Source organism: Nautilia abyssi (genome assembly GCF_055388085.1).
On sequence record NZ_AP042376.1, the window covers coordinates 1,071,895 to 1,129,565 of the forward strand.

The following is a 57,671-nucleotide window of genomic DNA, read 5'->3' on the forward strand; positions in this document are numbered from 1 at the left end:
AATTCAGATTATTCAAAAGGGAGTTGTAATTGTGGAGGATATAAATTCCTTACAAAAACAGGAAGCTAAAAAATCACAAAATTCATCTTCTCAAAATGTAAAATCTATGGGAGCAAAAAAAAAATATATCACAAAATCAAAAAAAAAACAAAAGGACTAAACGATGAGTAAAACTATAAATTTAGGAATAGATTTAGGAACTACAAATAGTGCTATTTGTTATTTTGACAAAGGGGAAGTTAAGATATTTAAAGATCCCATAACTTGGAAAGATACATTGCCTTCTGTTGTAGGATTTAAAAAAGATAGAATTATAGTTGGACAAAAAGCAAAAGAATATATGGAAAAAAGACCTCAGGATGTTGTGGCATTTTTCAAACGAAAAATGGGAACCAATGAAACTTACAAAATAAAATCACTTTCAAAATCCATTACGCCAATTGAATTATCCTCTTATGTATTAAAAGAATTGAAAACATTTATTCAAGATGATAATATTTTAGCGGATTCTGTAGTTATCACAATTCCAGCTTCATTTGATACGATTCAGTCAAATGCCACCAAACAAGCAGGAGAATTGGCGGGGTTTAAAGAAGTTATATTATTACAAGAACCGATTGCCGCCAGTTTGGCTTATGCCAATTCAAAAAAAAGAAAATTAGAAGGAACAAAATGGTTGGTTTATGATTTAGGAGGAGGGACTTTTGATGTGGCATTACTTAGTATTAATGACGGAGAAATGAAAGTTATTGATCACGAGGGAGATAATTTTTTAGGGGGCAGTGATTTCGATAGGTTGATAGTAGAAAAAATAGTTATTCCTTATTTGGAAGATAATTTTGAATATAGTAATTTAAAAAACGAGTTTCAAAATGCCTCAGGAAGATATAACAAAATTTATTATAAATTACTTTATCTTGCTGAACAGGTAAAAATTCAGCTTTCAACCAAAACATCAGCTGAAATTGAATTTGAATTTGAAGATGAAGATATTTATTTTACTATTACAAGAAATGAATTTGAAAAAATAATTAAAAATGAAATAATCAAAACTGCCGATATGATTAAACAAATATTAACAAGAAATTCTTTGAGAAATGATGATATTGATTTTGTATTGATGGTAGGAGGTTCTACTTATATACCTTTTGTAAGAAAATATATAAAAGATGTTTTAGATATTAATATATTAACTGATATTGATCCTACAACAGCAGTGGCAATTGGAGCGGCTTATTATGCCGGAACAAAGAAAAAACAAAATAACAATAATAAAACAGAAAATAAAACACAAACAAAATTCAAAATTAAAATGGCGTATGAAAAAGCGACTCAGGAGGATTCGGAATTTGTAGCTATCAGAGTTGATGGAGATGTGAGCGGGTTTAATTATAGAATTATTAGAGAAGACGGAGGTTTTGACAGCGGATTAAGACCTTTGAAAAACAAACTTTCAGAGGATTTACCACTGTTAAAAGACAATTATAACTTTTTTACAATGACTATTTTTGATAACTTTAACAATGCAATTCAAACAGAAAGCATAGAAATAGCACAAGGAAAATACTCAATAGCCGGACAGCCTTTGCCAGAGGATATTTCTTTAGAAGTTGATGATATTGACGGAAAAACTAAACTTGAATTAGTATTTAAAAAAGGTGCGATATTACCTCTTAAAAAGACTATAACAAAAGAAATAAACAAAACCATTATAAAAAACAGCAATGAGGCGATTATAATCAACATTTTAGAAGGAGACAGTAATTCGTTGCCAACAGCCAATAAATCAATAGGATTTCTTAAAATTGACGGAAATGATATAGAAAGAGATATTGTAAAAGGAGCCGATTTAGAAATAATTATTGAAATGAGCGAATCAAGAGATTTAACTATTTCGGCTTATATTCCTATGACAGATCAAGAATTTAAAGAAATTTTCAATCCAAAAAACAGGGAGGTTCATATAGATAAATTAAGTGATGAAATTTATGCTTTATCAGATGAGATAGATAAAAGTTTGGATTTTGCCAAACAAAATAACGAATACGAAAAAGTGGATGAATTGTATTCTTTAAAAACTGAAATTTCAAAATTAGAAAAAGAAATAAGTGAAATAGATGAAGACAATACAAGCGATAAAAGATATCAATTAGAAGATAAAAAAAGAAAAATAGCACAAGAATATTTTAACGCTATAAAAGATGAAAAAATCAATAAACTTAAAAATGAATATTTAGAGTTAAAACCAGAAACCGAAAGATTAGTGGCACAATACGGAGATTATGCCGACCAAGAATATTTAAAAGAAATAACTGAAAAAGAGATAATTTATTTGAATTCAAACAATATTCACAAAGTTCAAGAGTTATTAGACGAATTATTAGCAGTTAATTTTCATATGAAATGGAAAGAACCTGATTTCATAAAAGGTGCTTTTGCATATATTGTAAGTGAAAAACAAGATGAATTCAAAGGCTCTTCAAAAGCAAATATGTTGATTGGTAGGGGTATGAAAGCATTTGAAAATGAAAACATTCAAGAGTTAGCAGATATTACAAGAGAGTTATTTCAATTACTTCCAGAAGAATCACAAAGTCAAATAAATAAAATAGGATTTAATTAAAGGAAAATTGTGACTAAAGAGAATTTTTTGAGATTAAATGAAGAACTAAAATATGCAGTAATGAAAACTTCTACAAGAGATTTAACATTTTTAACAAGTAAAATTCCTTTATTGGTTATTTATACGACTAATAGAAGATTAAAAAATACCAAAGATATTGTTTTGAAGATTGGAAAATATTTTTCTTTGGAGGGAAATGAATTTTATGAAGCTTTTTTAAACAAAGAATTAAAAAAATTTTTTAATAAAAAATATAAAAAAATAAACAATAATATTACTGAAATAAATGAGGATATTGTTAATATTATAAAAAATTTTTCTAAATATATTAAAGAAAATCCTAAAACCAATATCACTAATGTTTTAATATTTATATTAGGAGCGTATTTAGGTTCTGGGGGAGTTGACGGCGACGGAGGTATTCCAGATTTAGATTTAGAAATGTTTGGTATGGGAGATCATCGTTCAATATTTACACATTCAATTATTGCTGGTATTGTAATTGAGGTATTAGTTTTATTTGCCATAATAACGATAGATATGATCTATGATAAATTACCAAAAGAGCATTCAGAAATTTGGGATTTAATTCATGAAAAAAAAGATGATTTTTTATTTAATTTTACGACAGGTGTCAGTGCAGGTTTAGCATATCATTTTACTATAGATGCTACAATAGACGGAACAGGTACATATAAAAACTTGCCTTTCAGTGCACCTTTAGAGGTACATCAATTTATAATGGGTGCAAATACTTTTATAGAAGGAATAGACACTTACTATAGAAAATTTATAAATAGCGAAAAATTTAAAGAAAATATTAATAAACTATCTTTCTTACAATCGTTTTATAAAAAAGTAAAAATTTTTTATTTAAAATAGATAAAGTTAAATATTTAACTAATAAAACAAAAAATAATTAAGTTGTTAATGTAAAATATTTTAATTTTTTTAAACTGTCAGTTAAATTGTCAGTAAAAATCCGCCAAAAACGACTGACACTTACCTCGTTGATTTTTGAAAGATACCGAAATTACGGAGTTTTTGAAGTAATGGCGGAGAGGGCGGGATTCGAACCCGCGGTACCCGATGTGGGTACAACGCCTTAGCAGGGCGCCGGTTTCAGCCACTCACCCACCTCTCCATGTGTGTGGATTGAAATTATATCAAAAAAAATTTTAATTTCAACCAAAACACAAGACTAATTTTTAATTTTCCAAAAATTTTATTAATATTCACATATATTTTATAATCTAAGGAAAAAAATGAAAAAAGTTTTAATATTATGTACCGGCAACAGCTGCCGTTCTATTATGGCGGAAGGATTAATAAACAAATATTTTCCAAATATTAAAGCATACAGTGCGGGCAGCAAGCCAAGCGGCAGGGTAAACCCGAACGCAAAAAAAGTATTAATTGAAGAAAACGCATGGAAAGACGAATATCATTCAAAAAGCATTCAGGAAATTATGAATAAGTCACCCTTTGATCTGGCAATAACAGTATGCGACAATGCCGCAAAAGAATGTCCTGTAATTCCAGGGACAAAAACAATACATATCCCGTTTGAAGACCCTGACGGAAAAGATTATGAAGAGTTTTTAAAAACAAAAGAAGAGATAAAAAAAAGACTTTTTAGTGCGCTCCACACGCATTTTCAGGTCTGATCTCTTCAATTTCGCCTTTTATAAATTTATCTACCGCTTCTTCTACGGTAGGAGACATATTGTCAAAATAGACTTTAATACCAACCTGTTTAAATCCTTCAAGAGGTCTGCCGCCTATTCCGGCTACGATTAATGCGTCTGTTCCGAGACTTTGAATATTAGTTACAGCGTTACCGCAGGCACCTCCCGCATGTCCCGGATTTTCCACAGCGCTTACCTCTTTTATTTCTCCGTCTTCAATATCTACAATAATATAAAAAGGAGCTTTCCCGAAATGCGCACCTCTTTTTGCAAGAAGTCCGTCCGGTGTAGATGTAGGAATCACTACTCTCATTTTAACTCCTCTTTGATTTTTTCAAGTACTTCAGGTGCTGTATTTCCGTCTTTTTTACTGACTTTTATAGTTTTTACACCAGCCATTTCAAGAGCATCTTTCATATTTGGACCGAGTGCTCTTACTACGATGTAATCACAACCGTCCACTTTACTGGCTTTTACATGCTGATGATGATGTTCAACCTCATCTGCCGTATGTTCTTCTTTGTGATCATGTCCGTGTTCGTGCTCATGCTCGTGTTCACCGGCATGAGTGTTTTCATTAAGTCCTACAAGTTTAAATTCATTTCCGTCAAATTCATATATTGCAAAATACGGAGCTCTTCCCGTTCTTGTCACTATTACTAAATTTTCACCTTCTACAGGCACTGCTATTTTTATAGACATATTAATCCTTTATTTCTCCCCAACCGAGGAATTCATTTGTACGCGGTAAATATAGCACATCTTTCGGTCTTATGTCAATATTAAGTTCTTTAATTAAATATTCCCTAACCTCTTTAATTCTCCAGAAAAACAGCAAGTCTCCTTTATAAGGAGTATTCGTCCAATACCCTACCCTGATTGGTATTTCCCATTCATTTGCGATGCTGTTTTGAATATCTACAATTAAATCTTCAAATTCCGTATTTTTAAGCTCTTTATGTTCATATTCTGCCAGTGCCCTTGCGTACGATTTGCATGCCGTTTTTATTTTTTCAATATTTTCGCTTTTTACATGCACATTTTCCAAAACGCCTTTGAATATTTCCATTTTAAAGCTGTTAGTAAATTCTTTCTTTTCTAAATCATAAACTTTTACAAGCTCTTTTGAGATATTCTCTTTTGGAAGATAGATCTTTTCAGGTATTTCAATTCCTTCCATTACAGGGTATTTTTTAAATACTATTTTTTTAATTTCCCTGCTTATTTCTTTTAATTTAGGCTTAGTCGTCAGATATTTTTTAACGAGATTTTCAATTTCTTTGTCTTTTTTAATGTAATAAAATACCACGGCACTCTCAAGTGCTTCAAGTATTGCGTTTCTTGGTAAAAATTTACCGTTATCGTCTTCTAAAAATCCGTTTTTTTCAAAAGACGTACCGCTCCAGAATATTAGCATACCGACTCCTTATTTGAATTCAGCCAGGGCTTTATCTATTTTTTCGCTGATTTTCTCATCAAACAATGCAATTGTCGGAACCATCCATTCCATCCAGTATCTCGCATCACCGCTTTTATTCTCACCGAAATACGCAAGAGCGATTCTTCCAAACCCCATCTCTTTTTCTATTTTTTTAGCATCTCTCAAAAATCTTCTCGGAACCGGCGGCAGTTCTTCAAACGGAAGCGGTTTACCTTCATCACCGTGTTTTTTTACAAGACTTGCAGCGCTTCCTATATTTCTTAACGCTTCAATAATATGTACAAATTTGTGTTTTTTCAAAAACGCAATTAAAAGCTCTCCGGCCGGCACGTGAAGTACAGGAGTATCAATATCGCCTTCTCTTAAATATACGTATAGATACGCCCTGCCTTCAATCATTTCTATTTTTGCAAACAGTTTCTTGTTTTTAGGAAGTTCTTTTAGCACTTCAATTACTTCATGTTCTATATCGTTTTCGGTATATTTGTCACCTTCTTTTTTATCGGCTGCGGCAAAAAAGGTTTCTTCTCCGTCTTTTTTTCCAAAAAGCAAATCAAATCCCCATTTTTTAAGCGATTTTATTTTAAATTCTTTCTCCTTTTCCGGAGCTCCCAATGTTTCAAATACTAATGTATTTAAAAGCTGTTCCTGTCTTAATTCAGTAATCATCTTTCATCCTTTTTTAGTTTTTTATAATTATAATACTTTAGTCTATTTATGTCAAGTTTTATATGTATCTCAATTTAATTCATAATTTTATTAAACTGTCACAAAACAAGATGTATCATATCAAGATCAACAAATCTTAAAATTTATTAAACTATAATAATTATTAATTGCAAAAGTTAGTCTATAATAATATTTTCTTATATAATATAAATTTAACATTTAATTACCTCAAAGTATGTACTATTTGCTTACCAAAACATTTCAAGGAGCAACAATGAAAAAAATATTTATAAAATTAGGTATAGCGGCACTTATGAGTACATCTCTTTTTGCAGGTAATTACGCTCATTCAAGCTGGAGCTACAGCGGCAAAACAGGACCGGATCACTGGGGAGATTTAAAACCGGAATACAAAATGTGTAAACTCGGTAAAAACCAGTCCCCTATAGATATTTCAAATACGCTAAAGGCAACACTGACACCTCTTAATATTTATTATGATGTAAAAGCAAAATCTTTTCTAAATAACGGCCATACTTTAAAAGCCGAAATGAAAAACGGAGCCAAGCTCTATATAGACGGTAAAGAATTTAAACTTCTGCAGTTTCATTTTCATACACCGAGCGAAAACACCATAAACGGTGAATATTTCCCCGCAGAAGCTCATTTCGTGCATTCAACCAAAAACGGAGAGCTTGCAGTAGTAAGCGTTATGTTTAAAATAGGAAAATTTAATCCGGCATTTCAAAAACTTGTAGACAATATCCCTGCAAAAACGGGAGAGAAAAAAAGCCTATGTAAAGTTAATCTAAAAGCTCAGGATCTTCTGCCAAAAAGCCTGAAATATTACAGATTCAACGGTTCACTTACTACTCCTCCGTGCAGCGAAGGAGTCAGATGGTTTGTAATGAAAACGCCTGTGGAAGTAAGTGCAGATCAGATAAAAGCATTTGAAAAAGTAATGGGTAAAAACAACCGTCCTCTTCAGCCGATAAATGCAAGAGTTATATTAGACTAAACTTCTTTAGGAGAGACTAGTTTCTCTCCTTTTAATATTTTTTCCCAAAGAGTAACATCATTCCATTCTTCCTTGATACGGTTACTAAAAATAATATCTTCAAATTTAATTTCACCCATTCCTTTAAAATTATACGCATCTTCTCTAAAACATTCTGCATATCCCGTATCTGTTTCATGCACTGTAATTGAGTGAAGTTTAACTTCCTTTTCCCCGTTATTAAATTCCATCAAATTCAAAACCCTGTCAATTATAAGAAAAAACACCCTGCTAAACTGCTCTGCAGAAGGATTGACCGGAAGTACAATCCATCTTTCGCTAAACTTTTTGGCATATTCTATATATTCGGGTTCATCTTTAGCCCATAATGTAATAGCATGGTCAAAACTGTCGATAAGATCTTTTATCGTAACCTTCATAAGCCCGAAATCATATACCATTTCACCGTTATCGAGATAATTTGAACTTAGTTTTACCTCTACTTTGTAACTGTGTCCGTGAATTGAACGGCTGCATCTTCTGCTTGTACAGTTTCTGACTATATGGGCATTTTCGAATTTAAAAAGCTTCCTTATTATCACTTATTTCCTTTTTATTATTAATATTAAAATTATACTGTACATAGTTATTTTATTTAATTTTATCACATTTTCAGCTTCATATAAGTGTCTGTCACTATAACAAATGCGATATATTTATATTATTAAAAACATTTATATTTAAATTTAAACACCCTTTTTTTTGCCAAAAAGCCTTATATGTATTCTGTCGCTGTAACAATACCCGTGTTTTAAGCAAAACCCAAATACAAACGGAGCGTTTTTTTCAAGTTCATTCCTGTCAGCACCAAGAGGCATACAGTAAACCGCTGCATTCGTATCACCGGTAATTTCTTTTATTTCATCGTTCAAGTCTCTGTCAATTACAAATTTAAAAAAACTTTTCGGAGCGTTTTTAACATATGACGCAATTACCCCTTTTTTGACTCTTTTAGAATAGTCTTCACCGCTGTTTGAGAGTTTAACGCTCATTGCAAAAGCCACATCCTTATATGCCGGGTATTTTTCAAAATCTATATCAACCGTAGTGTTTGTTTCTATCGTAATCTGCCCTTTAAACCATTCTACCAGCGGATACAGCTGTTTATAAAAAAGTGTGGGCTCTCCTCCGGTTATTACGAGATGAGTATTTTTATTAAGATATTTGGAAACTTCGGATTTTATTTCTTCAATATTCAATAACCGCCATTCGTTTTTATATGTTTTATCGACGGCATAGTAACTGTCGCACCCTTTTTCTCCAAATCCTGGACATTTGAGGTTGCATCCCCCGACTCTTACGAATACACTCGGATGCCCTGCGTATTTACCCTCTCCCTGAATTGAATAAAATATTTCGCTTACGGGTATTAATTTTTCACTTTTCATTTTTCACTTTTCACTTAATGTGCTGTCCATTTTTTAGAAACAAGCACTTTGCCGTCTTCCAATATCTTACCCTCAAACTCATCCCCTGCATTTACAACCCCGACACCTTTAGGAGTTCCTGTCATTACTATATCTCCCTCGTTTAATCCAAAAATCCTCTCAATATCCTCAAACAAAAATTCAGGTTTGTACATCATAAGCTCCACCCCGGCTTTTTGAACAAGCTCTGCGTTTTTATACACTTCAAGTCCCAAATTATCGATATTTTTAAATTCTGCAAATTCACTGAAAACAGCCGCGCCTTTAAAAGCTTTAGCTCTCTCCCACGGAAGGCCTTTTTTCTTAAGCTCACTCTGCACTTCACGAAGAGTGAAATCAAACCCGAATCCGACTTTAAGAGTATCGCCAATTAAAAAACATATTTCACCCTCGTAATGCATAGGAGAATATTCAGGAAGTTTAATTTCATTACTGATACTGCTAAAAGGTTTCATAAAATATACAGGCTCACTCGGCATTTCGTTATTAAGCTCTTTCACATGCTCTACGTAATTTCTTCCAACACATACGATTTTATTATTCATAATCCGCTCCAATCGATTTTACACTTTTTATTTTTAATTTTTAATTTCACAAAGTTTCGCATATCCTCTTCCGACTCTCGCAACCGGTTCAAAATCTCCGTCTATGTACATTTTGTGAATTTTTAAAAAGAAAGGAATTGTAGCCATTTCTTCATTTTCAAAAGTTCCGTAAAGTTCTGTCAAAAACGCCCTCTTACAGCCCTTCACAATAGGAGGAAAGTTTTCATCGATTTTTTCAAGCTCAATTCCGAATTTCTCCGCCTCGTTTACACCAAAAGGCAGAACTTCGCCTGTTTTATCCATCTTTTCGTAAAGATCTAATGGAGTCAGACAAACGGTTGCTTTTTTTGTTTCTTTTATGTTTTTAAACGTATCTTTCGGCTCGTCAATAGTGGGTTTTTTCCTTCCGATACTTACCATCAGTAGAGGCGGTTTGCTTGAAATACCCGTAAAATAGCTAAAAGGAGCTACGTTTATTTTACCTTCATTCTCAGTTACAATCCAGGCAACCGGTCTTGGGATGATATTTCCGGCCATAAGTTTGTATATTTCTTTACTGTCGGTTTTAGTAAAATCCAAAATCATCTCTTACCTTTTTTTGAAATTATATTATAATTAAGTAAGAATGAGGATTATAAAATAGAGTGTTACTGACCGTATACCGTAATTACTATATTTCTATTTGTAGGATAATCTCTGTGTTCGTTAAGATATATTCCCTGCCAGGTCCCTAGATTAAGTCTTCCGTCTGTAATCGGAATGTTCAGACTGACTCCGAACATTGAAGATTTAAAATGTGCCGGCATATCGTCTTTCCCTTCAAGGGAGTGTTCGTAATGATATCCGTCCGGAACTAAATCGCTGGATATTTTTTCCATATCATTCCATACGTCGGGAGAAACATTTTCATTAATTGTAAGGGAAGCTGAAGTGTGTTTTAAAAAAATATTCATCATTCCGACTTTTATATCCGAAATATCGATTGATGAAAGTATTTTGTCGGTAATTACGAAAAAGCCCCTTTTAGGAGCTTTTACCGTAATCTCTTTTTGTTTAAAAATCATCAAGATTAAGGCTTCCTTTGGAGTAGTTAACCACATTTCCTTCGAAGAAGTTTGTTTTCTGCTCGTTAAAACTAGAGAATCCATCAAACCAGCTGATAGGATTTTTAAGTCCCACTTCAGGGAATAACAGATCAAGCCCCATAGCCTGTGCCCTTTTGTTGGCCAGATATTGTGTAAATCTGTCAATAAGTTCTTTGCTCATACCCAAAATCTCGTCATTTGTGATATACCATCCCCAGTCTCTTTCAAGTTCGTACGCTGCAAAAAGCATATCTTTAATGTTTTTTATAACTTCAGGAGTGAAAAGATCCGGAAACTCTTTTTTAATTTCTTTAAAGATGTTTGCAAATAAAAGCGTATGAGTCACTTCATCTCTTTGAATAAATCTGATCATCTGTGCGCTTCCAAGCATTTTACCGGCTCTTGCAAGCACATAAAACGCCGCAAAACCGTTATAAAAATAAACACCTTCAAGGCACTGGTTAGCCACAATCATATAAACTTTAGCTTCATCATCTCCGTTAAGCGCTTTTGTGCCCCACTCTTCATAAACATTTCCGATAAATTCGTTTTTCTTTCTTAGATTATTGTCGACTCTCCACATTTCATAAATTTCATCCGTATTAAGAGAAATACTGTCAACCATAACTGCGTAGCTTTGTGAATGAAGAGCCTCTTCATACGCCTGTCTTACTATGCACATATTTACTTCCGGCGCCGTAATCCATGGATTTACGTGGTCCGGAGTATTATTTGTCTGGATAGAATCCATAAAAATAAGCTGGCTTAAAGCCTTATCATACATTCTTTTCTCAGCCGGCAAAAGCTGTCTGTACTGTCTTGCGTCTTCGGTTAAATCCACTTCTCTCGGAAACCATGTGTTTGCAAGCATCATTTCCCATAAATTATACGCCCACGGATAACTAAGTTTATTAAGATTAATTATCCCTTCCGTACATCCGTTAATTATCGATGTAGTAGAACCTTTATGTAAAGGGCAGTCGTAATTGAAAAGCTTTTTAATTTGCATATCGTTCCTTTACATTTTTTTTGTATTATATTCTATTTACACTCAGGAAACAAGAATGCGTTTAGCACTTTTTGATATTTCTTAATCCACATGTGTGTTTTATAATCATAAAATTTAGCTCCGGCATTAACGGCATAAGGAATAGAGTTTTTTCTAAGAGCACAGCTGAGAAATTCGGCAAATTTTATCTGTTCCATTATCTCAACCGTATTGCCGTGGTTGTAATTGCCTGGCATCCATGCTCCGACCCATGAATACAGTCCGTGGGATTCACACCAGTTTTTTGCATATTTTATTTTATTTAAAATATCTCTTTTCATGGCATCGTCCAAAGCCCTTTTGGGACCCGCCGCATAAAAATGCCATTCGATCATTATATATCTGTCATTTTTCGGAATATAAAGTTTGTTGAGCCAGTAAGGGTTGCTGATATGGTTTGGTGCTAAAAACAGAATCCTTTTTTTATCTATTCTTCTGATGTTTTTTACTGCTCTTTTATAAAAACCGTTAAGTATATTATTATGTTTTTTTATTTTTTTATTCGGTTCTATCAAAAGATCGTAGCTCAATTCATAAGGCTCGTTTTTATATCTTTTGGCTATTATCTCCCAGATATGAACAGCCTGATTTTCGTATTTTTGAGGATTTAATCTGAAATTTCTGCCGCTGTATGACAAAACGGGAATAAGCCCGTCTTTTAAACATCTGTTTATGATTTTATCAAGTCTTTTCAAATCGACGTTATCGTCAAATCTGATTCTGACACTGTTAAACCCTCTTTTTTTAAAAGAGTCTATATCGCTTAAACAAAAACGTTTTTCTATTTTTTTAAAAAGCACCCAGTTTACGTTAATTCCGACACCGAGCTTTTTTTGATAATCTTTAGGAGAATAAGAAAAGGAAAAAGAAAATAAAAAAAATAAGATTACTGACAGCCGAAGCATTCTATACTTCTGTCCATAACCTCCTCTTTAACTTCAGGAGACTGGCTTCTTAAATAATAAAAACTCTTTAGACCCAGTTTCCATCCCAGCGTATAGATTTCATTGAGATATCTTCCGCTCGCCTTATCCGTTGTAATGAATATATTAAGACTCTGCCCCTGGTCTATCCATTTCTGTCTGATAGCCGCGGCTTTAACCAATACCGTCTGTTCAAGTTCATACGCCGGCGTATAGAACATATATGTCTCTGCAGATAAATTCGGCACAACCACCGGAATAAGACCGCTCAAGTTTTCTTCGTACCATTTTCTTTTATATACAGGCTCTATCGTCTGAGTCGTTCCGGTTAAAATTGAAATAGAACTTGTAGGCGCTATAGCCATCAGGTATCCGTTTCTCATTCCTTTTTTAACCTGTTCTCTCAACCCTTCCCAGTCATACTGCATTGCGCTGAACAGATCTCTTTCGACAAGTCTTTTAGCCTCTTCGCTGGCACTGTCTATCGGAAGAAGCCCTTTTGACCATCTGCTTCCTTCAAATTCAGGATAAATGCCTTTTTCTTCGGAAAGCTCCGCGCTGGTTTTAATAGCCCAGTAGCTGATGCCTTCAAACACTTCGTCAATCAGTTTGAGATGTTCGTCGCTTCCCCAGAAAATCTGTTTTTCCGCCAGCATCTGCGCTTCACCCATGGCACCGAGCCCTATTGCTCTGTTTTTAAGGTTCGTATCTTTCGTTTTTCTTACAGGATAATAGTTAAGGTCTATTACGTTATCAAGCATTCTTATAGCGATAGGAACGACCTCTTTGATTTTTTCAGGCGTGTTTACTTTACTCAAATTTACGCTTGCAAGGTTACAAACAGCCGTTTTGCCTTCTACCGGCACTTTTTCTACAATATATACCTGTTTGCCGTTGATTGCGTCGATTGACGTAATTTTTTTAGCTTTTTTAGTAAGTTTTACGTCCCCGTGTTCTACTGTTACGTCTTCTTCCTCGTCATACATATTAAAACTTCCGTCTTCAAACGTAACTTTCACTTTATAATGGTTAGGCTCCGTGTTTTGGAAAATTTCCGTACAAAGATTTGAGCTTCTGATAATTCCTGCGTGGTCGTTTTGGTTTCTTCTGTTGGCATTGTCTTTAAAACAAAGGAAAGGATTTCCCGTTTCGTAATATTCAAGAAGTATTTTTTTCCAAAGTTCTTTGGCTTTTATCGTTTCTTTTGAAATATTAGGATCGTTTTCGTATTCTATATATTTTTTTTCAAACTCTTCACCGTAAAGATCCGTCAGATCTTTTACTTCATAAGGGTCAAAAAGCGTCCAAAGTTCATCTTTTTCAACTCTTTTCATAAACAGATCGCTTATCCATAAAGCAGGGAAAAGGTCATGCGCTCTTCTTCTTTCTTCTCCGCTGTTTTTCTTAAGATCAAGAAAGTCCAGTATATCCATATGCCAAGGCTCGAGATATACGGCAATCGCACCTTTACGGGTTCCCAGCTGGTCAACCGCAATAGCGATGTCGTTTGTAATTTTAAGCCAAGGAATAACTCCTCCGGCCGCATTTTTATGGTTATCGATAAAGCTTCCCAGAGCCCTGATTCTGCTTACGTCCCATCCGATACCGCCGCCGAATTTGCTTAAAAGAGCCATTTCTTTAAAGTCGTCAAAAATACCCTCGATATTGTCGTTCATGCTTCCGACATAACAGCTGCTGAGCTGGTGTCTTGTGGTTCTGGCGTTGCTAAGCGTAGGAGTAGCCACCATTACTTCGAATTTGCTTATCACATCGTAAAATTTTTTAGCCCAGTATCCTCTTACGGCTTTCGGATCGTTCGGAATACCAGCTCTTTCATCTTCCGGAATAGATTCGTAATTTGTCTCATTCTGTGCCAAAAACATCGCAACACCCATAAAAAGCTGCTGCGGAAGTTCAATCGGCTCGCCGTTTTTGTTTTTAATAATATATCTGTCATAAAGAGTTTTAATTCCAAGATACGTAAACTGAAGATCTCTTTCAGGCTTAATGTATGCGTTTAAGTCTTCAAGATCGAATTTTTCTTTTAGACCTAGCAGAATTCTTCCGGCTTCCTCTCCTTTTTGGAAATAATCTTTTAAATGATTATATCCGGTAAACCCTGTCACCCTGTGATACAAATCATACAAAAACAGCCTTGCCGCAACATAATTCCAGTTCGGTCTGTCTATGTCTATTTTATCAACCGCCGTTTTAATAAGAGTATCTTGAATTTCAGCAGTTGTAATACCGTCTCTGAACTGAAGTTTCGCATCAAGTTCAAGTTCCGTATAATCCACCCCCTCTAAACCTTCGCAGGCCGCTTTTGTATATTTTCTGATTTTGGAAATATCTAGCGGTTCTCTTCTGCCGTTTCTTTTAATAACTGTAATCCCCGGATACATTATTCTCCTTTTTGTTAAAACAAAATATTGTTAGTGATTTTAAGACGCAAGTCTATTGAAATTTTAAATAATCGTAATAATAACACAATAAATTTAAAGTTTGATAAAAGCTATAATTAAAAATAATACGAAAAGAAAATCAGGAGAAAAGTTTAATAAGACTCACTCCTATAAAAGCCGCAATATAGGCGAATACGTTAGGATATACCGTATAAAATATTCTCCACTGCCACTGAGGCACCTCAGCCCAGAAAGTACCCATCGCGGCAAGACAAGGCGAATAAAACATTATGATAATTATCATAGCCACTGCTGCTGTGAACGTCATATTGTTTTTAATGACGTTTACTGTTTCTTTTGATTTGTTATTGCCGCCGTAAAGCACCGTAAGGGTTGAAACGACAACCTCTTTAGCCGCAAGCCCGGCTATTAAAGAAACGTCCTCCCTCCAGGTAAGACCTAGCGGTTTAAAAACAGGTGCTATAAATTTGCCTATATCGGCCAGATATGAATTTTGCAGAATTTCTCTGTTCATCTGCTGAACAAGCTCAGCTTTTTTAGCCGGATTCTGAGCAATCAGATGTTGGTATTTTTGTTCTATTCCGGCTCTCGGGAATGAACTTAAAACCCACACTATCAGACTCGCCGTAGCGATAAAAGTCCCGGCTTTTTTAAGGTAAAGCTTGCTTTTTATCCACAAATCAAACAAAATACCTTTAAGTTTCGGAAATCTGTATTTCGGAAGCTCCATAACAAACGGCTCAGGCTCCCCTTTGAACAATACATGCCTTAAAATTTTGGCTACTATCAAACCTGTCAATGCTCCTCCGATATAAATGGCAAAAAGTACGTTACCCTGAATTTCGGGTCTGAAAAACGCACTCACCAAAAGAACATAAACAGGAAGCCTCGCCCCACAGCTCATAAACCCGATTACCAGCATTGTTATAAGTCTGTCTTTAGGATTTTTAAGCGTTCTTGCCGCCATATAAGCGGGCACAGAACATCCGAACCCGGAAACAAGCGGAATAAACGCCCTTCCCTGCAGTCCGAACCTTTTAAGAACACCGTCCATAATATACGCCGCCCTTGCCATATATCCGGTCTGTTCGAGCAGGTTTATTCCCAAAAACAGGATAAGGATATTAGGCAAAAACATCACAACAGCGCCCACTGCCGGAATAACTCCGTTGATTATCGCTTCGCTTACGATTCCTTTAGGAAGGAAATGCGCAAGATTCGCTCCAAATGCGCTAAACGCCTTGTCTATATATTCCATAGGAACGGCGCCGAGTGAAAACGTCGCCTGAAATATCGCCCACATAATCAGCAAAAACAGAGGCAGTCCCAAAATAGGATGAATCAGAATTTTATCCACTTTTTCCGTTAATGTTTCTTTTTTGGCCTTTTTGGCCACCTGTGTCACTATACCTTTTGCAAGTGCCAGCCTCTCTTCAAAAAGCACCGTTTTGGTGTCATCTTCGTCGAATTCGATTCTAAGTCTCTCTTTAGCGCTTTTTAGCGTATTCATAATATCCACAAACCAAGGCTTTTCGTGAACGGCTTTATACATATCCTCATCGTCTTCAAGAAGTCTGACGGCTACGAATCTTTTTGAAAATCTGCATGATTTTATTTTTCTTTTAAGATTTTCTATTTCTTCTTCAACGATTTCGCTGTAATATACTTTCGGAATATTTTGTTCTTCATATGTCTGAATTACCTTTTCAAACAGCTCCTCAAGTCCGAAATTTTCTTTTGCGGAAACGTTTTGTGCTTTTATATTGGTAAGTCTGTAAAATTTATCCGTATCAATCTCCCCGCCTTCTCTGGCAAATTCGTCATACATGTTAAACGCAAGGGCCATAGGTCTTTGAAGGTCGCTGAGCTGCCATGTAAGAGTCAGGTTTTTTTCAAGCTGGTTGGAATCCAAAACATTTAAAATCAGATCATACTCTTCTTTAAACAAAAAGTCTTTAGTTACCTGCTCTTCGGGAGTGTACGTATGAAGGGAATATGTTCCCGGAAGGTCTATAAGTTTTATTTTATATCCGTTTCTTTCAAAAACAACTTCTTTTTTTTCAACGGTTACGCCGCTGAAATTCCCGACATGAAGCTGCGCACCCGAAATCGAATTGATAAGATGGCTCTTTCCGACATTCGGCTGCCCGACTAACGCTACAACTATTTCTTTCATATCAACTCCATAACTTTTCATTTTTAATTTTTAATTTTTCACTTAACATCTTTTTCCACTTCAACTTCGGCGGCCTCTTCATCGCGAAGGGCCACTTTGGTGTTTCCTATTTCTATTTCAAAAGTATTTTTTGCAAGTGTATGTTTGAGGACTTTAACTTTCTGTCCTTTAGCGATTCCAAAGGCAAAAAGACGGCTTTTTAAAGGTTCTTTGGCATGTACTTTTTTAACTGTAGCCTCATCTCCTATTGTTAATTCGTTTAATCTCATATCCGTCCTTTGGCATGTAAATATTTTTCCGTATCATATCAATACTTTATAATTTATTTCTTGATAAATATCAAAAATGTTATAATCGCTTTAAAAAAGGACGTTTATGAAACTCACTACTCCTCTTAAGTCTAACTCAGTCAAAATAATGCTTTTAGGAAGCGGCGAGCTGGGTAAAGAAGTCGCGATAGAAGCAAACAGGCTCGGATGCGAAGTAATAGCCGTTGACAGATATCCGAATGCGCCGGCAAGTTTAGTTGCCCAAAAATCGTATGTAATAGATATGAAAAACAAAGAGCAGGTTCTTGATGTAATAAAAAGGGAAAAACCTACATATATTCTTCCCGAAATTGAAGCTATCAATATAGAAGCTCTTTTTGAAGCCGAAAAAGAAGGGTTTCACGTTATTCCTAACGCAGAAGCCGTAAACAAGACAATGAACAGAAAAAATATAAGGGTTTTCGCAGCGGAAACGCTCGGGCTCAAAACTTCCAAATACGAATTCGTATCAACCCTGGAAGATCTGCAAAAAGCATGCGACGCTTTAGGATATCCCGTAGTCGTAAAACCGATTATGAGTTCATCCGGACACGGACAGAGCATAGTAAAAAGCCCAGAAGAAGTAATAGAAGCGTGGGAGTTTGCAAAAGAAGACGCAAGAGGAAGCGCGGATGAGCTTATAGTTGAGGAATTTATTCATTTTGATTATGAAATTACGCTTTTAACAGCCAAAAACGATAGTGAAATAGTTTTCTGTCCGCCTATAGGACATATTCAAAGCGGAGGGGATTATATTTTCTCATGGCAGGAAATGGAAATGAGCGAAACGGCTTTAAACAAAGCAAAAGATATCGCCCGAAAAATCGTTGAAGGTCTGGGAGGAAGAGGTATATTCGGAGTTGAACTGTTCGTTGAGGGCGACGAAGTGTATTTTTCAGAAGTTTCTCCAAGACCTCACGATACGGGACTGGTTACGCTTATAACACAGTCTCAAAGCGAATTTGCCCTTCACGTAAGAGCGGTATTAAATCTGCCTTTGGGATTTGAATTTTTAACTCCGGGAGCCAGCGCGGCGTTTAAAGCCGATAAAGACACATATACTCCTGAATTTAAAATCGACCCTTCTATTTTCAGAATCAACTCAAGATTCGTGGTATTCGGAAAGCCGGAAGCCCATCCGGGAAGAAGGATGGGAGTGCTGCTTGTAAGCGACAAAGAGGCAAAAGAGGCTTTAAAACAGGCACAGCTTCTTATTCAAAAAGTTTCTCTCTGATCTCTTTCGCCATTTTTTCGGCGTCTTTTTTACTGCAGTAGCTTTTATCGCCGAACATATAATAAAACGTATCCAAAATCACCTCCGTTATCTCTTTTTCATTTAAATTTTTCCGGTATATACTGTCGCATATCATTGCGGCCTCGCCAAAATATTCATCTTCACTATACTGAAGAAGTCTGGAGGGATCGCTCTTATCAATTATATTTTTTACCGCTAAAAAAAATTCTTTTTTATCCATTTCCGCTCTTTTGTATAAAATTTAATCACTTTTAATATTTTTTTAATGAACGTTGTTTAATACAATTACAATATACCAAAAAAAGGAGCGTTTATGAAAAAAATCGAAGCAATTATCAAGCCGTTTAAACTTGATGATGTTAAAGAGGCTTTGCTTGATATCGGTATTCACGGTATGACAATAAGTGAAGTAAAAGGTCACGGAAGACAGCAGGGACATGCTGAACTCTATAGAGGTGCGGAATACATTGTAGATTTCCTGCCGAAAGTAAAACTTGAACTGGTTGTTGCGGACGAAGACGTAGAAAAAGTAATAGAAACTATAAGCGAATCTGCAAGAACCGGCAAAATAGGCGACGGTAAAATATTCGTAAGCCCTGTGGAAAAAGTTATCAGAATCAGAACGGGCGAAGAAGACGAAGAAGCGATATAGTAAGTAGTTAAGTTGTGAAGTTGAGAAGAGATTAAGTTGTAAAGCAGATAAGAAAAATATAAAGGAGAAAAAATGGATTTAGCATGGGTAATTGATACCTTTTTTGCGCTGTTTGCGTTTACACTGATTATTTTAATGGTTCCCGGCTTCGCAATGCTTGAAGCGGGACTTGTAAGAACTAAAAACGTAACTGCCGTTTTAACGGTAAACACCATGATTTACATAGTGGCAAGCCTTGTGTTCTTCCTATGGGGATATACGCTGGCTTTTGGAGGATGGAGCGGAGAAAGTATGAGTATGTACGCCGCATTTTTATTCCAGATGGCATTCGTCGGTAAAACGGTCAATATCATGAGCGGCGGTGTAAGTGAAAGAACTAAAATAGTTCCTCTTGCGATATTCACACTGTTTATGGCCGGGCTTATTTATCCGCTTATCGTTAACTGGACATGGGGTGCGGACATGCTAAAAGGCACTCTTCTTGATATTTCCGCTATGCATGATTTAGCGGGAAGTACGGTAATTCACTCAACAGGCGCATGGGCGCTTTTAGCGGCGATTTTAATTATAGGGCCGAGAAAAGGCAGATATTCAAAAGACGGTAAAGTAAGAGTTATTCCTGCCAGCAACATTCCGTTAGTCGTGCTTGGTGCGCTGCTGCTTTGGATCGGATGGTTCGGATTCAACGGCGGAAGCGTTGGAAGCATTTCAAGCAAAGAAGCTGCGGATACAGTGGCATTGGTTGTAATGAATACAAACAACGCCGGTTTAATAGGCGGTCTTGTGGTAATGATTTTGGGTTATTTAACATATAAAAAGCTTGATATTACTATGATCTTAAACGGCGCACTGGGAGGACTGGTAGCCATTACTGCGGGAGCTGACGTAGTCAGTCCTTATGCCGCTTTGGCAATCGGCGCAATCGGTGGAGCACTTGTATTTTACGCAGTTCCTTTCTTTGACAAATTAAGAATAGACGATCCGGTCGGTGCACTTTCCGTTCACCTTGTAAATGGTATCTGGGGAACAATCGGTACAGGTATCTGGGGTAAAGGCGTAAGTCTTGCGGCTCAGATAAAAGGTATTGTTGTAGTCGGAGTTTTTGCTTTTGCTGCTTCTTTTGTAGTTATTTATATTATAAATAAAATAGTTGCCTTCAGAGCAAATGAAGAAGATGAGGTTGAAGGATTAGACGTCAGTGAATGCGGGATTGAAAGTTATCCTGAATTCAAAAGGGCTATATAATTCAGCCCTTATCTTCTCATCATTCCTTTGCCTGCAAACCAGTAATAATTGATATATTTTCTTCCGACACCTCTTTGAAACGGATAATGTTTACACCATTCTTTACTCATTAACTGACATGCGCTTTTACCTGTTACAGAAATAAGAGTCCTGTTAAATGCATTATAATGATTATAGCTTCCGGCTCTTAAAAATTTAAATAGAGCTATCACATCCGGAGACACGGCATTATATAAATATTTGTTTAAATCGTTAACATCCGTAACTTCAACCATAATCCCCACTTCAAGTGCGTCTTTGAGAGATTTTTTCCCTTTTGCAATCAGTTCGTCATAAAGTTTCTGAAGCTCAGGATTTACAAATTTACCGACTCTGTCTCCTCTTACAGGAAGAGGCAGCCCGTAATGTTTCATTACGTTAGCGACACTGTTTTCATGCATAATCTCAGAACGGTATATATTAAACACCCTCAAATCCGGATACATTTTTCCAAGTTCAAAATATACGTCGCGTGCAAGTTTTTCTTCCTGATACATATAATTCAAAGCGTGTTTTTCTTTAGGCGTAAGAGCAAAAAGATTCACCGCCAGCATCAAAAAAGCAAGTATTTTTATTTTCATATTAACCCTTTTATAGATATTGTTTTTCGCAATTTTATTTACATAACGTAAACTGTATATAAACTCTAATTTTTAATCATATCTATAATATCCATAGGTGTAATTCCGTTCGGAAAAGCAATTTCTCTAAGTGTTTTGTCAGCTGAAGCTTTTATGCCTTTGGATTCTAGTTTTTTAACACATACGTTAACATCGACACCCTCTTTTTGACACACTTCTTTTAAAGTCATTCTTCCAAAACCGCTTCCCTGCACAGGTGAAACGGTTTTTGCGTTTTTAATAGCTTCATAAATGTCTGCCGGTGTTGTATTGTTGTTTTTGGCAATGGTTTTTAACGTATCGTTTATATTAAAACTGTATCCTTTAGATTTAAGTTTCTGCACAGCTTTATTCAGATTAATATTAAGTCTTTCGCAAAAATCTTTAAGACTAAGCAGTTCACCGTGCGAAATTGGAATCGCTTTTTTATTCACATCCCATGAATTTTTAATCATTTCTTCCAAATCGCTCACGCTCTTAAACGGCTGAATATTCGCAACGGTGCCTATTGTAATAACCGCAGTAATAAGCAGAGCAAAAACAGACTCTTTTTGCAAAAGGTATTTTTTCATAACTTTCCAGTTTACAATAATATGCCATACGGCAACTACAACCATTAAAAAACCGAAAATAACGTGAATATTATCCCATCCGTCCTTGTTAACACCCAAAAATTTCCAGCCGGTAAAATAAGCCACCCGGCCGTGCGGCATAATATATAAAACTATACCGCTTACAATAATCATAACCGTTGCGTAAAACAGCAGCAGGTCTATCCATTTTCTTTTCATTTTCTACACCTTTTAAAACTGTTTTTATGTTCAAATCCGCTTGTTTTATCCTCTATTTCGCATGTTACGAAACCGTATATTCCGTTATAACCTTTCAATTCAATTCTATCACCCGGTTTAACGTCCAGTTTTTTATAAACAAAATCCGTAGTAACCGCCGCTTTTAAAATACCTTTTGGGGTTTTAACCTCAACAATCCACCAGTTTATTTTTCTGTTTTTAATTCCGGGAGTTTTATATACTTTCAGTACTTTTCCGTAAATCTCTCCCGAACCGTATTGAACGCTTCCGATCATACCGGCTTCGTGTTTCATATTTAAAATACGTCTGAATTCTTTTGACGAAATATACTGAGGAGTATAATCGCTTCCGTATTTTCTTAAAATACCCACAAAAGCCCTCATATGGTTACGGCTTCCTTTTTCAAGATTTCTATATACAACAGCTATGTCTTTATTGTCCGTATCTTCAATAGCTTTTTTAAGGTCATAAATATCCACATCCTCTATAGTAGCTCCGACTTTTAAAGCGTCAATAAGGCTCTTTGACCCTTTGGCAACCAATTTGTCGTAAAGTCTTTGAAGTTTTCTGTTTTTAAATACTCCTATTCTGTCTCCTGTTTTAAATACAGGATCCGGAAGGTTATATTTATCAAGCAGAAGTTTAATCATATGCATATGCCAGCTTTCCGCTTTTGCTATGTTTTTAAATACAGGAAGTTTCCATTTTTTATACAGTGTCAGATATACATCGCGTGCCAGTTTTTCTTCTTCTCTCATATGAATAAGATCTTTTTTCTCTCTGATACTTAAAGCCGATTTTTTAATATTAAGAACAGTTTTTTCTATAGGCGAAAAAGATGTAGAAGCAATAAGAGGCATTCCGAGAACCGCTGCAATAACTGGAATAATTAGTTTTTTCATTCCATCCTCCTTAAAAGTTTTAACTAATTATAAAAGGATGAAATGAACTGAATATAAACTCATCCGGTTTTAAAAGAAACTTGTGTTTTTACAAAGCCGTTTTCATTTTTGATACTGAACTCAAAACCGTAGTAGTCGCAAATTTTTTTAATAATATAAAGTCCCAGCCCAAAACCGCCTTCATTATTATTTTCCCTGTAAAATTTTCTGGTAATTTTTGAAATATTTTGTATTTTCCCTTTATTGAACACCTGTAAAACACCGTCTTTTAAGGAGATAATCACTATTTCATTGGAAGGAGAATATTTAATTGCATTTGAAAGCAGATTGTCTACAAGCCTGATAATATCTTCCCTGTCCGCTTCCACATACACGTCTTCGCAGTTTTTCTGAAGTCTTATGTTTTTGTTTTCAAGAAGGGTGTTAAATATTGTGATTCTGTTTTGCAACAGCTCTTTTAAATTTATTTTGCCGATATCTTTTTTTTGTCTGTGATTAAGCCTTACAAAAGCGAGATCTTTAAATATCTTTTCAAGTCTTTTAGCCGAAAACTCTATCCTGCTAAGCTCTTTGGATTCGATATCTTTCATTTTAAGCATTTCTATATTGGTCAGAATAACGCTTATCGGCGTATTCATTTCATGTGTGGCGTCACGGATAAAGTCTTCAAGCATTTCAACGCTGCTTTTAAGAGGTTTTAAAAATATCTTTCCAAGCATATAAGCAACAAAAATCACAAATATAAGTAAAAAAGCGTTAAAAACAATAATCTGATTTTTCAGCTCCTCTATCTGCCTTTTATCGACAGGCTTGGAAACCAGAATATCCACTTTCCCCCATCTTTTAGGCATTGTATAAAGATAATATATATTGCCGTCTTTCATCCAGTATTCTTTATTCCAATGTATTTTCGAAGGTTTAAAATTTCCGAACATATACTCGCCGTTTTTAAACACAGCAATATTTATATCTTTTATTTCAGGAATATTTTTAGTCTGGGAATATCTTAGTTTTCTAAGCATTCCCTTGTTTTCCGCTAAAAACAGCTTCAGTTCATTACTGAGTTTAGAAGCCTGAGAATCTATCTGCGCATGGTATTTGGATTTGAAATAAAACCACTCGCCTATCCCGGCAAGCAGCAGTGTAGATATAATATATATAAACAAAAACCTTCTTAAACTTTTTTTCTCAGCCGACAAATTTATACCCCACTTCTTTTACCGTTTGGATTTTATCATTGCCCAAAACAGATCTTAAAGTTTTAACAAAAGTTCTTAAAGACGCTTCGTTAGGAGTTTCGTTGTAATCGTATATTTCGTTGAATATCTGCTCTTTGCTCAACACCTCACCCTTGTGTTTTATAAATAGATTTAATAATTTGGCGACTTTGGTTTTGAGATGTACGGGTTCGGATTTTTTTAAAAGTTCCATATTTATAACGTCAAACTCAAACCCGTCTCCTAAATCAACTTTCTCGCTGTTGCCGTAGATTCTTCTAAACACGGCGTCTATCCTGAGTTTCAGCTCTTTTAACGAAAAAGGTTTTCTTATATAATCGTCTCCTCCGCTTATGAAGCCTTTTTCAACGTCTTTTTCACTGTCAAGGGATGTTATAAAAATAATGGGAGCGTCAGAAAATTTTCTAATCTCTTTAGCCGCGTCAAAACCGTTCATTCCGGGAAGTTTAACATCAAGCAAAATCAAATCGTAACGGTTCTCATACGCTTCGCTTACCGCACTGTCTCCGTCATATACGCTGATTGTTTCAAAGTTGTTATATTCTAAAAACTCTTTAAGTGTTTCATTTAACGTGATATCGTCTTCCACTATTAATATTCTTCTTTTCATAACGGCCTTTTTTTCTTTTATTGTAAAACTACAACCTCAACCGTACTTAAACTAAAACTCTTCAATAAGGTCTTTAACAAGAAACTTTTTATTACCGGCATAAAAATACACCCATGCCGATATGCTTTTATTGTTAATTTTAACACAAATACGTTTTCTTTTGTAATAAAAAGGCACTTCTTCAAGCCTGTCAAGTTTTTTTAACAGATTATAATTTATTTTATACACTTCGCCTTTGATATTAAAACCGGTATTAGGAATATTAAGCAGATATGGATACCATCCGGAAGGGCTTAAAATAAGAGGATATTTTTTACAAGTTACGGCTCTTCCCAAAAACTCGGCGTTTTTGAGAAAGTCGTGAAGTTTTTTATTTTGTTTTAAACTGCCGTAAACAAAAACTGTCATTTACACTGATAGTAAATAATCATTTTTTGAGAAGGTATGCTTAAACCTATCTGTGAAGATTTAGGATCAGTCAAAATAAAAAGATCTGAAGCTTTTGTTTTATACAGTTTCACTTTTTTATCTATTGTTTTAACATAACTCAAAGTATCGCTTTTTTTACCTACGTAAACAACCAAAGAACTTTTTTCCGGTTTAATTTGAACACTGTATAGTTCTTTTAGACTGTTTTGAAGCTGTTTTTTTGTTTTTTCGTTGTTTGGCACGTTGTATGTTTTGTTATTGTCTTTAAAACTGATTCCTAAAGTTTCGCATTTATATACCTGATTAAGGTTAAACGCAAAAGCCAAAGATACCAGACCGATTAATGCGATTTTTTTCATTCTTGTCCTTTACATATACTTTCTGATTTCCCTTAAAGCGTCCAATGCGCCTTTTTTTATCTGTATATCGGCGCCTTCGGCTTCTAAAGGATTTATTCTTATGAGCGTGGCGTCAAAATTTCTTTTAACTTTTTCACTCATCATTCTGACTGTAGGCACTGCTTTGCCTGCACCGATTTCAATTATAACAAGTTTATCGTCAATTTGAGAAAGCCAGTATTCAAATCTTGCAAGCTGCAGATCCACTCTTTTATCTACAAACCTTAAATCGCTGAACATCAGAATATTCGGTCTGGCGATATTTTTACAGTTTTTACAAAGAGGGAAATTAAGCGCTTCAAACTTTTCTTCGTCAATCTCAATATTCTCCCTGTTTTCCCATATTGAATCGCTGCACGGCTCGCTGCACTGCAGATAATGTATACTTCCGTGTATTTCAACCACTTTAAGTTCGCTGAAACCAGCTTTTTGAAAATGTCCGTCAACATTGGAAGTAAAAACAAATTTACTGTGAGGCATGGTTAAAAGTATTTTAAAACCTTCATGAGGTTCGGTATTTCTATACATATTAAGTCTGTGTCCGTAAAAAGCCCATGCTAGGCGCGGGTTTATATCAAACCATCTTGGATTTGCAAGGGCCTGAAAACTAAGACCTAGTTTTTCGGCAATAGGATATGCTTTCCAAAAACCTTCATTTCCCCTGAAATCAGGAAGCCCGCTGTCAACGCCCATTCCGGCTCCCGCGGTTATAAGCATATATTTTGCTTCCCTGATGGCTCTTGCCGCTTTTTTAATTTCTTCCATTCCCCTCCTTTTGAATATTGTATATCAGTTATTTGTTATCAGTGTATTAGTTATTTCAATTTATTTACATTTTTCACTTTTAATTTTCCATTAAAAAATCACCCTCCGGTTTCCCAAAACGCTCGTGTTGACACTTCTTCATCCTGCCAGTCGTTTTTTTCGGGTTTGTTTGCAACAACTTCTTTTAATATATGCGCCGCTTTGTTAATATCCCCCGCTCTTAACGCTTCTTTTATATTGTAACTTTCCGTAAAGAAAAGACACGGAATCAGATACCCTTCGGCAGTCAGACGGATTCTGTTGCAGCTTTTACAAAAATCTTCGTTGTGCGGCTCGATTATACCGAAGATATAACCGTCTTCCATTTCGAAATATCTGCTTGCGCTGTTATCTTTAGGCAGTTCTTTAAATGAATATTTTTCTTTTATTTTATCTAGAATAATTTTTGAATCCACCCTTTTGACTCCCGGATAAGCTCTTTCGTTTTCCATAAATTCAATAAATCTGATTGTTACGTTCTTACTTTTGGCAAAATCTAACAATTCAACAATTTCACCGTCGTTTATTCCGTTCATTACAACCGTATTGAGCTTTACCTTAAGCCCCGCATCCAAAGCTTCGTCCAGCCCTTCCATAACTCTTTTTAACATATCTTTCTGAGCTATTTTAGCCGCCACTTCCGGCTTTAGGGAATCAAGGGACATATTGACCCTTTTAAGCCCTGCATCTTTTAACACCTTAGCATATTCTTTGAGATAATAGCCGTTTGTTGTAAGAGCCAGATCCAGATCAGGTTTATAATCGTGAAGCATTTTTACGAATACGTCCAAATCTTTTCTTAGAAGCGGTTCTCCGCCTGTAATTCTTATTTTTTTGATTCCTTCGTCAATCGCTAGTTTCAGAAATTCAAACATCTCTTCGTATCTGAGTATGTTTTCGTGAGGTTCCCATTCAAACGGAGTGTTAGGCATACAGTAAAGACACCTGAAATTACATCTGCTTGTAACCGAAACCCTGATATAGTCTATTTTTCTGTCGAATTTATCAATTAACATTCCCTGCCTTTAATGTTATAATAAAATAACGTTTTTGGTTATATATAACAAAATATAACGCTTTTGAAAATTGTAGCACAAAAAAGGATAAATGAATGTTTTTTTATGAAAATTTAGAAAAAATTATAAAGTGCAGCGATATAAATAAAAAATTCGAAATGTTTTACGAGCTTTGGAACAATAAAGAAAATTTAAATTTCACATCAGACAAACAGCCTGAAATATTTACAAAACCGAGCTATGCGGATTTTTGCGAAATAGTCCATCCCGCAAGAGTGCCCAGAAGAAGAGGATTTGAAACAAATGAAAAAAAAGCCGTGCTTTTGCATGCAATTGTTCATATAGAATACAGCGCAATCGATCTGGCGCTTGACGCCTGCTACAGGTTTAGAAATCTGCCGGAAGAATTTTACTTCGACTGGCTCGAAGTGGCGGAAGATGAAATTAGACATTTTCAGATGATAAATTCACTTTTACAAAAAACCGGTTATAAATACGGAGATTTTCCCGTTCATAACTCTTTATTCGAAGCCAGTCAAAAAACACAAGACCTTTTAAGCAGAATGGCAATAATACCGAGATGGTACGAAGCCGGAGGACTTGACGCCAATGAAAAAATAATAAAAAAACTTCAAAAAACAAACGATCCGTTTGCAAATGAGCTAATCGAAGCCCTGCTTGTAATACTTAAAGAAGAAATCCCTCATGTCAAAAAAGGAGACAAATGGTTTAAATTCGAGTGCAAACGCCAAAATCTCGAACCGGTAGAAACGTATTTTAAAATAGTCGACAGTTTTTTTAAAGACTGGAAGAAAAAAGATTTAAATGTAGCGGCCAGACTCAAAGCCGGCTTTACATGCAAAGAGCTTAAAATATTAAATGAAAAGATAGAGTGCTAATCTTTTTTTATAAAAAAACAAACTTTGTTACCCTTTTTATTATAAAACAAACCATCAGATAATTTCTTTGAAATAAAAATACCCCTTCCGCTATATTTTTTGACATTTATAGAATTTAAATCAAAACCTTTTCCTTCATCACATATTTTAGTTATATAGTATTTTTTTGTTTTATAAAAATATATTTTTATAATTTTTCTACAATTTTTCTCCCTCTTAAGTAGAAATAAGTCATAATTATTCTGCAATATCATTTCATCCTTGTTTTCAATTGCTAAATTTCCATGCTCATAGGCATTCATAAGCAGTTCATTAAAAATTAATAAAGCTTTTGAATCTATATTATATTTTTTTAATATTTTTTCATACCATTCTACAGTTTTCTTTATTTCTGATTTTTTCGTTTTTATAATTCTCTGTTCTAATAACATCTTGTCTCTTATCTACTGAATAAACACAATATTAACACTATTTACTGTTTTAGCATTTAAAAAAAAATACGTAAAATCAAAAACCATAAAACAGTTCCCAAATAAAGTAATTAGTTATAATCATATCATTTCAACTTTAAAAACATTTAATAAATTCAAATCTTCAAAAACTTCTTTTAATTCTTTTTTTCCTATTCTTATTATAATATCAAGGCCGTCTTTTTCTCTAAGCTTATACAAATACCCTATAAGAGATGAAGTAATAAACACAGAATCAATGATTTCTAAAATTAATATTTTTTCATTTTCTCTTATTTTTTCAATAAAGCTTTTAATTTTTTCAAAATCTTCAATATTAGTAATATCTTTATAAACTTTTACAGTGTTTTTATTAATAGTAACATCTACCATACCTTTACCCCTTTTATAAATTAATTTGATTTATATCTTCAACCGGTTTTGAAAAGTAATATCCTTGTGAATATTCTATATTCATTTGATTTAATATATCAAACACCTCTTTATTTTCAACATATTCCGCAATAGTTTTTGCATTTATACTATTAGCAAGTTTTTTTATAATTTTAATTATTTTCTTACTCTTTTCATCTTTTATTATATTTTTAACAAATTTCCCATCTATCTTCACAAAATCTAAATTTAAAAGCAAAATTTTTTCAAAATTTGAACTTTGAGTGCCAAAATCATCTAATGACAACTTGAATCCTAAATTTTTCAACTCTTTTAACTTTATTATTGAATTTTCAATTTCTTGTGAAGATATATTTTCCAACACCTCAAAAGTAATTCTTTGAGGGTCAATTTTATATTTATTCAACATTATTTTTAAATATTCAATAAAATCTTCATCTGCTAAATCTTTTTCACTTATATTAATTGAAAAAATATAATCATTATCAACAGCAACTTTAAAAGTTTTTTCTATAATTGTTCTGGTAATTTCCCTTATTAAATTAGTATGTTCCGCAATAGGAATAAAATCACTTGGAAAAAGCAATCTATCCTGCAATTTTATTCTTGACAACACTTCAAATTTTGCAATTTTTAAAGTTTTGTTATCTATAATCGGCTGAAAAAAAGGAACCAATAAATCATTTTTTAATGCTTCAACTATTAATGGTTTTATGCGATTAACCTTTCTTTTGAATTTTTCAATCTCCAAATCATCATCATAAAAATTAATTTTATTTTTTTTGTGAAGTTTAATTTCTTCTAAAGCCAATCTGGCTTTTTTAAATAAATCATCAGTCTGATATGCTATAGCAATATTCAAATCAATATAAATTCTATCATCACCTATTACAAAATATCTTTTACTTAATTCTTCTATTATATGATTACTGAATTTAACAATTTCATTTCTATTTTTATCTGTTAAAACAGCAAATTTATCAGCCTCTATTCTATATATCTTATTTTCTTTTGTAAATTTTTTCAAAAATTCAGCAAAATGTTTTAATAATTTATCTCCTTTGTCATAACTATAAACCAAATTAATAGTACTAAAATCATTTATATCTAAAAGAATCAAAGAAGTGTCTTTTTGAGAATATTTTAATTCTTCATTTAGGGCATGTCTATTCATAAGCCCGGTTATATCATCTGTAACATATTTTAATGCTAACTCTCTAGTTTTTTCATCTAATTCTTTTTCTATTATCTTATGATAATTTTCAATTAATTGTTTAGCTCTGATAGATTCTAAAATTTTTCTCAACATATCAGATAATTTTTCAAATTGAATAGGCTTCAAGATAAACCCATCCACTTGTAAATTAATAACTTCCAATAAAAAATCTATGTCTGAATGAGCAGTAATTACAACACACTTTATGTCCTGATTAATTTTTCTAATTTCTTTAATAAGTGCTATCCCATCCATCCTAGGCATAGATATATCAGTAAATAAAACATCATAATTATTTTGAACAAACTTTTCTAATCCGTCTAATCCATCTTTAGCTGTATCAACACTTTCAAAATATAGCTTAAATATTTCCGCTGTTTCTTTTCTCGAATCTTCATCATCCTCTACATACAAAACACTTAATGTTTTTCCTATATTTCTTAAATCCTCATTCATTATCGGCCTTTAAAAACAAAATAGTAACATCATCTTCTATTTTTATATTTTTTGTTTCAAATTTATTTATAAACTCTGACAAATCTTCCGAATCAACAAAATCTTCAATCATTTTATTATAATATAAAGTATTATTAAACTTCGATTCACTTAAACCGTCAGTATATATAAGCAGCTTATGAAATTTTTCTTCAAGAATATCAATTCTAATATCTTCACTATTAAAATTAATAGCAAAATTATTAGATTTAATTTTTTCCAATTTATTGTCACTAACAGCCAATATAGGCGGCATTGAAAAAACTGCATATTTTAATTTATTATTTTTTTCTTCAAAAAAGCAGCAAGAGAAAATTTCTCCTTCTAATAAAAATTTTTTCATATGTTCTATAAAATTAAATACGATATCTTCGATATTATTGTATTTATCAATTAAATAATCAACAAAACTTGTAGCTATTACAGAAGTAATAGATGCTGAAACTCCTTTTCCCATGGCGTCAGCCAAGAAAATTATATTTTTCTTAATTAAAAAGCCGTCCCCCGCCAGAATATCCTTCGGTTTATAATAGTATTGTATTGTATATTTTTTAATATCATGATTTGAATACATTTTTGAAATTTTAGATTCTTTCTGATATGCTAAATTTTCCTGAAATTTCGTATACTCTATATATTTTTTTTGTTCTTTTAATAAAAATCTTTCAGCAATAATTGATTTGGATATAAAATCAAGTTTTGATAACAATATATCCTTTTGTAAAGGTTTTTTTATAAATGCGGCAATATTAACATCCAAAGATTTTCTTAACATCTCTAAATCTTCAAGAGCGGTCACCATAATAATAGGAACACTGAAATCTTCTTCTCTGATTTTTTCTGACATTTGAAGACCATTCATCACTGGCATATTTTGATCAGTTATTATTATATCAATATCATTATTTTTAAATACTTCTAATCCTTCTTCTCCGTTTTTAGCCAAAAAAACTTTATTAAACATTATAGAAAAAAGAGAATCATACACATCTAATATTACTTCATCGTCCTCAACACATAATATATTCAAATTATTATACATTAGAATTATTACCCTTTATATAAAGTATAAATTTTGCACCATTTTTAGTATTTTCAACCAATAAATCTCCGTTCAATTTTTCTTTAGCTATTTTTTTTGATAGATATAAACCTAAACCTGTTCCATTTTCTTTTGATGTATAATATGGCTCAAAAACTTTTTCTATTGGTTCTATTTTAATACCTCCACCATTATCCTCAACTTCTATAACTTTATAATCTTTGTCCTCGTATGTTCTAATAATAATAAATTTATTCATTTTATTTATTTTATCTAATTCATCTCTGGCATTGGTAAGTAAGTTCAATAAAATATGTTCTATTTCTTTTTTATAACTTTCTATAGAGTAATTATTAATATTCAACTCAACTTTTATATTGTGATTTTGAAGTTGGGCTAACATTATTTTCATAATATTTTCTAACACATCTGTTACTTTAAATTGTTCACACTTTGATATAGGTTTTGAAAAATTTAAAAACTCATCAATTGTTTTAGACACATTTTGGATAGTGTCCGATATAAAATTCAAAGATTTATCTAATCCATCATTATTCAATTTATCAAGTTCCATTAACAATTGTAGTTTAATAATAGTTGCGCTTATTGCATTAATCGGCTGTCTCCACTGATGCGCGATCATATTTATCATTTCTCCCATTTGTGCAAGTCTTGACTGAGCAATAAGCATTTCATCTTTTTTCCTAATTTCACTTATATTTATAATAATTCCATAAATTTTATCATCACTCTTTTTAGCAAAAACAACATAACTATTTCCTTTTGTTGATTTTATTTCAATGTAATTTTCATCATTTAATTCTTTTAAAAAATCTATAATCTTTTTTTTCTCATTTATCATGATATCATTTAAGAAATCTTTTTTATTTAATTTTATAAGATCAAATATTGCTAAATCTTTATCCACTTTCTCTTTTTTTAAATCAATTTCAAATGTAGCTATTTTCTCTATATTTTCCACATGATTTATTAATTCAGATTTTATTTTTAATGACTTCTCTAAATTTTTAACTTCTTTTTCTTTTTCATAAAACTCTTTTACAATAGTATTTAAAATATTTAATAAACCTATATAATTCGAATAATTTTCCTTATTACAATCTATCTTATTCTTTATCTTTTTTGTATTTTCATTTAATTTTTCACTAATAGCACATAGTGTAAAAGTTTGATTTAAAAACCAGTTATTATAAAATTCACCATATGTAAAAAAACCGCTAACTTCAGAAACATTAGCAAATGGTTCGGTTTCCTTTATAACATTATCTTTCAAAAATCTTTTTCTTGCCATACATGAAAACACAAGAAATAATTCATGATTTTGATTTTTTAATTTTTCCAAATGATTTTGTAAAATGTTTTCTAAAAAGCCAATACCTATATATACAGTTTCCCCTTCAACAATATTTCCTCCTACTTTTAAAGCATATTCATCCAATGTTTTTAAAATTGCTCTTGCAACATATCTATTATTTCTACTTACGATCAACGGAAATTCAATTCCTATTTTCGGAAGTTTATTTGAAAGTTTTTCACCTAAATATTTTTTGTAAAATTCTACAGCCGGTTTATTATCAATTTCATAAATAACATTACCTTCAGATTTTGTAATTTTATGTTCAATACCTACCGGGATCCACCCTAAAGAAGAATAGTTTTCAACAATAAGTTCATCATTAAACAAACCTATAGCCACTGCGCCTTTTGAATAAATATTTTTATTAAAACCGATAAAAGTTTCTTTAAATTCCCCTCTATCACCTGCCATTCCACCTGATACCTGCACATCATTATAAACAGAATATATTCCTTTCAAATACTCTTCAGCATTTGTATAAAAAGCATCTGTAAAAGTAATAATCAATTTTGGTTTTTTAGAAAAACTTTTAGCTATTTTTTGCCCCATTAAAAACGAATCATGATGATAGTCAACAAAAATTTCAAAACTTGTTTTTTCAAACTTTATAACTGTAACAATAGTTTTATTTGTAATAAAATGATTAAATATTTCTCCATCAGTTGTAACCAGTACAATTTGAGAAGTTGGTGAATTTATTGTAAGAGTGTTCATAATTTCTGAAATTTTATTAAGTTCACTGCTAAACACTAAAATCAAAGCATTATCAAAATTTAAATTTTGAATTTCTTCATATAAATAGTTTTCAACTTTCATCAAAAACCTTAAAATTTTACAAAAATAAAATTTCTAATTTTGTAATTTCAGAAAGAATAAAAGCATCTAGATATGTAACATCTATTTCTTTATCATTATAAAACACTTCATTTATCCACTTTTCAATAAAATCAACAATTTCATCGGTTACAATTTTAATTTCCCTGCTTAACTCTATATCTAGATTATAATAATCTATTTTCTTATAAAAATTTTTAATCTTTTCAAGTAGCATTATCAAAAATTCAAATTCATCGTATTCTTTTAAAAAAGCTGTCAATTCGTTTAAAAGTTTTAAAAAACTCTCCACATACACATCATTAACCAACTTATCGTCACGACTTAATATTTTATATTCATTAATAATATCTTTTATATCAAGTAAAATATCCTTATCCACACCTTCATTATTGACTAATTCTTTAGAATTAACTATTCTAAAATCTTCAATTTTTACAGTTATATTAGTAAAATTATTGATTTCCATAAATTTATCTATTTCTAACAGTTTTGATAATCTTATCAAACTTTCATTATCATATTTTCTTAACCAGTTAAAATATAAAAACAAAAACATTTCAAAAAAATTTTTAGTTTCCTCGTCAAGTATTAAATTTTTATTAGTATATATTTTTAAAAGTTTGTTTAATTCTTCGTTATAATCTTTTTCTTTATAAATAGGAAGCATTGCAATTTTATAAATACCGAATAATTTATAAAAAGTAGAATCTGAATGAATTTTTTCAGCATAAAAATCATTTAAAGGAACAAACACATCATTAATAAGACTAAACATCACATCTTTTTTCATCTATTCTCCTTAAAAAATCACTTTCCTTTAACTAAAAATTAATGTCTGTTTAACGAATAATAACAAGTTACTTCTTCCTAGTCAATATATAAATATTTGCTTATAATCAATCATAAAAAAACTTATTAATAATTGTCAAATTATTGTAAATAATTACCATTTATATATGCGACAATATTACAAATATGAAAAAAGATGAAAAGAAAGAGATTATTAGTAGTTTTAGAAAATTCCGCACTCTACGTTTGTTCCGTCTGCAAATTCGGCTTTTATTACTTCAAAATATATTTTCAGATTTTTAGGATTTTCAGTTGCCAAATATTTTTCCAAATCAGAATTTAACTGATGTGTTTTATGTATGGTAATTTCTCCTCCAACAGGAAGATCTACTTTTCTTTTTATGTAATCCTGCAAAATTTTTACACCGTCTTTATCTTCAACGAAAAGATTCCCTGAAAGATATACTATCTTTTTAGGATATGTGTTTTTTAATGTTACAGTTAAATCATAATAAGGCAACACTTCGTCATGATATTTATATTTTAGGTTTACAACTTTGATTTTTTTGCAGCTTTTTGTGGCAAGCTGGGTTTTAACCTCTTTTTTCACTTCTTCATTGCTTTTTTTAATCTCTTTTTGCTGTGTCTGGATTTCCTGTTTTAACTGGTTTATTTCAGCGTCTTTTTTATCAACTTTTTTCTCAAGCTGTTCAATTTTTTGAAGCAGCAGATCCAGTTTTTTATTAATATCTTCATTAGAAGCCGCAAACAAAACAGCCGCGCTTAACCCTATTAACAGTAACTTTTTCATTCTTACCCTTTTTTTCTTGCTATTTTATCAAAAAAGTATTATAATTTTGCTTACTGACTAGTAAGTAAGGAAAAAAATGGCCACAAAAGACGAAATTTTAAAAGTATCCATTAAACTGTTCGCAAACAACGGCTATGAAAACACTTCTTTGGAAGAGATAGCCAAAGAAGCCGGAATTACCAAACCGGCTATTTATTACCATTTTAAAAACAAAAAAAATCTTTACAATGAAATTTTTGTAGAAAAATTCAAAAAACTCTCTTTTGAGTTTAAGTCGACACTGGAGGAAAATATAAAAAACTATATCTATACGCTGGGTAAGTTTTTTATCAAAAATCCTTGTATGGCAAAACTTTTCGCAAAAGAAATTACAAGCGAAGCCGTACATCTTGAAGACGAAACCTTAAAAATCATATCAAAAACTCTAAAACATTTAACGGTTATACTCAAAGAAACGGACTTAAATCCGTTTTATGTCCAAACCGTTATAGTCTCAACGTTCACGACCTACGCGAATACGCTAAAATTAAGGGAAAAAATGACCGGTATTGTAAAAGCCGAAAATTTAATCAAAGATTTTGATATAACGGAAGAGATATATCAGACACTAATCCAATACATAAAGGCGCATAAATGAAAAAAACGCTACTGTTAACATCACTGATACTGACGTTAAACGCATCAGAAATTACCAAACTTCTGGACGCGATACAAAAAACGCCGGACACGAAACTTGATCATATTATGATTAAAGAAATGAAAACGAACAAAAAAGAGCTTGTAAACTCTTTATACCCTAAAATTTCTCTTTTCGCCAGTGCCGAACATTTCAATATACCTACAAGCTTAAGGCCTCTGCCGCCTACAGAAAGCACTAAATTATTAATGACAAACGGTGCACTGCCGTTTTCAAAAAACATTTACCGTATCGGTTTTAATATTTCAATGCCGATTTTTATCAAAGAAATATACGATAATAAAAAAAGAATGGATTTCTTATTAAAAGCCACAAAATATCAGGCCAAACTGAATCTGTTAAAAAGGGAGGCCTCTCTTATAACTTTAATCAGCAACCTTAATTATCTGTTTGACCTAAAAAAAGCGCTGAAAATACAGCAAAATTCAATTCAAACCACATATAACGCAATAAAAGTAGGCGTAAACGTGGGAAGAATACCGGAATTTAAACTGTTAAGACTTAAAGATTCTTTAAATCAGATAAAAACAAACATAAGCGAAGTCGATACGAAAATAGAAGACATAAAAGCCAAAATATACGTACTGACCGATATGTATGTAAACAAACCTGTGAATTTCATAAGTTTTAAAGTAAAAAAAGGCGAATTTTTCGCTCTTAAACCTCTTAAAGAAAATCTAAAAGCCACATATTACGAAATAAAATCAAAAAAAGACGCATACCTTCCTAAAGTGTCCCTTAAAATACAGGGTAACCGTGCGTTTGCCAAAGCATACAACAATGACGGCAATTTGGCTTTAAATTATGCCAGTGCCGGAATATACGTAAGCTGGGATATATTCAACAGAAAAAACAATTCGGAAGTTCAAAAAGCAAAAATTTCACAGACAAAAACACAGCTTCAGATACAAAAAACAATAAACGAACTGACTTCCCAGATTGTAAACATAAACAAAAACCTAAAACAGATAAAAAAACAGCTTCTTTTAACAAAAGAGTCTATTTCTCTGAAAGAAGAGCTGTTAAAAGGAGCAAAAGTGGCGTTTAAATTAAACAGAATGACTGTAGACGAATATTTAGGATATGAAAACGACCTGGCAAAAGCCAGAGCCGATTACGCAAACTTAATCGCATTAAAAAATTCATTAATAGCTCAAAAAGCGTTTATATACGGAAAAAATCTTAAAAAGGTGTTCAAATGAAAGCATTAAAAATAATCGTACCAATCGTAATAGCGGCGGTTCTTGTAGGAGGAGCCGTAAAACTTGTAAAAGTAAGAAAGGCCGAAGAAGCCAAAATGCACAAAGCGCTGGTATATCCTATAATTGTTAAAACATACCAGCCTCAGGAAAAAAACCTGACACTTTCTCTGCCGTATATTGCCACGGTTAAAAATTCAAACGAAGTTATCGTAAATTCGAAATTTGCGGGAAGAATTACTTATGTTAAAAATCTCGGAGACAAAGTAAAAAAAGGCGATATAGTTGCCAGAATAGACAGCAGCGACTTAAAAGCAAAACTAAAAGAAATAGATGAAAACATCAAATCGTTAAAAGACAAACTAAGAGCCCAGAAAATATCACTTGACAATCTTCTTTTAACACACGAAAGAACAAAAAAACTGCTTGAAGTAAAAATGGCTTCAATTGAGCAGTATCAAAGCGAAGAAAATAAAATAGCTGAGCTAAAAGCATCTATAAATGCTACTAAAAACTCTTTGAAAGCTGCCAAAGCCAATAAAAACGCTATTTTGCAAAACCTGACTTATACAACATTAAAATCGCCTATTAACGGTGTAATAAGCGCAAAATTTCTAAATAAAGACGATAATGCGTTTCCTGGAAAACCTATTCTTAAAATTACATCAAATAAAGGAAACTATCTATTTATATCACTTCCTCAAGACAGAAAAGAGATAATTTATAAAAACAAAGAATATCCTTTAACTCCTCTAAATTCAACGTTTGAAGGACTTAAAACATTCAAAGCCGAAGTTAAAGACAACACTCTTTTACCTGGAGAAAGAGTTGATATAGATGTAGTGGAATTCAAAGGAAAAGCCACAGCGCTTCCTTATAACGCGGTATTGACTATTGGAAATAAAAATTATGTATTTATACCTGACGGCAACAAAGCCGAGGTAAAACCGGTTCATATTATCGCCCAGGGTAAAAAAGTAGTTGCAATAAAAGAAAACATAAATACACCGGTGATTCTTGCAGAGCCTGATCTGCTTTTAAAAATAAAAGCCGGACATGCAATAAAAATAGAGAATTAAAAATGAAAATTTATATGTCAATAAACGAATCCATCAATTTAAAGGATAAAAATGTTTGAATATTTTTATAAACGAAGACATTTCCTCTTTGCAATCATTGCGGTTATGTTTGTTTTCGGACTTATAGGTCTTTTTAAAATGCCTAAGAACCTCTTTCCGGACGCAAACAGACCGGAAGTGGTTATATTTACCCAGGTTCCGGGAGCACCCGCAAACGTTGTTGCCACTACTGTTTCAAAACCTATTGAAGAAGAAATGGCCACATTAAGTCATGTGTATGAAATAAAATCCACTAACGTGGCCAACTTTTCTATAGTACACGTAGTATTCGACTACACCAAAACACTTCAGGCATCTGCGGTTGACGTCAGCAACGCGCTAAACCGTGTAAAAGACAAACTGCCTCAGGGTTCTGTCCCCGCACTGTATCTTGTGGGAGACTTTACGGCTCCTGTGGACGTTTTTGCATTGAGTCCTAAAAACAGCTCAATTACACTGCCGGAAATACGAAAAATAGCCGACAGTTTTATAAAACCTAGACTTCTTAACAGTAAAGATATCGGAAACGTGGAAGTTTTCGGGGGTTATCAAAGCGCCGTTATGATTAAAGTAGACCCGCTTAAACTGCAGAAATATAAAATTTCCTTTGATACCCTTTTAAAAGTTCTGCAGACTACGGATAAAGATTTCCCTATAGGGTTTATAAAAAACAAAAACAACTTTATTACGCTTTCATTTTACGGAGACGAAAGCGACGTTAAAAAACTAAAAAACATGTTTATAAAACCTAACGTTAAATTAAGCGACGTGGCAAATATTTCATGGAGTTATAAAACAAACAACAGCACATATATAGGAAACAATACGCCTGCCATCGCAATTTCCGTAGAAAGAGCTCCGGGCGGAAATGTTATCGGAACCAGCGACGCCGCCAGGGAAATTATGAAAAAAATAGAAAAAAAATATCCTAATATAAAAGTAACTATTTCAGACACACAAAGAACGCTTGTAGAAACATCCAACGATAATATGCTTGAAGCATTAAGAGACGCAATCTTTTATACACTGATTGTACTTATGATTTTCTTAGGAAATTTCAGAGCGTTAATTGCGGCTTCTTTATCCATTCCGATGGTATTTTTTGGAGTATTGGCGTTTTTATACCTGACCGGACAGGGTCTGAATATCGTTATTTACACCGCCATTATCCTGGCTCTCGGAATGCTTACAGACGATGCCGTGGTCGTACTTGAAAATATTGAAAGGCACCTTGAAGAGGGAGATGAGCTTAAAAGCGCCATTTATAACGGAACCAAAGAAGTTCTTCTTCCTATTTTCGCAGGGACAATCTCAACCATCGCAATCGTATTCCCATTAATGTTCGTAGGTGGATATCCTGAAAAAATATTCAAACCTTTAATAGAAACGCTGATTGTATCGCTATTAATCAGCTGGTTTTTATCCGTTACGTTTATCCCGGTATTATCAAATTATCTGTATAAAAACGGATTCAAAAAAAGCAAAATAGAAAAATTCTTTGAAAGAATGTATCAAAACACAATTGGTAAACTTATTATCCCTTACGTAGGAATTATAAAATGGACTAACGGAAAATTCTATGTATTAAGAAGAATGGTGCTTTTAGGCGGCGCCATGATGGTTTTAATGATCAGTATGAAAACTGTTATGCCGCTTATCGGAAGAGACGTAATGCCTCCTATGGATACCGGTATTATGAAAGCTAAAATAGAATTTTCAAGTAACTTAAACGCAAACGAAAGTGAAAACAGACTTAAACCGTTTTTCAAATGGCTTAATAAACAGCCATGGCTTGTGCAAAGTTCTATCGCCATCGGTACTGAACAGGGTATTCTTTCAATCGGAGGCGGAGGAAGCGGAAACAGCGTAGGTATGACTATTATCGCCGTAGACAGATTCCACAGAAAAAAAACTATCTGGCAGCTTGAAAACGAAGTAAGAAACCAGCTTGCCAAAATCCAGGGAATCAAATACCTAAATGTATTCGATTACGGTGCAACGGCACTTTCTACAATTTCAGCGCCTTTAGCCGTTCAGTTTAGAAGCGACAATTATCAAGATCTGCCTAAACTGGCACATGAAGCAGAAAAAATTATCCAAAACATTAAAGGACTTACAACAACACAGATAAGCTGGGATAAAGATTATAAAGAAGCAGTTATAGAAATTGACAAAAACAAAGCACTAAGCTACGGTCTGACTCCTGGAGCAATTATTTACCAAATAGCCCTTAAAGATCAGCCGGCAGCGATTTCAAGTAAACTAAGTTCAATGAGCGTACAGTTTGTAAGGGTAAGATTTGCGGGAGATTTCGGTAAAAACATACAAACGCTTAAACTTCTTCCTATTGATACGCCAAAAGGAGTAATTCCTCTTAGCGCCGTAGCAAAAATAAAAACTCATTTCACATACAATAAAATCGACAGATTTGATTTACAGTACGCAATTGAAGCACAGGCTTACAGGGTTAAAAGACCTATCAGTAAAATTACCGAAGATTCTGATAAATTACTGCATGAACACGGTATTACACATTACTATCAGCAAGGTGACATGAAAGAACTTAACGACGCATTCGACAGACTGATAAAAGCAGTTGCTATCGGTGTAATTATCCTTATTATGACACTTATGGTCGTATATCAGTCGTTGAGATTATCGCTAATTATGATAATAGTGCTTCCGCTTTCAATGATTGGCGGAAGCTGGGCACTTTTAATAGCTCACAAACCTTCCTGTATGCCGAGTATGGTAGGTTTGCTGCTGCTATTTGGTATTATTATCAAAAACGCCGTATTGTTAATAGACTTCTACAAAGAATTCGAAAAAGAAGGTAAAACTCCGTTTGAAAGCGCCATTACGGCTATCAGAGTCAGATTCAGACCTGTAATGATGACTGCTTTCGGAACCATTGCCGGAATGATACCTATCGCCCTTGAACAGGCCGTAGGACTTGAAAGACTTTCTCCTATAGCAGACGTAGCCGTCGGAGGGCTGTTTATAGGTACTTTCCTTACACTCGTATACGTGCCGTTAATGGCTTACACTACAGACCCGCGCAGAAAAAAAGACAAAGCTGAATAAGCTTTTCTTTTCATTTTCTTTTAAACGACAATAAATATAATTTCAAAAAAAGGAGAACATATGCTCAAATACGCAACACCTGCCGGTTATAATGAATTAAGAACAAATATAGAAGAATTTTTAAAACTTTATAAAGAAGACAAAGCCGTATTAATAGATATAAGAATGCCTTTTGAAAAAAAAGTTTGGGGTCTTAAATTTACAATGGAAATGACACCGGAAGGATTGGAGTCAAATCTTGACAAACTTCCAAAAGACAAACTGATAGTAACGGCATGCCCCGGCAAAGGGCGTTCGCCTTTTGCAGCGGCCTTTCTTAAAGAAAAAGGTTTTAATGCAAAATTTTTAGAAGAAGGTCTGCTTGAACTTATGGCTAAGTTAAAAGGCGGTGAAGCCAAAAAATTTCTGGAAAATTAAAATTTTCCGGTCGTCTTTTCTTTTATTTTCCATAAATTAATCAAAAGGTTTGTAATGTTTTATTTAGAAATTTTTCTGATTTCAACCGTTTTAAGCGCTTTTTTTGCACTCGGCGGAGTCGGAAGCGCAACGGCGATGGTACCTGTAATGCACTGGATGGGAATTGAATTTAATTTTGCAAAAGCAATAGGTCTTTTCGTAAACACGTCCACCACCATTACCGCCACAATTATGAATATAAAAAGAAAAGTGCTTGATATCAAATTCGCTCTTCCTTTAGCAGTGTCTCTTGCAGCTTTCGCCCCTCTTGGAGCAATGTATTCAAAACACATACCCGTACATGAGGTAAAATGGCTGTTTGCAGTATTTTTGCTATTCAGCGGCAGTATGATTTTATTTGGGAAAAAAGAGCAGAAATTTCAATACGACAAACAGTGGGTAATGGTGCTGATAGGAGCCGTAGTAGGCTTTATAAGCGGACTTTTAGGTATAGGAGGCGGCGCTTTACTTATGCCTATTATGATACTTTTAGGATTTGACGCAAAAAAACTGGCCGTCACTATGAGCTTTGTAATTCCTTTTTCAACGTTTGCGGCATTTTTAACATATATGAGTTTTGTAAAATTCGACTGGCTGATTTTAACAATTGCGGCATTAGGAGCCGTGCTTGGAGGATACATAGGTAATTATTTTATGCATTTTAAACTGAATCAGCATCAAATTAAAAAAATAATCGGTATACTTTTATATATAATAGCATTTAAAATGATATGGAGTTTAATAAAATGAAAACATTATCTGTATGGATAATTGCCGGGGTTATTTCGTATTTTGCTACGGCATGGATTAAAAATATCGTTTGGAATATTATCGCTGGCACTGCCGTATGGTATCTGTCCGTTCATTATATAAATAAATTTTTAGAAGGCGAGCTTTGAAAAAAGACATACTTGCATTAATAATATCGCTTCTTATAACAATGATAGTGCTCAACATTGTCAAATTCCCTCCTCTTGTAGGTTTTATCGTCGGCTCCATTCTCTGGAGCGTTTTACACTTCAATTTAAAGAAGATTTTATAACAAAACTCAACTTTTTGTTCTAAATTTATACAAGAACTTTTTTTCTTAATTTAATATTAAAAATAAATATATACCATTCGCTATATAAAAAAATATATAGCGAAGGAGACACAATGAACAAATACTTAAGCATTGCTTTAATTTCATCATTTCTTTTTGCAAATCCTATAGATACAGCCCTTAAACAGGGCACGTATAAAGGGGATTTTGCAATTCATTATGAAAGATACAATTTCAAAAACGCTCAAGACAGCGGATACGGAATGTATTCCGTAGGTTTAAACTTTAAAAGCAAAAAAGAAAACAATATTCAGCTGAATTTAGGTTTCAGGGCGAATGACAGGTTTTATGAGCTCTACAACGGCGATTACGACAATACTACAAAAGCCATTCTGAGTACTGCAAATCTTACGTTTTTCGGAAACAATTTCAATATAGTACTCGGAAGAAAAAAAGAAGTTCTGCAGTGGATACACGGATATCAGGAAGAAATCAAACTTAATATGAAACCGACGTCAAATACAAACCTGGAAGTATTACATACATACAGGCACGCAAGGGTGAATAACCATGCTCCGTTAAAACAGTTTAAACAAATCAACGGAAACGACGGTTTAAACGTAATTACATTAGAAGCAAAATCAGGAAATATAAAAGGACAGGTGTATTTTTACAACGCCCCTAATCTGGCAAACTGGTACGGTACCACAATAAATATGCAGCAAAACAGCTGTTCTTTAAAAGCTATTTATTCAAAAAGCAACGAGCTTACAAATAAACCGAACGGAAGCTATTTTAATATTGAAGGCTCTTACAGCGCCGATCCTGCTTCTTTGACATTAGGATATATCCAGACAGATAAAAACGGCGGACTCGGATCAATGACCGTTGCAAGAAACGTTTATGACAATATGAACCCTCTGGAAGAAGGTAACCATATATTCGAAAAAGACGCTAAAACCGTATATGCAAGTTCAACTCTAAACGCAAATGACAAACTCTCTTTTACCATTAATCTGGGACACATAAAATTCCAGGACAAAAAAGCAAACGAAATAGATTTTTATACAGATTATGCGTTTAATGATAATTTTTCAGCAGAATTATGCCTGGATAAATACAGCAGCGATATAAGCACTGACGATTCTACGGCTATTAAAACACAGATTAATTATAAATTCTAATTTACTCCTTTTTCTCTCTCCTTTTTGATATTATTATGAAAAAAAGGCCTGGTATGGATCTAACGCATATTAACGAAAAACACAATCCTAAAATGGTAGACGTCGGAGATAAAGAAATCACAAAAAGAATAGCAACTGCAAGCGGCACCATTCATATGAAAAAAGAAACAAAAGAAGCTATCTTAAAAGAAAAAACAAAAAAAGGCGCCGTTTTACAAACGGCAATAATAGCAGCTATTATGGGAAGCAAAAAAACAAGCGAGCTGATTCCTATGTGTCATAATATTTTAATTGACGGCGTTGACGTAGACGTGGAAGAAACCGAAGACGGATTTAAAATAACCGCAACGGCTAAAACAACCTCAAAAACCGGAATAGAAATGGAAGCTCTTACAGCTGTAAGCGTCGGTCTTCTTACCATTTACGACATGGCAAAGGCAATTGACCGTGAAATGGTGATAAGCGATATCAAACTCGAATATAAATCCGGCGGGAAAAGCGGCACTTTCAAAAGAATGGAGAAAGAAATTAAAAGTTAAAAATGAAAAATGCAAAATTAAAATATAATAAATTTAACACTTTTCACTCTCCACTTTACACCTTTCACTTCGATGTTCCCTGCTTTATTCTCGTGGGAGGCAGATCCAGCAGATTCGGAAGCGAAAAAGACGACAAAGCGTTACTTTTTTATAAATTTCAATACGATAAATGCAAAAAAATCTTCAAAAACGTATATTTTGCAGCAAAATACAAAAAATTCAGAAATTATCCTTTTTTTATAGAAAAATCAGACATTTACGCGCCTCTTCCGGCTTTGGAAGAAATAGTAAAAAAATATAAAAAAATATTTATTTTAAGCGTAGACACTCCGAATATAAATGAAAAAAGCATAATAAAACTGCTAAGAAAAAAATCAGTGGCTTCCGACAATCCTCTGATAGGATATTACGACTATACAATGCTTCCGAAAATAAGAGAAAACCTGAAAGGCAAAATGAGAATATTCGATATAAACAAAAGAAAAACGGTTATAAATAAAAAAGAACTTGTAAATATCAATACTCTGGATGATCTAAACAGACTCTCCTGTTAGATACATTATCCGAGATCTTCCCATATTTTATCGGGAAGTTTATATAAATGCCACTTGGAAATATCGCCCTCTTCTATTCCGCTTAAATCTGCATTTATTTTCAGTTTTTTGGCTTTTTCTATTAAATCGCTTATTTCCATATCAAACCCGAAAATTTTTATATAGTTTTTAACTGCATTGTCAAAATACCTTGAAACGTTCTGACCTTTTAACGCTTTTGAAAGAAGAGATATTATCTGCTGCAGATATGCGCTTTTTACTATCTGACCGATTTTGTTTCTTTTGTCTTTTACACTCATATAATCTTGTAATTCTTCTAAAATATCCAAAACCTGGCCTTTTGCCGCGTAAATTTCTGATTTTTGGAATTTATCCCTCCATTGTTTCTCTATATTTCTATAATCGATAACATCTTCTAAAAACGGATGTTCTTTTACAAATTTTTCAATAAGATTCAAATCGTTAGTAGCTAAAATTCTGTGAAATTCCAGTAAAATATTTGCTTTTTGTTTCAACTCTTCAGCTTCTTCTTTAAACATAGGAAACTGTTCAAGAAGATCCACTATATTGATAACTTTTTTGTATTCCCCTTTTTTTAAAAGATCCCTTGCTTTTTCTATAAGGCCTTCCCCGTATCTGAGAGCTTTGTCGTATTCTTCCGAATCACTTAAAAACGGAAACCTGTTAATCATAGCAAAGAATTCGGAAAATTCTTTTTTCAGAAGTTTCTGATGCAGCAGATGAAAGAGCTGTTTTTCGTTAAACAGAGCCTGGATTAAAGGAGTTTTTTCCGTAACTCCTCTAAAAGGTTTTAAAAGCTCTCTTACTTCGTCTTCTTTTCCTTTTTGAAAGATAATCTCTTTTGCTTTTTTGAATACCTTTTTCCAATCATCCTCCATTTTTTTGTAATAAACAGTGTTTTTCAAATATGGGTATTTCGTTACAAGCGAATATGCAAGAGGGTATTTTAAACTGAGCACGGCTTTTTTAAATTTTTCAAATTCACTGAAATCATTAAAAAGAGACTGAACCAGGCTTCTTTTTGAAGGTATTTTTAAAAACGGGGCAAGTATCTGCTTTGCAAGTTCCGTTTCGCCTTTTTCGAACTTTTTCTGTGCCAAAACAAGAAGTTTATTCCATTTATCTTCAAGATTTTCATATGTTTTTGTTCTTTTTAAAAAAGGATTTTTAGATATAAGTTCATATGCTTTTTCAAATTCGTTTTTATCAATAATTGCAGAAAGTTTTCTTTCATCTTCAAAAAGATCATAAAAATAAACACCTCCGTCTACAGTTCCGACTATCAGTATATTTTTATCATCTATAAATTCCAAAGAACTGGGCTGTTCCAATATTTTTATAAATTCATCGCTTATAAGCTCATAGTCGTCCATAGAATAAAGAGATACTTTTTTATTATTGTCCGATATAACAAACATAAAACTTTCATCACCGTTAAACACTATATCAAACACTCTGTCAACCATATTGGCCAGACGCTTTTGAACCTTGCCTTTTGCATAATTCCATACGATAAGCTCTCCTATTTTATCACCGCTTACAAGCTGCTGCTTGTCCATAAACCTCAGTGCGGTAACCGCTCCTTTATGTGCTTTTTTCCTATAGCTTATATCCATGGAAGATATGTTTGTAATCGTTATGGATTTATCATAGCTTCCTGTAGCTCCCCAAAGACAGTTTTTTGAAAATGCCACAGCTGTAATATAATCTGCATGAGGAGGAAGAGAAGAAACCATTTTCCCCGTCATCATAGACCATATATATGCCCTTCCGTCCTCTCCACCGGTCATGAGATATTTTTCTTCCCTGTCAAAACTGACACTAAGCACATCTCCTTTATGCCAGCCAAGTGTGTATATCAGTTTTTTATCTTTAAGGGACCATACTGTTGTTTTATGCTTGTTTCTTACGGCAATAGCCAAAAACTTCCCGTTTTGGGAAATATCGACACTGTTTTCATGAGGATTGTTTTTTGGAAGTTTTATTTTAAAACCGTCCAACAGCTTATAAGTTGCGGTATCATATATTCTAACCGTATTGTTTTCGTCTATAATGCATAACTGATTATTTCCTATATATTTAATTTTACTTACCGCCGCTCTTATATTTATTATTTTAACAGGCTGCAAAAATTCTCCTTTTAAAAATATGTTAACATTTTATCAAAAAAGGTTTTTTTTATGACTTTAACTATAATCGACACTTTCGGATTTTTATTTCGCAACTTTTACGCACTTCCTCCTCTTAAAAGCAAAAAAGGGTTTCCTACAGGTATGATTACGGGATTTTTAAACTTCGTATCTTCTTTGGGAAAAGATTTTGAAACGGATTATATTGTATTTACTATTGATTCAAAAGAAAAAGAAACCTTCAGAAAAGAGATATTCAAAGATTACAAGGCCAACCGTCCTGAAGCACCGGAAGATTTAAAGGCGCAGCTTCCGGTAGCAATAGATTTAATTAACGAAATGGGATTTAAAATGATAGAAATCCCGGGATTCGAAAGCGACGATATCATCGCGTCCCTTGCCAAACTTGCCGCAAGCAAAGGCATTAAAGTTAAAATAGTAAGTCATGATAAAGACATGTATCAACTAATAGACGATGACAAAATAGTAATATTCGACCCTATTAAAAAAGTAGAAATAAACGAAGCAAAATGCATAGAAAAATTCGGCGTCCATCCTAAAGACTTTATAAATTTTCAGGCTCTTGTCGGAGATTCCAGCGACAATATCCCGGGAGTTAAAGGAGTAGGAGTAAAAACCGCCGCAAAACTTATCAACCAGTATAAAACACTTGAAAATCTTTACGACCATATAGACGAAATAAAAGGAGCGCTTCAAAAAAAACTTATAGCAGACAAAGAAAACGCATTTTTAAGCCGTAAACTCGTTACTTTAAAAACGGATCTTTTTGACAGTATAAACCTTGAAGAATTCAAATATCCTGAAATAAACCCTATTTTAAAAGTAGCGGACAGACTTATAGACTTAGACATCACCTCGATATTGGAGAGAGTCAAAAAAGAAGGCCTTTACGTAAAAACCAAAATGCCCGACAATCAGGTAAAGTTCGACGCAATACTTATAGAAAACGAAAAAGAGCTTTTTGAAATTATCGATAAAATAGGAGACAGAATCGTAGCTTTCGATACTGAAACCGACGGTCTGGAAAATCCTAATATCGTAGGCTTCAGCTTCGCTTTTGAAGAATCAAAAGCTTATTATGTACCTATAAACCACTTCTATTTGGGAGTTACGGATCAGATACCGCAAAACAAAGCACTTGAAGCCATACAAAAAATACTAAATAAAAAGGTAATAGGACACAATCTGAAATTTGATTTCAAAATGCTTAAAAAATACGGATTAGATATTCCGGTTCCGTTTGCCGATACGATGATAATGGCCTGGATTTTAGACCCGGATTCTCCGGTAGGACTCGACAGCGCGGCAAAAAGATATCTTGACCATACAAATATAAAATTCAAAGAAATAATAGGAAAACGAAAAAATTTCTCGGAAGTGGACATTAAAGAAGCCGCAAAATACGCGGCTGAAGACGCAATAATTTCACTTAAACTGTATAAAACCCTAAAAGACAAACTGTGGGAAGAAGTAAAATGGGATTTCGAAAATATAGAAATGCCTTTTGTAAATCTTTTAATAGATATAGAATCGCAGGGTATTAAACTCGATATTGAATATATGCATAAACTCCAAATAGAAATCACCGAAAAACTAAAAAACCTCACAGAAGAAATATACGCCCTAGCCGGTCACGAGTTTAACATCAAATCACCCAAACAGCTGGGACATATTCTCTTTGAAGTATTAAAACTTCCTGCAAAGAAAAAAACCAAAACAGGCTATTCAACCGATGAAAAAGTGCTAAATTCCCTTAAACACGCCCATCCTATTATGGAAAAACTCCTCGAATACAGAAAACTGGACAAACTTTTAAGCACATATATCATTCCTTTGCAGGAATACGCAAAAAAAGACGAAAACCATAAAATATATACCAACTTTTTACAGACGGGAACTGCCACCGGGAGACTTTCAAGTAAAAACCCGAACCTTCAAAACATTCCTACTTCCACGGAAATAAATATCCGCGACGCGTTTATAGCCGAAAAAGAATTCGTAAGTCTGGATTATTCCCAGATAGAGCTTAGACTTCTTGCTCATTTCAGCAAAGACGAACATCTCATAAACGCCTTTTTACAGGATAAAGACATTCACCTTGAAACCGCCGTAAAAATATTCGGAGAAGACAAAGCAAAAGAATACCGTCCGGTGGCTAAATCAATCAACTTCGGACTTATATACGGAATGGGCCCTAAAAAACTCAGTGAAACAATAAACGTTTCCACAAAAGAAGCTAAAGAATTCATAGAAAAGTATTTTGCTTCATTCCCTACCGTTAAAACGTTTTTGGAAAACACCAAAACCGAGGCAAGGGAAAAAGGATATGTTGAAACGCTTCTTAAAAGAAGAAGATTTTTCGATTTCGCAGCCGCCAACGCAAGAACAATAGCAAACTTTGAAAGAGAAGCGGTCAATACGATATTCCAAGGAAGCGCGGCCGATATAATCAAAAAAGCGATGCTTGAAATAAAAACAAAATTCCCGTCATCCAAAATGCTTCTTCAAATACACGACGAACTTATTTTCGAAATAGACTCGCACGATGAAGCATACGAATACAAAGAAATTATGCAAAACGTATTAAAACTAGAAGTTCCGCTAAAAGTCGGAATCAGCTTCGGAAAAAGATGGGGAGAACTGAAATAATCAAGGCAGCGTCACCTCATCTATTTCATACACTTTCCCGTTTTTTCCTTTTAAACTTAAAGATTTCACATCTCTTTTTATTATAAACAGCACTTCCGGTTTTTTATTAAAAACTTTAAAATAAACAATTTCACCTTCTGAATAACTGTTAATTCCTTTTTTTATTTTTTTATCAAATAGTTTTTTAGTCTGTATGATTTTCCGTTTTTCTATGCTCACTTTATAAAGAATTTTTTTATTTTTATCCAAAGCATAAAAATATTTTCCGTTTTTACTTAAACTTAATAAATCCGTACCTTTGAGTCTTTTGTCTTTAAATTCAAGCCCGTAAGAAATATCTGGTTCGGAAGGGTCAGATATATCCACGTTATAAAACATGTCTTTTGCAGAAATATAAACCCTTTTTCTGTTTTCATCTACTAACATACTTAAAGCCGCTCCTAAAGGCAAGCTTCCCGTTACTTTTTCATGATTTGGATACTTTTTATCTATTACATAGAATTTTTGAGGCGTTAAAACATAAAAATATTTTTTATTTCTACTGATTTTAGCTTCGCATTTAGAAGCAGAATATCCTTTTAACGTTTTTTTGTAATATAATTTATTGTCTTTAAAAACGTTAATTACATTATAAGTAAAAAAATAACCGACTCCGTTATCGCTTAAAGCACATTCCACCTTTCTTATTTTCACAATGTTTTTAAATTCCGGTTTGTATAGATTTTGAATGTTAACAAAACGCAGATTATAAAAAGAACCGTCTTTAGATATCACTGCCAGCCATTTATTGCTAATATATTTTAAACCGTTCACTGAGATATAACTGTTTTCAGCAAACAGCTGATAATTTTTAAAGAGATTATAAATCAGCAGTTTTTCTTTTCTTATTTTGTAGTTTTTTACTAATTCCGGATAATTTTCACCTAAAAACAAAACATTATCGTTTCTACCGAAATCAGCGGTAAATGTGGCATTCGCATCTTTTAGAACAAAAGGAAGATATAAAACTTCTTTACTTTTTATCACATCGCCGAATTTATAATTTTTATATTCTACCCTTTTAACGCCCTTTGTCTTTGGAGATGAAACATTTGCATAATTATCTATACTTTGAGGCAGATTAAAAGCAGACAAACCCAAACTTCCGATTGATAAACAGATAAATAATTTGCCGATAGTTTTCATGGCAGAGCCTTTTTTTTAATTATAGCTCTTATTAAATATTAAGTCAATATTAACATACAGTTAATGGTTTATTAAATACATTTCTATAAAATTATCTTATATTTGAACAAATATTCATATATTTTGTTAAAATTGTTATAATAAAGAAAAAAAGGAGAGAAAATGTGCCAATTACCTGAATATCATACATGTATTGACGTAGTAATGGTTTGCGGATTCTGGCTGTTCACATTTGCAATGGTAATCAACTACATCAAAGCCTTCGCAAAATAAGCGAAGGTTTTAAAAGTTATATCCTATATAACCCGTAACTTCACTTATATCAAAATCTCCCGCATTTGTAGTAAGTGTTCCCGTCATATAAGACACACCTACATTTAGCGCTTTATAATTATATTCCACACCTCCAACTGCACCGTAAGCAGGGTCTGAATCGTTTTCCAATCCGACAAATCCGAATTTTCCTCCTGCATAAACTCTTATATTTCCTTTTGGTAAAGCAAAAGTATAAGTCGGTGCAATCGTTGCATAATAATCAGAATATGTAAAACTGTCTCCGTCAGAAGTTTTCATATTCGCAAAATCAAGTTCAAAATTTATCTTTACGCCCCATGCATAAGGTTTGCCTAAATCCCAGTTAAATCCGTAGTACAGACCATATGCCGGTGATTCGTCTATTTGAAGTTTATCGTCAAAATTAACGGATTTTACCTGAACTCCAAATGTCGCCCCTTTTTTAAAAGTAGGATGAATTATCCCATAAGCATTCGCACCTGTTGCAATAACCCCACCTAATACTAAACCTGCTAATAATTTGTTTATCTTTTTCATACTTTCTCCTTAAGTTTTAATTTGTACAGTGAAAGTATATACTCTCATTTTGTCAAAAAATGACGTTTTATATTTTTTATTTCTTTTCTTTTAGTGTCTGTCAATATAAAGCTTGATTGGAAGAATTTTTTTCCGAGTAATAGGTAAATCTATATAGCAGTAAAAAACACTTTAAAAGGTGTTTGGACTAATCTAGAAATCACTCTCTTTCCGAGTAATAGGTAAATTTATAATTGATGCTAACACTAATAATGATGGTAATAAGTCTCGAAATCACTCTCTTTCCGAGTAATAGGTAAATTCAAGTTGACGAAAAAGGACAAATGTATTTTGTCTTGTCTCGAAATCACTCTCTTTCCGAGTAATAGGTAAATCTGTTAAATCTTCGTGGGACGGATTGTTTGGTTTTCCAGAAGGTCTCGAAATCACTCTCTTTCCGAGTAATAGGTAAATTGGAAAAAAATCTACTTGAAAACTATACAAACCATTATCGTCTCGAAATCACTTTCTTTCCGAGTAATAGGTAAATAAATAAACTTGATCCGTTAAGTAAAGAAACAGAAAAAAGTCTCGAAATCACTCTCTTTCCGAGTAATAGGTAAATAAGAAATTCATATATACACAGGCGGCTATTCAATAGGTAAAGTCTCGAAATCACTCTCTTTCCGAGTAATAGGTAAATCATTCAGAGATATGCAAACTGTTAAAAGGTGGGTTAAAGCCGTCTCGAAATCACTCTCTTTCCGAGTAATAGGTAAATTTACGAAAAAGACGATTTTGCAATATTCTTATCTCACGACGAGGTCTCGAAATCACTCTCTTTCCGAGTAATAGGTAAATGCACTATGCCGTATATGTAAACGGAGAGCCGTTTGTTTTGTCTCGAAATCACTCTCTTTCCGAGTAATAGGTAAATTAGAATATGAAGAGGTTTTTCACGAAAAATACGGAAAACAGAAAGGTCTCGAAATCACTCTCTTTCCGAGTAATAGGTAAATTTAACAACAATGTAGCAGGATTAAAAAATTATAAGTCTCGAAATCACTCTCTTTCCGAGTAATAGGTAAATAGCCTATATTTCGGAAACTTAATTTTAGCATATTTTTGTTTAACTACCCTTTTCCACCAATTTACCGATCACTCTAAAAAAATCGGAAAATCTAAACTTTTTTACACCTCTCAACTTCAACGTTTTGCTTATAGTTTGCTTAAAGTATCCTATCTGTGGAACTTTCTTTAATCCAAAAATTTGGAAAATCGAATAATATTTTTTTGTTTTTTGGCAATTTGCCGACTTTTTGTTTTTTTATCTGTTACTAACAGCCTATTATCGGGTCTTTTAAAACAACGAATTTTCAAAAATCGGAAAATCGAATCTCTTTAAAATATATTTTAGTCGATTTGCCGACTTTTTTCAAGCCGTTTTTACCGTTCTCGGGCTTTTCAGGGCTTAAAAAGTCGGAAAATCAATTTATTTATTATTTCCATAAACTAAAATAGAAATAATAATTCCAAATAATATAATAAATCCTATTGTTAAATAAATTTTCCTATCATCTGACATGTTTTCAAAATAATTTCTAATCTTTTTGAAATCAATCAAAAATATTCCTCCAATAAGACTAAAAATGACTGCGACTGTCGATATATTATAATTCAATTTACCTAAATTATTCATACCTAAAATACCTACAATAAGACCAGCAGGTAAAAATATTGCCCCTAAAATTGATAAAAATTCAAGATTTTCGTTTCTTTCTTTTTCTTCCAATATATCTACAAAACTATCAAGTTCTTCCATTTCACGGTCAAAACTTTGAATAAGTTCATCAATATCAGAGGCCATGAGAAGCATCTTATACATCTCAATACCCTGCTCCTGAGCTGTAATTTCCCTGAAGAAAATCCCGTTTAAAAATTCCAAATAATCCTTATATATTTTTTTACTAATTTCTCTTATTTTGGAAATATCTATATTTTCATCTTTTTTATCTAATAAATCTATTAATTTTTTTACTTCATCAGAAAGTTTTAAAATCATACTTCTGTATAAAAGCACAAGTGACGCCATCTGAAAATACATCGTTTTGGCATGGTCCATCAAAAATCTTCCTTCCTCATTTGCCACACCCACCAAAGAATATCTGCTAACCCCCCATAAAGTTCCGTAATTTCTCCACCTCGGATAAGTGGCTTTTTTTATAATCTCAGAACAAAACTCATCATCTTGGCATGTCTTTCCGTTTCCGTCCACAAATACATACTCAAACCACCAGTCATTCTTTATATAATCTTTTTTTAAGTCATTAATAAACCAGTTTGGTGCTATATAAAAACTAACTACAAACATCCTGTCATCCAAAATATATTCAATTTTTTCTCCCACAAGCTCACTTACAAATTTTGGAATTAAAAGGTTTTTATTGTCTTTAATATTAAAATCTTCAGTAAATTTACAAAAATCTTCTCTTATTACCCTCTCACCCAGTTTTAATTCAATACAGTTTGGCAAAAAAGAATCTTTAGCTGCTAAGATGTCATCTTCTCTGATAAACTGAGGGAAAAGCCTTCTTCCAAAATCGTTTATTTTTAAACTATCTTTTGGATGAGAATAGTTATAATTGTTTAAATGAAATGAAAGCATCACGATATTGTTTTCAAAAATTCTCACAGCAATATCTTCAATATCAAGTTCATATATATCACCGTTTTTTAGTTTTATAATATATTTTGAATTTTCTGGAAGATTTAATTCAAGATAATCGCTCTTAAACAGAACTTTTTTTGTATATGAATGAAAATAGACATATTCATTGTAACTTTGAGGATTTTTTACTTTAAAATTTTTCTTCTCAAATCCTCTTTTTTCAAGCTGTTCTATAAAATCATTTTTTGCTTTTTCTTCATCGTTACCTTCAATAAAAAAAGGCAAAATAAAAATATGTGTGCTTATTTCCTTGTCTTTTTTTATTTTTTTTATAGTTTCTTTTATTTCATCTTCGCTTAACTTCTCCTCAACTCCAAAATATCCCTGTGTCCCGCCGCCATGGAAAGTTTTTTTGTCTTTGAATATTTCTTTTAACCGTTCAACAGGATACCCGTAAAACATTGTAAGGTTGTCATTATAAATTACAAATTTTTCAATTCCGCTGAAATACAGCCTGTCGGCAAGTGGTGAAAAGTGTGAAAAAGGAAAATAGTTAATCTTTTTTAGCTTAACTTCTTCTGCCGCTTTTTTTTCTTCTTCACTCACTCCCTGACAGATTTTATCAAGCTTTCTTATTCTTCTGATATCACTTTCGTTAAAACACGCATTTTTAAGTGCCGGAATATAACCTTTGTCATTAAGCGCCACAGCTTTTTCAAAGCGGCTTAGTTTATGGCCTAAAATCTGCGCTATCTGCTCAATGGATGAAGGTTTGTCTGAATTTTCATTGTGATGGTCGATATGTTCTACGTTTTCCCATTTCAAAACACTCGCATCGTCGTCATATTCTATCAGATAAATTTTGTCAAAATCCTTATATTTTTTGAGCTCATCCAAAATATCAGATGTTTTTACCCCCCATTTAAGTTTTTTATCCACAAATTTTTCATTATATTTTTTTAAAAGCCTCTTTATAGCGTACATTTCCAAATCGTATCCGCCGAGAAAAAAAATTCTTTTCATATCTCACCCAAAATTTTTTGAATTTTTTGTTTTCTTTTAAGTTTTTTCTGTTTTGCCTTTTCCCAGTTTGCCGGAATTTTCTGAAGTTCGGCTTTTATAAGTTTAGCAAGTTTTACAATATCTGCGTTTTCCTTCTTGGTTATATTTTCAATATTTGCTATAAGCTCAGGTAAATTGTTTTTATATTCATTAAAAATTCTCTCTTCAAGCGGAAGGTTTTTTAGTTTTTCTTTTTGTTTTTGTTTTTTTATCTCGTCTTCTTTTTTCTTTTTTATTGCTTTTATTCTTTCTTTTCTTTCATCCGAAGAATCCCTTAACTTATCATCACTAATATGCCCGTATCCGGAGTTTGTTTTAGCACCGAGACCGGAAAATTTTAAAATATTAAAAAACAACTCTTCTTTTTCTTTAGCACTCAATATTCCATCATGTAAAATAAAATTAAAACTAAACTCAACTTCTGGTTTTACTTTTAACATTCTTATAGGCGTTGGATCATCAAACTCTTCATGAGGGGTAATATAATCTAAAGTCATTATTTTACCCGGAGCATTTGCAATATTTGCGTCAAGAAATTTATCTCTCTTATAAATATTTATAGGTTCATTTTCCGCCATACCTTCAAATATTTCATAAAAAAGTCTTTTTACATCCACATCTTTATTAAAAAGCTCTTTAATCAGGTTTTTAATAAATTCTTCTTTTTCTTTTTTATACCTGTCTTTTTTTTCGTAATCCGGAAAAAAACTTCTGATAACACCTTTTATACTGCTGCCGGGAATCACAGGATAACCGGACGTAAAATCAAAATAAAAGCCGTTTTTTATATCATCGTCACTGTTTGGAATACCGTGTGAATAACCAATTCCTATTAAAAGCCCTGGATATGCGACTTTTATTTTAAATCCATAAGGTGCTATAAAATCATTGGACAACGTCTCATTTGATGAAAAAAACTTACTTTCCAGACTTTTAAGTATCTCTTTATCAATTTGTGGATCATCAACAGACAAATTACGATAAAGCCCTTTATAAAATTTCCAGCCTAAATTTCCGCCCATTTTTAATCTCCGCAGTTTTTATCGAGTTTATAAGTTCTAAGAGCAAGTTTTAAGGCAACAGCGGCTTCTTCAATTTTTGCTTTATCAAGATAATCTTTTAACGAATTAGGATTAAGTTCCAAAATATATTCAATCGCTCTTAAAATTTTGCTTCTGTCCTGTGCGCTTGATGCTTCTGTATTTTCAAAAAATAAAATTGTCGGTAAAAGTCCCGCCTGTCTTATAGAAGCCCCGAACGAAGAGATATATCCGTTGTATTCTTTCGGTACGCAGTTTTTGTTTTCATTATAAAGTTCTGCTGCCCTAACCGCTTCAAGCGCCCTTTTTATATATTTATCTTTTACTCTCATCTTACTTCCTTAAATTTACATAAACCATACCCTATTGTCGCATTTGCCCCTATTTGAACAAGGTCGGTTTCTGATGTCAGCATATTTTGGAATTCTTCATAGAATTTGCTTATTTTCT

Annotated in this window: 58 protein-coding genes, 1 tRNA gene and 1 CRISPR repeat array (2 of these 60 only partly in view); of the genes, 20 read left to right on the plus strand and 39 right to left on the minus strand. The window is 33.1% G+C overall.

Going from position 1 to position 57,671, the window contains the following annotated elements; translation table 11 throughout:
- The 3 genes in view from ACZ5EP_RS05485 to ACZ5EP_RS05495 are tightly spaced (at most 9 nt apart) and all read left to right on the plus strand, a layout consistent with a single transcriptional unit that may run on beyond the window.
- Nucleotides 1–160, plus strand: the 3' end of a protein-coding gene (locus ACZ5EP_RS05485; protein ID WP_464508289.1) for a hypothetical protein. It extends 311 nt beyond the left edge of the window; the window shows 160 of its 471 coding nt (coding positions 312–471); its start codon lies off the left edge, out of view; its stop codon occupies nt 158–160.
- A gap of 3 nt (nt 161–163) precedes the next feature.
- The gene (locus ACZ5EP_RS05490; RefSeq protein WP_464508290.1) at nt 164–2,623 is read left to right on the plus strand and encodes an Hsp70 family protein; all 2,460 of its coding nucleotides are present in this window, start codon (nt 164–166) and stop codon (nt 2,621–2,623) included.
- Between the two features lie 9 nt (nt 2,624–2,632).
- Nucleotides 2,633–3,505, plus strand: coding sequence for a hypothetical protein (locus tag ACZ5EP_RS05495; protein ID WP_464508291.1), 873 nt, complete (start codon nt 2,633–2,635; stop codon nt 3,503–3,505).
- A 171-nt stretch (nt 3,506–3,676) separates the two neighbouring features.
- Here ACZ5EP_RS05495 and ACZ5EP_RS05500 read toward each other — a convergent pair.
- Nucleotides 3,677–3,767: transfer RNA gene (locus ACZ5EP_RS05500), tRNA-Ser, on the minus strand.
- A gap of 121 nt (nt 3,768–3,888) precedes the next feature.
- Here ACZ5EP_RS05500 and ACZ5EP_RS05505 point away from each other — a divergent pair.
- Nucleotides 3,889–4,290, plus strand: a complete 402-nt coding sequence (locus tag ACZ5EP_RS05505; RefSeq protein ID WP_127679511.1) for an arsenate reductase ArsC — start codon at nt 3,889–3,891, stop codon at nt 4,288–4,290.
- Here the strand turns inward: ACZ5EP_RS05505 and ACZ5EP_RS05510 are convergent.
- From ACZ5EP_RS05510 to ACZ5EP_RS05525, 4 genes are read right to left on the minus strand one after another with little or no spacing between them, the layout of a single operon-like run.
- A complete protein-coding gene (locus tag ACZ5EP_RS05510; RefSeq protein WP_127679510.1) occupies nt 4,259–4,624 on the minus strand; it encodes a NifB/NifX family molybdenum-iron cluster-binding protein in 366 nt (121 codons plus the stop codon). The two genes, ACZ5EP_RS05505 and ACZ5EP_RS05510, sit on opposite strands and share 32 nt — an antisense overlap.
- On the minus strand, nt 4,621–5,013 hold the full coding sequence (locus ACZ5EP_RS05515) for a NifB/NifX family molybdenum-iron cluster-binding protein (RefSeq protein WP_127679509.1): 393 nt from the start codon (nt 5,011–5,013) through the stop codon (nt 4,621–4,623). The genes ACZ5EP_RS05510 and ACZ5EP_RS05515 overlap by 4 nt, the downstream gene beginning before the upstream one ends.
- Nucleotide 5,014: 1 nt before the next feature.
- On the minus strand, nt 5,015–5,728 hold the full coding sequence (locus tag ACZ5EP_RS05520; RefSeq protein WP_464508292.1) for a hypothetical protein: 714 nt from the start codon (nt 5,726–5,728) through the stop codon (nt 5,015–5,017).
- Nucleotides 5,729–5,737: 9 nt separating this feature from the next.
- Nucleotides 5,738–6,421 carry a TIGR00703 family protein gene (locus ACZ5EP_RS05525; RefSeq protein WP_464508294.1) on the minus strand — a complete coding sequence of 228 codons (684 nt, stop codon included), beginning with the start codon at nt 6,419–6,421 and terminating at the stop codon, nt 5,738–5,740.
- Between the two features lie 274 nt (nt 6,422–6,695).
- Between ACZ5EP_RS05525 and ACZ5EP_RS05530 the strand changes: the two genes are divergently transcribed.
- The gene (locus ACZ5EP_RS05530; RefSeq protein WP_464508295.1) at nt 6,696–7,439 is read left to right on the plus strand and encodes a carbonic anhydrase; all 744 of its coding nucleotides are present in this window, start codon (nt 6,696–6,698) and stop codon (nt 7,437–7,439) included.
- Here ACZ5EP_RS05530 and ACZ5EP_RS05535 read toward each other — a convergent pair.
- From ACZ5EP_RS05535 to ACZ5EP_RS05580, 10 genes are all read right to left on the minus strand, one after another.
- Nucleotides 7,436–8,020 (minus strand): 6-pyruvoyl trahydropterin synthase family protein, encoded by a 585-nt coding sequence (locus tag ACZ5EP_RS05535; RefSeq protein ID WP_464508296.1) that lies wholly within the window; start codon nt 8,018–8,020, stop codon nt 7,436–7,438. The genes ACZ5EP_RS05530 and ACZ5EP_RS05535 overlap by 4 nt on opposite strands.
- 144 nt (nt 8,021–8,164) lie before the next feature.
- Nucleotides 8,165–8,866, minus strand: a complete 702-nt coding sequence (locus ACZ5EP_RS05540) for a 7-carboxy-7-deazaguanine synthase QueE (protein ID WP_464508297.1) — start codon at nt 8,864–8,866, stop codon at nt 8,165–8,167.
- A 14-nt stretch (nt 8,867–8,880) separates the two neighbouring features.
- A complete protein-coding gene (locus tag ACZ5EP_RS05545; RefSeq protein WP_464508298.1) occupies nt 8,881–9,450 on the minus strand; it encodes a fumarylacetoacetate hydrolase family protein in 570 nt (189 codons plus the stop codon).
- 33 nt (nt 9,451–9,483) lie between these two features.
- Nucleotides 9,484–10,035: a flavin reductase family protein gene (locus ACZ5EP_RS05550; RefSeq protein ID WP_464508299.1), complete on the minus strand. Its 552-nt coding sequence runs from the start codon at nt 10,033–10,035 to the stop codon at nt 9,484–9,486.
- A 62-nt stretch (nt 10,036–10,097) separates the two neighbouring features.
- Nucleotides 10,098–10,514, minus strand: coding sequence for a secondary thiamine-phosphate synthase enzyme YjbQ (locus tag ACZ5EP_RS05555; RefSeq protein WP_464508300.1), 417 nt, complete (start codon nt 10,512–10,514; stop codon nt 10,098–10,100).
- Nucleotides 10,504–11,544 carry a ribonucleotide-diphosphate reductase subunit beta gene (locus ACZ5EP_RS05560; protein WP_127679501.1) on the minus strand — a complete coding sequence of 347 codons (1,041 nt, stop codon included), beginning with the start codon at nt 11,542–11,544 and terminating at the stop codon, nt 10,504–10,506. Before ACZ5EP_RS05560 ends, ACZ5EP_RS05555 begins: the two co-directional genes overlap by 11 nt.
- Nucleotides 11,545–11,576: 32 nt before the next feature.
- On the minus strand, nt 11,577–12,383 hold the full coding sequence (locus tag ACZ5EP_RS05565) for a glycoside hydrolase family 5 protein (RefSeq protein ID WP_464508301.1): 807 nt from the start codon (nt 12,381–12,383) through the stop codon (nt 11,577–11,579).
- An 86-nt stretch (nt 12,384–12,469) separates the two neighbouring features.
- The gene (locus ACZ5EP_RS05570) at nt 12,470–14,896 is read right to left on the minus strand and encodes a ribonucleoside-diphosphate reductase subunit alpha (RefSeq protein ID WP_464509637.1); all 2,427 of its coding nucleotides are present in this window, start codon (nt 14,894–14,896) and stop codon (nt 12,470–12,472) included.
- Nucleotides 14,897–15,047: 151 nt separating this feature from the next.
- The gene (gene feoB, locus ACZ5EP_RS05575; protein WP_127679499.1) at nt 15,048–17,105 is read right to left on the minus strand and encodes a ferrous iron transport protein B; all 2,058 of its coding nucleotides are present in this window, start codon (nt 17,103–17,105) and stop codon (nt 15,048–15,050) included.
- A gap of 38 nt (nt 17,106–17,143) precedes the next feature.
- Entirely contained in the window at nt 17,144–17,374 is a 231-nt protein-coding gene (locus tag ACZ5EP_RS05580; protein ID WP_464508303.1) for a FeoA family protein, read from the minus strand.
- A gap of 106 nt (nt 17,375–17,480) precedes the next feature.
- Between ACZ5EP_RS05580 and purT the strand changes: the two genes are divergently transcribed.
- Nucleotides 17,481–18,647, plus strand: a complete 1,167-nt coding sequence (gene purT, locus ACZ5EP_RS05585) for a formate-dependent phosphoribosylglycinamide formyltransferase (RefSeq protein ID WP_127679497.1) — start codon at nt 17,481–17,483, stop codon at nt 18,645–18,647.
- Here the strand turns inward: purT and ACZ5EP_RS05590 are convergent.
- Complete coding sequence (locus tag ACZ5EP_RS05590; RefSeq protein WP_464508304.1) at nt 18,625–18,888, minus strand: hypothetical protein; 264 nt, start codon at nt 18,886–18,888, stop codon at nt 18,625–18,627. The genes purT and ACZ5EP_RS05590 overlap by 23 nt on opposite strands.
- A gap of 93 nt (nt 18,889–18,981) precedes the next feature.
- Between ACZ5EP_RS05590 and ACZ5EP_RS05595 the strand changes: the two genes are divergently transcribed.
- Nucleotides 18,982–19,320: a P-II family nitrogen regulator gene (locus ACZ5EP_RS05595; RefSeq protein ID WP_127679495.1), complete on the plus strand. Its 339-nt coding sequence runs from the start codon at nt 18,982–18,984 to the stop codon at nt 19,318–19,320.
- A 72-nt stretch (nt 19,321–19,392) separates the two neighbouring features.
- Entirely contained in the window at nt 19,393–20,565 is a 1,173-nt protein-coding gene (locus ACZ5EP_RS05600) for an ammonium transporter (RefSeq protein WP_464508306.1), read from the plus strand.
- Nucleotides 20,566–20,573: 8 nt separating this feature from the next.
- On the opposite strand, the gene ACZ5EP_RS05605 is transcribed toward ACZ5EP_RS05600, so the two are convergent.
- The 9 genes from ACZ5EP_RS05605 to moaA all read right to left on the minus strand — a co-directional run bounded on the left by ACZ5EP_RS05605 (nt 20,574) and on the right by moaA (nt 27,433).
- Nucleotides 20,574–21,185, minus strand: a complete 612-nt coding sequence (locus ACZ5EP_RS05605) for a DUF2202 domain-containing protein (RefSeq protein ID WP_464508307.1) — start codon at nt 21,183–21,185, stop codon at nt 20,574–20,576.
- Nucleotides 21,186–21,250: 65 nt separating this feature from the next.
- Nucleotides 21,251–22,015, minus strand: a complete 765-nt coding sequence (locus tag ACZ5EP_RS05610) for a DUF4405 domain-containing protein (protein ID WP_464508309.1) — start codon at nt 22,013–22,015, stop codon at nt 21,251–21,253.
- Nucleotides 22,012–22,938 carry a DUF2202 domain-containing protein gene (locus ACZ5EP_RS05615; RefSeq protein ID WP_464508310.1) on the minus strand — a complete coding sequence of 309 codons (927 nt, stop codon included), beginning with the start codon at nt 22,936–22,938 and terminating at the stop codon, nt 22,012–22,014. Before ACZ5EP_RS05615 ends, ACZ5EP_RS05610 begins: the two co-directional genes overlap by 4 nt.
- Before the next feature lie 59 nt (nt 22,939–22,997).
- Nucleotides 22,998–24,104 (minus strand): sensor histidine kinase, encoded by a 1,107-nt coding sequence (locus ACZ5EP_RS05620; RefSeq protein WP_464508311.1) that lies wholly within the window; start codon nt 24,102–24,104, stop codon nt 22,998–23,000.
- 22 nt (nt 24,105–24,126) lie between these two features.
- Nucleotides 24,127–24,786, minus strand: a complete 660-nt coding sequence (locus ACZ5EP_RS05625) for a response regulator transcription factor (RefSeq protein ID WP_464508312.1) — start codon at nt 24,784–24,786, stop codon at nt 24,127–24,129.
- Nucleotides 24,787–24,837: 51 nt separating this feature from the next.
- Entirely contained in the window at nt 24,838–25,194 is a 357-nt protein-coding gene (locus ACZ5EP_RS05630; protein ID WP_464508313.1) for a gamma-glutamylcyclotransferase family protein, read from the minus strand.
- A complete protein-coding gene (locus tag ACZ5EP_RS05635) occupies nt 25,191–25,574 on the minus strand; it encodes a hypothetical protein (protein ID WP_127679487.1) in 384 nt (127 codons plus the stop codon). The genes ACZ5EP_RS05630 and ACZ5EP_RS05635 overlap by 4 nt, the downstream gene beginning before the upstream one ends.
- Nucleotides 25,575–25,583: 9 nt before the next feature.
- On the minus strand, nt 25,584–26,378 hold the full coding sequence (locus tag ACZ5EP_RS05640) for an SIR2 family NAD-dependent protein deacylase (protein WP_127679486.1): 795 nt from the start codon (nt 26,376–26,378) through the stop codon (nt 25,584–25,586).
- 98 nt (nt 26,379–26,476) lie between these two features.
- Entirely contained in the window at nt 26,477–27,433 is a 957-nt protein-coding gene (gene moaA, locus ACZ5EP_RS05645) for a GTP 3',8-cyclase MoaA (RefSeq protein ID WP_464508315.1), read from the minus strand.
- 95 nt (nt 27,434–27,528) lie between these two features.
- Between moaA and ACZ5EP_RS05650 the strand changes: the two genes are divergently transcribed.
- Nucleotides 27,529–28,332, plus strand: coding sequence for a ferritin-like domain-containing protein (locus tag ACZ5EP_RS05650; RefSeq protein WP_464508316.1), 804 nt, complete (start codon nt 27,529–27,531; stop codon nt 28,330–28,332).
- Here ACZ5EP_RS05650 and ACZ5EP_RS05655 read toward each other — a convergent pair.
- The 7 genes from ACZ5EP_RS05655 to ACZ5EP_RS05685 form a co-directional block, all read right to left on the minus strand.
- Nucleotides 28,329–28,763 (minus strand): ATP-binding protein, encoded by a 435-nt coding sequence (locus ACZ5EP_RS05655; protein WP_464508317.1) that lies wholly within the window; start codon nt 28,761–28,763, stop codon nt 28,329–28,331. The genes ACZ5EP_RS05650 and ACZ5EP_RS05655 overlap by 4 nt on opposite strands.
- 120 nt (nt 28,764–28,883) lie before the next feature.
- Nucleotides 28,884–29,174: a hypothetical protein gene (locus tag ACZ5EP_RS05660; RefSeq protein ID WP_464508318.1), complete on the minus strand. Its 291-nt coding sequence runs from the start codon at nt 29,172–29,174 to the stop codon at nt 28,884–28,886.
- A 13-nt stretch (nt 29,175–29,187) separates the two neighbouring features.
- Nucleotides 29,188–30,867, minus strand: a complete 1,680-nt coding sequence (locus ACZ5EP_RS05665) for an EAL domain-containing protein (protein WP_464508320.1) — start codon at nt 30,865–30,867, stop codon at nt 29,188–29,190.
- Nucleotides 30,860–31,948: a response regulator gene (locus ACZ5EP_RS05670; RefSeq protein ID WP_464508321.1), complete on the minus strand. Its 1,089-nt coding sequence runs from the start codon at nt 31,946–31,948 to the stop codon at nt 30,860–30,862. The genes ACZ5EP_RS05665 and ACZ5EP_RS05670 overlap by 8 nt, the downstream gene beginning before the upstream one ends.
- Complete coding sequence (locus ACZ5EP_RS05675; RefSeq protein WP_464508322.1) at nt 31,941–34,142, minus strand: FIST N-terminal domain-containing protein; 2,202 nt, start codon at nt 34,140–34,142, stop codon at nt 31,941–31,943. The genes ACZ5EP_RS05670 and ACZ5EP_RS05675 overlap by 8 nt, the downstream gene beginning before the upstream one ends.
- A 16-nt stretch (nt 34,143–34,158) precedes the next feature.
- Nucleotides 34,159–34,953, minus strand: a complete 795-nt coding sequence (locus ACZ5EP_RS05680; protein WP_464508323.1) for a hypothetical protein — start codon at nt 34,951–34,953, stop codon at nt 34,159–34,161.
- A gap of 222 nt (nt 34,954–35,175) precedes the next feature.
- A complete protein-coding gene (locus tag ACZ5EP_RS05685) occupies nt 35,176–35,763 on the minus strand; it encodes a coiled-coil domain-containing protein (protein ID WP_464508325.1) in 588 nt (195 codons plus the stop codon).
- A 76-nt stretch (nt 35,764–35,839) separates the two neighbouring features.
- Here ACZ5EP_RS05685 and ACZ5EP_RS05690 point away from each other — a divergent pair, with 76 nt between their 5' ends.
- The 10 genes from ACZ5EP_RS05690 (at nt 35,840) to ACZ5EP_RS05735 (ending at nt 45,636) form a co-directional block, all read left to right on the plus strand.
- Nucleotides 35,840–36,400, plus strand: a complete 561-nt coding sequence (locus tag ACZ5EP_RS05690) for a TetR/AcrR family transcriptional regulator (protein WP_464508326.1) — start codon at nt 35,840–35,842, stop codon at nt 36,398–36,400.
- A complete protein-coding gene (locus tag ACZ5EP_RS05695; RefSeq protein ID WP_464508327.1) occupies nt 36,397–37,662 on the plus strand; it encodes a TolC family protein in 1,266 nt (421 codons plus the stop codon). Before ACZ5EP_RS05690 ends, ACZ5EP_RS05695 begins: the two co-directional genes overlap by 4 nt.
- Entirely contained in the window at nt 37,659–38,738 is a 1,080-nt protein-coding gene (locus ACZ5EP_RS05700) for an efflux RND transporter periplasmic adaptor subunit (RefSeq protein ID WP_464508329.1), read from the plus strand. Before ACZ5EP_RS05695 ends, ACZ5EP_RS05700 begins: the two co-directional genes overlap by 4 nt.
- 51 nt (nt 38,739–38,789) lie before the next feature.
- Entirely contained in the window at nt 38,790–41,861 is a 3,072-nt protein-coding gene (locus tag ACZ5EP_RS05705) for an efflux RND transporter permease subunit (protein WP_464508330.1), read from the plus strand.
- A gap of 60 nt (nt 41,862–41,921) precedes the next feature.
- The gene (locus tag ACZ5EP_RS05710; protein ID WP_464508331.1) at nt 41,922–42,278 is read left to right on the plus strand and encodes a rhodanese-like domain-containing protein; all 357 of its coding nucleotides are present in this window, start codon (nt 41,922–41,924) and stop codon (nt 42,276–42,278) included.
- Between the two features lie 54 nt (nt 42,279–42,332).
- A complete protein-coding gene (locus ACZ5EP_RS05715) occupies nt 42,333–43,067 on the plus strand; it encodes a sulfite exporter TauE/SafE family protein (protein ID WP_464508332.1) in 735 nt (244 codons plus the stop codon).
- Nucleotides 43,064–43,216 (plus strand): hypothetical protein, encoded by a 153-nt coding sequence (locus ACZ5EP_RS05720; protein ID WP_168175691.1) that lies wholly within the window; start codon nt 43,064–43,066, stop codon nt 43,214–43,216. Before ACZ5EP_RS05715 ends, ACZ5EP_RS05720 begins: the two co-directional genes overlap by 4 nt.
- 256 nt (nt 43,217–43,472) lie before the next feature.
- On the plus strand, nt 43,473–44,543 hold the full coding sequence (locus tag ACZ5EP_RS05725; protein ID WP_464508333.1) for an Opr family porin: 1,071 nt from the start codon (nt 43,473–43,475) through the stop codon (nt 44,541–44,543).
- A 53-nt stretch (nt 44,544–44,596) separates the two neighbouring features.
- Nucleotides 44,597–45,082: a cyclic pyranopterin monophosphate synthase MoaC gene (moaC, locus tag ACZ5EP_RS05730; RefSeq protein ID WP_127679475.1), complete on the plus strand. Its 486-nt coding sequence runs from the start codon at nt 44,597–44,599 to the stop codon at nt 45,080–45,082.
- Nucleotides 45,083–45,174: 92 nt separating this feature from the next.
- Nucleotides 45,175–45,636, plus strand: coding sequence for a glycosyltransferase family protein (locus tag ACZ5EP_RS05735; RefSeq protein WP_464508334.1), 462 nt, complete (start codon nt 45,175–45,177; stop codon nt 45,634–45,636).
- Nucleotides 45,637–45,641: 5 nt separating this feature from the next.
- On the opposite strand, the gene ACZ5EP_RS05740 is transcribed toward ACZ5EP_RS05735, so the two are convergent.
- A complete protein-coding gene (locus tag ACZ5EP_RS05740; RefSeq protein WP_464508335.1) occupies nt 45,642–47,786 on the minus strand; it encodes a WD40 repeat domain-containing protein in 2,145 nt (714 codons plus the stop codon).
- A gap of 51 nt (nt 47,787–47,837) precedes the next feature.
- Between ACZ5EP_RS05740 and polA the strand changes: the two genes are divergently transcribed.
- Nucleotides 47,838–50,456, plus strand: coding sequence for a DNA polymerase I (gene polA / locus ACZ5EP_RS05745; RefSeq protein WP_464508336.1), 2,619 nt, complete (start codon nt 47,838–47,840; stop codon nt 50,454–50,456).
- On the opposite strand, the gene ACZ5EP_RS05750 is transcribed toward polA, so the two are convergent.
- From ACZ5EP_RS05750 to cmr4, 6 genes are all read right to left on the minus strand, one after another.
- Entirely contained in the window at nt 50,457–51,641 is a 1,185-nt protein-coding gene (locus tag ACZ5EP_RS05750; RefSeq protein WP_464508337.1) for a hypothetical protein, read from the minus strand.
- A 282-nt stretch (nt 51,642–51,923) separates the two neighbouring features.
- On the minus strand, nt 51,924–52,472 hold the full coding sequence (locus tag ACZ5EP_RS05755) for a hypothetical protein (RefSeq protein WP_464508339.1): 549 nt from the start codon (nt 52,470–52,472) through the stop codon (nt 51,924–51,926).
- Nucleotides 52,473–52,662: 190 nt separating this feature from the next.
- Nucleotides 52,663–53,541: direct repeats of the CRISPR family, unit length 37 nt; unit sequence GTCTCGAAATCACTCTCTTTCCGAGTAATAGGTAAAT.
- A 402-nt stretch (nt 53,542–53,943) separates the two neighbouring features.
- Nucleotides 53,944–56,142 carry a CorA family divalent cation transporter gene (locus tag ACZ5EP_RS05760; RefSeq protein WP_464508340.1) on the minus strand — a complete coding sequence of 733 codons (2,199 nt, stop codon included), beginning with the start codon at nt 56,140–56,142 and terminating at the stop codon, nt 53,944–53,946.
- Nucleotides 56,139–57,203, minus strand: a complete 1,065-nt coding sequence (gene cmr6, locus ACZ5EP_RS05765) for a type III-B CRISPR module RAMP protein Cmr6 (protein WP_464508341.1) — start codon at nt 57,201–57,203, stop codon at nt 56,139–56,141. The genes ACZ5EP_RS05760 and cmr6 overlap by 4 nt, the downstream gene beginning before the upstream one ends.
- 2 nt (nt 57,204–57,205) lie before the next feature.
- The gene (locus tag ACZ5EP_RS05770) at nt 57,206–57,553 is read right to left on the minus strand and encodes a type III-B CRISPR module-associated protein Cmr5 (RefSeq protein ID WP_464508343.1); all 348 of its coding nucleotides are present in this window, start codon (nt 57,551–57,553) and stop codon (nt 57,206–57,208) included.
- Nucleotides 57,550–57,671, minus strand: partial view of a type III-B CRISPR module RAMP protein Cmr4 gene (gene cmr4 / locus ACZ5EP_RS05775; protein ID WP_464508344.1) — the final stretch only. It continues 697 nt past the right edge of the window; the window shows 122 of its 819 coding nt (coding positions 698–819); the start codon falls outside the window, past its right edge; it ends in the stop codon at nt 57,550–57,552. Before cmr4 ends, ACZ5EP_RS05770 begins: the two co-directional genes overlap by 4 nt.

Excerpts from the sequence above, each read along its gene's own strand:
- ACZ5EP_RS05490 (WP_464508290.1), top strand. The coding sequence starts at position 164 with ATGAGTAAAACTATAAATTTAGGAATAGATTTAGGAACTACAAATAGT.
- ACZ5EP_RS05505 (WP_127679511.1), top strand. The coding sequence starts at position 3,889 with ATGAAAAAAGTTTTAATATTATGTACCGGCAACAGCTGCCGTTCTATT.
- ACZ5EP_RS05510 (WP_127679510.1), bottom strand. The coding sequence starts at position 4,624 with ATGAGAGTAGTGATTCCTACATCTACACCGGACGGACTTCTTGCAAAA.
- ACZ5EP_RS05515 (WP_127679509.1), bottom strand. The coding sequence starts at position 5,013 with ATGTCTATAAAAATAGCAGTGCCTGTAGAAGGTGAAAATTTAGTAATA.
- ACZ5EP_RS05520 (WP_464508292.1), bottom strand. The coding sequence starts at position 5,728 with ATGCTAATATTCTGGAGCGGTACGTCTTTTGAAAAAAACGGATTTTTA.
- ACZ5EP_RS05525 (WP_464508294.1), bottom strand. The coding sequence starts at position 6,421 with ATGATTACTGAATTAAGACAGGAACAGCTTTTAAATACATTAGTATTT.
- ACZ5EP_RS05530 (WP_464508295.1), top strand. The coding sequence starts at position 6,696 with ATGAAAAAAATATTTATAAAATTAGGTATAGCGGCACTTATGAGTACA.
- ACZ5EP_RS05540 (WP_464508297.1), bottom strand. The coding sequence starts at position 8,866 with ATGAAAAGTGAAAAATTAATACCCGTAAGCGAAATATTTTATTCAATT.
- ACZ5EP_RS05545 (WP_464508298.1), bottom strand. The coding sequence starts at position 9,450 with ATGAATAATAAAATCGTATGTGTTGGAAGAAATTACGTAGAGCATGTG.
- ACZ5EP_RS05550 (WP_464508299.1), bottom strand. The coding sequence starts at position 10,035 with ATGATTTTGGATTTTACTAAAACCGACAGTAAAGAAATATACAAACTT.
- ACZ5EP_RS05555 (WP_464508300.1), bottom strand. The coding sequence starts at position 10,514 with ATGATTTTTAAACAAAAAGAGATTACGGTAAAAGCTCCTAAAAGGGGC.
- ACZ5EP_RS05560 (WP_127679501.1), bottom strand. The coding sequence starts at position 11,544 with ATGCAAATTAAAAAGCTTTTCAATTACGACTGCCCTTTACATAAAGGT.
- feoB (WP_127679499.1), bottom strand. The coding sequence starts at position 17,105 with ATGAAAGAAATAGTTGTAGCGTTAGTCGGGCAGCCGAATGTCGGAAAG.
- ACZ5EP_RS05580 (WP_464508303.1), bottom strand. The coding sequence starts at position 17,374 with ATGAGATTAAACGAATTAACAATAGGAGATGAGGCTACAGTTAAAAAA.
- purT (WP_127679497.1), top strand. The coding sequence starts at position 17,481 with ATGAAACTCACTACTCCTCTTAAGTCTAACTCAGTCAAAATAATGCTT.
- ACZ5EP_RS05590 (WP_464508304.1), bottom strand. The coding sequence starts at position 18,888 with ATGGATAAAAAAGAATTTTTTTTAGCGGTAAAAAATATAATTGATAAG.
- ACZ5EP_RS05595 (WP_127679495.1), top strand. The coding sequence starts at position 18,982 with ATGAAAAAAATCGAAGCAATTATCAAGCCGTTTAAACTTGATGATGTT.
- ACZ5EP_RS05600 (WP_464508306.1), top strand. The coding sequence starts at position 19,393 with ATGGATTTAGCATGGGTAATTGATACCTTTTTTGCGCTGTTTGCGTTT.
- ACZ5EP_RS05605 (WP_464508307.1), bottom strand. The coding sequence starts at position 21,185 with ATGAAAATAAAAATACTTGCTTTTTTGATGCTGGCGGTGAATCTTTTT.
- ACZ5EP_RS05610 (WP_464508309.1), bottom strand. The coding sequence starts at position 22,015 with ATGAAAAGAAAATGGATAGACCTGCTGCTGTTTTACGCAACGGTTATG.
- ACZ5EP_RS05615 (WP_464508310.1), bottom strand. The coding sequence starts at position 22,938 with ATGAAAAAACTAATTATTCCAGTTATTGCAGCGGTTCTCGGAATGCCT.
- ACZ5EP_RS05625 (WP_464508312.1), bottom strand. The coding sequence starts at position 24,786 with ATGAAAAGAAGAATATTAATAGTGGAAGACGATATCACGTTAAATGAA.
- ACZ5EP_RS05630 (WP_464508313.1), bottom strand. The coding sequence starts at position 25,194 with ATGACAGTTTTTGTTTACGGCAGTTTAAAACAAAATAAAAAACTTCAC.
- ACZ5EP_RS05635 (WP_127679487.1), bottom strand. The coding sequence starts at position 25,574 with ATGAAAAAAATCGCATTAATCGGTCTGGTATCTTTGGCTTTTGCGTTT.
- ACZ5EP_RS05640 (WP_127679486.1), bottom strand. The coding sequence starts at position 26,378 with ATGGAAGAAATTAAAAAAGCGGCAAGAGCCATCAGGGAAGCAAAATAT.
- moaA (WP_464508315.1), bottom strand. The coding sequence starts at position 27,433 with ATGTTAATTGATAAATTCGACAGAAAAATAGACTATATCAGGGTTTCG.
- ACZ5EP_RS05650 (WP_464508316.1), top strand. The coding sequence starts at position 27,529 with ATGTTTTTTTATGAAAATTTAGAAAAAATTATAAAGTGCAGCGATATA.
- ACZ5EP_RS05655 (WP_464508317.1), bottom strand. The coding sequence starts at position 28,763 with ATGTTATTAGAACAGAGAATTATAAAAACGAAAAAATCAGAAATAAAG.
- ACZ5EP_RS05660 (WP_464508318.1), bottom strand. The coding sequence starts at position 29,174 with ATGGTAGATGTTACTATTAATAAAAACACTGTAAAAGTTTATAAAGAT.
- ACZ5EP_RS05665 (WP_464508320.1), bottom strand. The coding sequence starts at position 30,867 with ATGAATGAGGATTTAAGAAATATAGGAAAAACATTAAGTGTTTTGTAT.
- ACZ5EP_RS05670 (WP_464508321.1), bottom strand. The coding sequence starts at position 31,948 with ATGTATAATAATTTGAATATATTATGTGTTGAGGACGATGAAGTAATA.
- ACZ5EP_RS05675 (WP_464508322.1), bottom strand. The coding sequence starts at position 34,142 with ATGAAAGTTGAAAACTATTTATATGAAGAAATTCAAAATTTAAATTTT.
- ACZ5EP_RS05680 (WP_464508323.1), bottom strand. The coding sequence starts at position 34,953 with ATGAAAAAAGATGTGATGTTTAGTCTTATTAATGATGTGTTTGTTCCT.
- ACZ5EP_RS05685 (WP_464508325.1), bottom strand. The coding sequence starts at position 35,763 with ATGAAAAAGTTACTGTTAATAGGGTTAAGCGCGGCTGTTTTGTTTGCG.
- ACZ5EP_RS05690 (WP_464508326.1), top strand. The coding sequence starts at position 35,840 with ATGGCCACAAAAGACGAAATTTTAAAAGTATCCATTAAACTGTTCGCA.
- ACZ5EP_RS05695 (WP_464508327.1), top strand. The coding sequence starts at position 36,397 with ATGAAAAAAACGCTACTGTTAACATCACTGATACTGACGTTAAACGCA.
- ACZ5EP_RS05700 (WP_464508329.1), top strand. The coding sequence starts at position 37,659 with ATGAAAGCATTAAAAATAATCGTACCAATCGTAATAGCGGCGGTTCTT.
- ACZ5EP_RS05705 (WP_464508330.1), top strand. The coding sequence starts at position 38,790 with ATGTTTGAATATTTTTATAAACGAAGACATTTCCTCTTTGCAATCATT.
- ACZ5EP_RS05710 (WP_464508331.1), top strand. The coding sequence starts at position 41,922 with ATGCTCAAATACGCAACACCTGCCGGTTATAATGAATTAAGAACAAAT.
- ACZ5EP_RS05715 (WP_464508332.1), top strand. The coding sequence starts at position 42,333 with ATGTTTTATTTAGAAATTTTTCTGATTTCAACCGTTTTAAGCGCTTTT.
- ACZ5EP_RS05720 (WP_168175691.1), top strand. The coding sequence starts at position 43,064 with ATGAAAACATTATCTGTATGGATAATTGCCGGGGTTATTTCGTATTTT.
- ACZ5EP_RS05725 (WP_464508333.1), top strand. The coding sequence starts at position 43,473 with ATGAACAAATACTTAAGCATTGCTTTAATTTCATCATTTCTTTTTGCA.
- moaC (WP_127679475.1), top strand. The coding sequence starts at position 44,597 with ATGGATCTAACGCATATTAACGAAAAACACAATCCTAAAATGGTAGAC.
- polA (WP_464508336.1), top strand. The coding sequence starts at position 47,838 with ATGACTTTAACTATAATCGACACTTTCGGATTTTTATTTCGCAACTTT.
- ACZ5EP_RS05750 (WP_464508337.1), bottom strand. The coding sequence starts at position 51,641 with ATGAAAACTATCGGCAAATTATTTATCTGTTTATCAATCGGAAGTTTG.
- ACZ5EP_RS05755 (WP_464508339.1), bottom strand. The coding sequence starts at position 52,472 with ATGAAAAAGATAAACAAATTATTAGCAGGTTTAGTATTAGGTGGGGTT.
- ACZ5EP_RS05760 (WP_464508340.1), bottom strand. The coding sequence starts at position 56,142 with ATGAAAAGAATTTTTTTTCTCGGCGGATACGATTTGGAAATGTACGCT.
- cmr6 (WP_464508341.1), bottom strand. The coding sequence starts at position 57,203 with ATGGGCGGAAATTTAGGCTGGAAATTTTATAAAGGGCTTTATCGTAAT.
- ACZ5EP_RS05770 (WP_464508343.1), bottom strand. The coding sequence starts at position 57,553 with ATGAGAGTAAAAGATAAATATATAAAAAGGGCGCTTGAAGCGGTTAGG.